Origin of the sequence: Rummeliibacillus pycnus, assembly GCF_044359855.1 — a bacterium.
Lineage (GTDB): Bacteria > Bacillota > Bacilli > Bacillales_A > Planococcaceae > Rummeliibacillus > Rummeliibacillus pycnus_A.
Genome location: NZ_CP132291.1, coordinates 2,537,547 through 2,595,217, shown reverse-complemented (window position 1 = coordinate 2,595,217; position 57,671 = coordinate 2,537,547). Strand labels below are relative to the sequence as shown.

General features: G+C 35.3%; 61 protein-coding genes (2 of these 61 cut by a window edge). 42 read left to right on the top strand and 19 right to left on the bottom strand.

What is annotated here, in order from left to right; all coding sequences use genetic code 11:
- From Q8X41_RS12800 to dnaA, 7 genes are all read right to left on the bottom strand, one after another.
- Window positions 1–13 carry the beginning of an HD-GYP domain-containing protein gene (locus Q8X41_RS12800; protein ID WP_397536703.1) on the bottom strand. Its footprint begins 1,088 nt before the window's first position, so the window shows 13 of its 1,101 coding nt (coding positions 1–13); it begins with the start codon at window positions 11–13; the stop codon falls past the left edge of the window.
- A gap of 285 nt (window positions 14–298) precedes the next feature.
- Window positions 299–2,821 carry a DNA gyrase subunit A gene (gyrA, locus tag Q8X41_RS12795; RefSeq protein ID WP_397536702.1) on the bottom strand — a complete coding sequence of 841 codons (2,523 nt, stop codon included), beginning with the start codon at window positions 2,819–2,821 and terminating at the stop codon, window positions 299–301.
- A gap of 25 nt (window positions 2,822–2,846) precedes the next feature.
- Window positions 2,847–4,772, bottom strand: a complete 1,926-nt coding sequence (gene gyrB, locus Q8X41_RS12790) for a DNA topoisomerase (ATP-hydrolyzing) subunit B (protein ID WP_397536701.1) — start codon at window positions 4,770–4,772, stop codon at window positions 2,847–2,849.
- A gap of 77 nt (window positions 4,773–4,849) precedes the next feature.
- Window positions 4,850–5,971: a DNA replication/repair protein RecF gene (gene recF, locus Q8X41_RS12785; RefSeq protein ID WP_397536700.1), complete on the bottom strand. Its 1,122-nt coding sequence runs from the start codon at window positions 5,969–5,971 to the stop codon at window positions 4,850–4,852.
- 1 nt (window position 5,972) lies between these two features.
- The gene (gene yaaA, locus Q8X41_RS12780) at window positions 5,973–6,200 is read right to left on the bottom strand and encodes a S4 domain-containing protein YaaA (protein ID WP_397536699.1); all 228 of its coding nucleotides are present in this window, start codon (window positions 6,198–6,200) and stop codon (window positions 5,973–5,975) included.
- A gap of 176 nt (window positions 6,201–6,376) precedes the next feature.
- Window positions 6,377–7,513 (bottom strand): DNA polymerase III subunit beta, encoded by a 1,137-nt coding sequence (dnaN, locus tag Q8X41_RS12775; RefSeq protein WP_397536698.1) that lies wholly within the window; start codon window positions 7,511–7,513, stop codon window positions 6,377–6,379.
- A 173-nt stretch (window positions 7,514–7,686) separates the two neighbouring features.
- Window positions 7,687–9,030 (bottom strand): chromosomal replication initiator protein DnaA, encoded by a 1,344-nt coding sequence (dnaA, locus tag Q8X41_RS12770; RefSeq protein WP_397536697.1) that lies wholly within the window; start codon window positions 9,028–9,030, stop codon window positions 7,687–7,689.
- A 568-nt stretch (window positions 9,031–9,598) separates the two neighbouring features.
- Here dnaA and rpmH point away from each other — a divergent pair.
- From rpmH to Q8X41_RS12720, 10 genes are all read left to right on the top strand, one after another.
- Complete coding sequence (rpmH, locus tag Q8X41_RS12765) at window positions 9,599–9,733, top strand: 50S ribosomal protein L34 (RefSeq protein WP_066791201.1); 135 nt, start codon at window positions 9,599–9,601, stop codon at window positions 9,731–9,733.
- A gap of 79 nt (window positions 9,734–9,812) precedes the next feature.
- Complete coding sequence (gene rnpA, locus Q8X41_RS12760) at window positions 9,813–10,199, top strand: ribonuclease P protein component (protein ID WP_397536696.1); 387 nt, start codon at window positions 9,813–9,815, stop codon at window positions 10,197–10,199.
- 108 nt (window positions 10,200–10,307) lie between these two features.
- Window positions 10,308–11,135 (top strand): RNA-binding cell elongation regulator Jag/EloR, encoded by an 828-nt coding sequence (gene jag, locus Q8X41_RS12755; RefSeq protein WP_397536695.1) that lies wholly within the window; start codon window positions 10,308–10,310, stop codon window positions 11,133–11,135.
- Between the two features lie 142 nt (window positions 11,136–11,277).
- The gene (mnmE, locus tag Q8X41_RS12750; protein ID WP_397536694.1) at window positions 11,278–12,663 is read left to right on the top strand and encodes a tRNA uridine-5-carboxymethylaminomethyl(34) synthesis GTPase MnmE; all 1,386 of its coding nucleotides are present in this window, start codon (window positions 11,278–11,280) and stop codon (window positions 12,661–12,663) included.
- A 40-nt stretch (window positions 12,664–12,703) separates the two neighbouring features.
- A complete protein-coding gene (gene mnmG / locus Q8X41_RS12745) occupies window positions 12,704–14,590 on the top strand; it encodes a tRNA uridine-5-carboxymethylaminomethyl(34) synthesis enzyme MnmG (RefSeq protein ID WP_397536693.1) in 1,887 nt (628 codons plus the stop codon).
- Window positions 14,591–14,816: 226 nt separating this feature from the next.
- Window positions 14,817–15,533, top strand: coding sequence for a 16S rRNA (guanine(527)-N(7))-methyltransferase RsmG (rsmG, locus tag Q8X41_RS12740; protein WP_397536692.1), 717 nt, complete (start codon window positions 14,817–14,819; stop codon window positions 15,531–15,533).
- A 200-nt stretch (window positions 15,534–15,733) separates the two neighbouring features.
- A complete protein-coding gene (gene noc / locus Q8X41_RS12735; protein ID WP_397536691.1) occupies window positions 15,734–16,594 on the top strand; it encodes a nucleoid occlusion protein in 861 nt (286 codons plus the stop codon).
- Between the two features lie 159 nt (window positions 16,595–16,753).
- Window positions 16,754–17,515 carry a ParA family protein gene (locus Q8X41_RS12730; protein WP_397536690.1) on the top strand — a complete coding sequence of 254 codons (762 nt, stop codon included), beginning with the start codon at window positions 16,754–16,756 and terminating at the stop codon, window positions 17,513–17,515.
- Window positions 17,508–18,347 carry a ParB/RepB/Spo0J family partition protein gene (locus Q8X41_RS12725; RefSeq protein ID WP_397536689.1) on the top strand — a complete coding sequence of 280 codons (840 nt, stop codon included), beginning with the start codon at window positions 17,508–17,510 and terminating at the stop codon, window positions 18,345–18,347. The genes Q8X41_RS12730 and Q8X41_RS12725 overlap by 8 nt, the downstream gene beginning before the upstream one ends.
- Window positions 18,348–18,358: 11 nt before the next feature.
- Window positions 18,359–19,063 (top strand): DUF554 domain-containing protein, encoded by a 705-nt coding sequence (locus Q8X41_RS12720; RefSeq protein ID WP_397536688.1) that lies wholly within the window; start codon window positions 18,359–18,361, stop codon window positions 19,061–19,063.
- Here Q8X41_RS12720 and yyaC read toward each other — a convergent pair.
- Entirely contained in the window at window positions 19,022–19,618 is a 597-nt protein-coding gene (gene yyaC, locus Q8X41_RS12715; RefSeq protein WP_397536687.1) for a spore protease YyaC, read from the bottom strand. The two genes, Q8X41_RS12720 and yyaC, sit on opposite strands and share 42 nt — an antisense overlap.
- Window positions 19,619–19,691: 73 nt before the next feature.
- Here yyaC and Q8X41_RS12710 point away from each other — a divergent pair, with 73 nt between their 5' ends.
- The 3 genes from Q8X41_RS12710 to ychF all read left to right on the top strand — a co-directional run bounded on the left by Q8X41_RS12710 (window position 19,692) and on the right by ychF (window position 22,173).
- Window positions 19,692–20,582 carry a mechanosensitive ion channel family protein gene (locus Q8X41_RS12710; protein WP_397536686.1) on the top strand — a complete coding sequence of 297 codons (891 nt, stop codon included), beginning with the start codon at window positions 19,692–19,694 and terminating at the stop codon, window positions 20,580–20,582.
- A 2-nt stretch (window positions 20,583–20,584) separates the two neighbouring features.
- Window positions 20,585–20,788 carry a DUF951 domain-containing protein gene (locus Q8X41_RS12705; protein ID WP_397536685.1) on the top strand — a complete coding sequence of 68 codons (204 nt, stop codon included), beginning with the start codon at window positions 20,585–20,587 and terminating at the stop codon, window positions 20,786–20,788.
- Between the two features lie 284 nt (window positions 20,789–21,072).
- Window positions 21,073–22,173 (top strand): redox-regulated ATPase YchF, encoded by a 1,101-nt coding sequence (ychF, locus tag Q8X41_RS12700; RefSeq protein WP_397536684.1) that lies wholly within the window; start codon window positions 21,073–21,075, stop codon window positions 22,171–22,173.
- Window positions 22,174–22,221: 48 nt separating this feature from the next.
- Here ychF and Q8X41_RS12695 read toward each other — a convergent pair whose 3' ends face one another.
- Window positions 22,222–22,779, bottom strand: coding sequence for a DUF3267 domain-containing protein (locus Q8X41_RS12695; RefSeq protein ID WP_397536683.1), 558 nt, complete (start codon window positions 22,777–22,779; stop codon window positions 22,222–22,224).
- A gap of 167 nt (window positions 22,780–22,946) precedes the next feature.
- Here Q8X41_RS12695 and rpsF point away from each other — a divergent pair, with 167 nt between their 5' ends.
- The 9 genes from rpsF to Q8X41_RS12650 all read left to right on the top strand — a co-directional run bounded on the left by rpsF (window position 22,947) and on the right by Q8X41_RS12650 (window position 31,370).
- On the top strand, window positions 22,947–23,237 hold the full coding sequence (rpsF, locus tag Q8X41_RS12690; RefSeq protein ID WP_397536682.1) for a 30S ribosomal protein S6: 291 nt from the start codon (window positions 22,947–22,949) through the stop codon (window positions 23,235–23,237).
- A 39-nt stretch (window positions 23,238–23,276) separates the two neighbouring features.
- A complete protein-coding gene (gene ssb, locus Q8X41_RS12685; RefSeq protein WP_397536681.1) occupies window positions 23,277–23,831 on the top strand; it encodes a single-stranded DNA-binding protein in 555 nt (184 codons plus the stop codon).
- A gap of 57 nt (window positions 23,832–23,888) precedes the next feature.
- Window positions 23,889–24,125 carry a 30S ribosomal protein S18 gene (rpsR, locus tag Q8X41_RS12680; protein WP_397536680.1) on the top strand — a complete coding sequence of 79 codons (237 nt, stop codon included), beginning with the start codon at window positions 23,889–23,891 and terminating at the stop codon, window positions 24,123–24,125.
- Between the two features lie 240 nt (window positions 24,126–24,365).
- Complete coding sequence (locus Q8X41_RS12675) at window positions 24,366–25,307, top strand: YybS family protein (RefSeq protein WP_397536679.1); 942 nt, start codon at window positions 24,366–24,368, stop codon at window positions 25,305–25,307.
- A gap of 13 nt (window positions 25,308–25,320) precedes the next feature.
- Window positions 25,321–27,297, top strand: a complete 1,977-nt coding sequence (locus tag Q8X41_RS12670; RefSeq protein WP_397536678.1) for a DHH family phosphoesterase — start codon at window positions 25,321–25,323, stop codon at window positions 27,295–27,297.
- On the top strand, window positions 27,294–27,743 hold the full coding sequence (gene rplI / locus Q8X41_RS12665; RefSeq protein ID WP_397536677.1) for a 50S ribosomal protein L9: 450 nt from the start codon (window positions 27,294–27,296) through the stop codon (window positions 27,741–27,743). The genes Q8X41_RS12670 and rplI overlap by 4 nt, the downstream gene beginning before the upstream one ends.
- Window positions 27,744–27,755: 12 nt before the next feature.
- On the top strand, window positions 27,756–29,114 hold the full coding sequence (gene dnaB, locus Q8X41_RS12660) for a replicative DNA helicase (protein WP_397536676.1): 1,359 nt from the start codon (window positions 27,756–27,758) through the stop codon (window positions 29,112–29,114).
- Between the two features lie 144 nt (window positions 29,115–29,258).
- Window positions 29,259–30,551 (top strand): adenylosuccinate synthase, encoded by a 1,293-nt coding sequence (locus tag Q8X41_RS12655; RefSeq protein ID WP_397536675.1) that lies wholly within the window; start codon window positions 29,259–29,261, stop codon window positions 30,549–30,551.
- 186 nt (window positions 30,552–30,737) lie between these two features.
- Entirely contained in the window at window positions 30,738–31,370 is a 633-nt protein-coding gene (locus Q8X41_RS12650) for a hypothetical protein (RefSeq protein ID WP_397536674.1), read from the top strand.
- A gap of 646 nt (window positions 31,371–32,016) precedes the next feature.
- On the opposite strand, the gene Q8X41_RS12645 is transcribed toward Q8X41_RS12650, so the two are convergent.
- A complete protein-coding gene (locus Q8X41_RS12645; protein ID WP_397540267.1) occupies window positions 32,017–32,862 on the bottom strand; it encodes a YitT family protein in 846 nt (281 codons plus the stop codon).
- A 487-nt stretch (window positions 32,863–33,349) separates the two neighbouring features.
- Here Q8X41_RS12645 and yycF point away from each other — a divergent pair, with 487 nt between their 5' ends.
- The 12 genes from yycF to Q8X41_RS12585 all read left to right on the top strand — a co-directional run bounded on the left by yycF (window position 33,350) and on the right by Q8X41_RS12585 (window position 44,967).
- Window positions 33,350–34,060 (top strand): response regulator YycF, encoded by a 711-nt coding sequence (gene yycF / locus Q8X41_RS12640; protein ID WP_397536673.1) that lies wholly within the window; start codon window positions 33,350–33,352, stop codon window positions 34,058–34,060.
- 6 nt (window positions 34,061–34,066) lie between these two features.
- Window positions 34,067–35,893: a cell wall metabolism sensor histidine kinase WalK gene (walK, locus tag Q8X41_RS12635; protein WP_397536672.1), complete on the top strand. Its 1,827-nt coding sequence runs from the start codon at window positions 34,067–34,069 to the stop codon at window positions 35,891–35,893.
- Window positions 35,884–37,221, top strand: coding sequence for a YycH family regulatory protein (locus Q8X41_RS12630; protein WP_397536671.1), 1,338 nt, complete (start codon window positions 35,884–35,886; stop codon window positions 37,219–37,221). The genes walK and Q8X41_RS12630 overlap by 10 nt, the downstream gene beginning before the upstream one ends.
- Window positions 37,208–38,038: a two-component system regulatory protein YycI gene (locus tag Q8X41_RS12625; protein ID WP_397536670.1), complete on the top strand. Its 831-nt coding sequence runs from the start codon at window positions 37,208–37,210 to the stop codon at window positions 38,036–38,038. Before Q8X41_RS12630 ends, Q8X41_RS12625 begins: the two co-directional genes overlap by 14 nt.
- A gap of 12 nt (window positions 38,039–38,050) precedes the next feature.
- Window positions 38,051–38,839, top strand: a complete 789-nt coding sequence (locus Q8X41_RS12620) for an MBL fold metallo-hydrolase (RefSeq protein ID WP_397536669.1) — start codon at window positions 38,051–38,053, stop codon at window positions 38,837–38,839.
- 178 nt (window positions 38,840–39,017) lie between these two features.
- Window positions 39,018–40,262 (top strand): S1C family serine protease, encoded by a 1,245-nt coding sequence (locus Q8X41_RS12615; protein WP_397536668.1) that lies wholly within the window; start codon window positions 39,018–39,020, stop codon window positions 40,260–40,262.
- A 165-nt stretch (window positions 40,263–40,427) separates the two neighbouring features.
- Window positions 40,428–40,592, top strand: a complete 165-nt coding sequence (locus tag Q8X41_RS12610) for a CxxH/CxxC protein (RefSeq protein WP_397536667.1) — start codon at window positions 40,428–40,430, stop codon at window positions 40,590–40,592.
- A gap of 90 nt (window positions 40,593–40,682) precedes the next feature.
- A complete protein-coding gene (rlmH, locus tag Q8X41_RS12605; RefSeq protein ID WP_397536666.1) occupies window positions 40,683–41,162 on the top strand; it encodes a 23S rRNA (pseudouridine(1915)-N(3))-methyltransferase RlmH in 480 nt (159 codons plus the stop codon).
- 324 nt (window positions 41,163–41,486) lie between these two features.
- On the top strand, window positions 41,487–42,047 hold the full coding sequence (locus Q8X41_RS12600; protein WP_397536665.1) for a nitrous oxide reductase accessory protein NosL: 561 nt from the start codon (window positions 41,487–41,489) through the stop codon (window positions 42,045–42,047).
- An 8-nt stretch (window positions 42,048–42,055) separates the two neighbouring features.
- A complete protein-coding gene (locus Q8X41_RS12595; protein WP_397536664.1) occupies window positions 42,056–42,430 on the top strand; it encodes a nitrous oxide reductase accessory protein NosL in 375 nt (124 codons plus the stop codon).
- 39 nt (window positions 42,431–42,469) lie between these two features.
- Window positions 42,470–44,143 carry a nitrous oxide reductase accessory protein NosL gene (locus Q8X41_RS12590; protein WP_397536663.1) on the top strand — a complete coding sequence of 558 codons (1,674 nt, stop codon included), beginning with the start codon at window positions 42,470–42,472 and terminating at the stop codon, window positions 44,141–44,143.
- 245 nt (window positions 44,144–44,388) lie between these two features.
- The gene (locus Q8X41_RS12585; protein ID WP_397536662.1) at window positions 44,389–44,967 is read left to right on the top strand and encodes a peroxiredoxin family protein; all 579 of its coding nucleotides are present in this window, start codon (window positions 44,389–44,391) and stop codon (window positions 44,965–44,967) included.
- 246 nt (window positions 44,968–45,213) lie between these two features.
- Here Q8X41_RS12585 and Q8X41_RS12580 read toward each other — a convergent pair whose 3' ends face one another.
- Together Q8X41_RS12580 and Q8X41_RS12575 are read right to left on the bottom strand one after the other, a co-directional pair.
- Window positions 45,214–45,843 carry a sterol desaturase family protein gene (locus tag Q8X41_RS12580; protein ID WP_397536661.1) on the bottom strand — a complete coding sequence of 210 codons (630 nt, stop codon included), beginning with the start codon at window positions 45,841–45,843 and terminating at the stop codon, window positions 45,214–45,216.
- A gap of 21 nt (window positions 45,844–45,864) precedes the next feature.
- Window positions 45,865–46,548, bottom strand: coding sequence for a GntR family transcriptional regulator (locus Q8X41_RS12575; protein WP_397536660.1), 684 nt, complete (start codon window positions 46,546–46,548; stop codon window positions 45,865–45,867).
- A gap of 647 nt (window positions 46,549–47,195) precedes the next feature.
- On the opposite strand from Q8X41_RS12575, the gene Q8X41_RS12570 reads away from it, so the two are divergent.
- Complete coding sequence (locus tag Q8X41_RS12570) at window positions 47,196–48,074, top strand: radical SAM/SPASM domain-containing protein (RefSeq protein WP_397540266.1); 879 nt, start codon at window positions 47,196–47,198, stop codon at window positions 48,072–48,074.
- A gap of 290 nt (window positions 48,075–48,364) precedes the next feature.
- Window positions 48,365–48,643, top strand: a complete 279-nt coding sequence (locus tag Q8X41_RS12565) for a hypothetical protein (RefSeq protein WP_397536659.1) — start codon at window positions 48,365–48,367, stop codon at window positions 48,641–48,643.
- 179 nt (window positions 48,644–48,822) lie between these two features.
- Here the strand turns inward: Q8X41_RS12565 and Q8X41_RS12560 are convergent, their stop codons facing one another.
- Window positions 48,823–49,314 (bottom strand): hypothetical protein, encoded by a 492-nt coding sequence (locus tag Q8X41_RS12560; RefSeq protein ID WP_397536658.1) that lies wholly within the window; start codon window positions 49,312–49,314, stop codon window positions 48,823–48,825.
- Window positions 49,315–49,689: 375 nt separating this feature from the next.
- Here Q8X41_RS12560 and Q8X41_RS12555 point away from each other — a divergent pair, with 375 nt between their 5' ends.
- The gene (locus Q8X41_RS12555) at window positions 49,690–49,845 is read left to right on the top strand and encodes a hypothetical protein (protein ID WP_397536657.1); all 156 of its coding nucleotides are present in this window, start codon (window positions 49,690–49,692) and stop codon (window positions 49,843–49,845) included.
- Between the two features lie 104 nt (window positions 49,846–49,949).
- Here Q8X41_RS12555 and Q8X41_RS12550 read toward each other — a convergent pair whose 3' ends face one another.
- Window positions 49,950–51,113 carry an MFS transporter gene (locus Q8X41_RS12550; protein WP_397536656.1) on the bottom strand — a complete coding sequence of 388 codons (1,164 nt, stop codon included), beginning with the start codon at window positions 51,111–51,113 and terminating at the stop codon, window positions 49,950–49,952.
- Between the two features lie 82 nt (window positions 51,114–51,195).
- Between Q8X41_RS12550 and yeiL the strand changes: the two genes are divergently transcribed.
- The 5 genes from yeiL (at window position 51,196) to Q8X41_RS12525 (ending at window position 54,836) form a co-directional block, all read left to right on the top strand.
- Complete coding sequence (yeiL, locus tag Q8X41_RS12545) at window positions 51,196–51,867, top strand: transcriptional regulator YeiL (RefSeq protein WP_397536655.1); 672 nt, start codon at window positions 51,196–51,198, stop codon at window positions 51,865–51,867.
- Window positions 51,868–52,357: 490 nt separating this feature from the next.
- Window positions 52,358–52,693, top strand: coding sequence for an aminotransferase yhxA (locus tag Q8X41_RS12540; protein WP_397536654.1), 336 nt, complete (start codon window positions 52,358–52,360; stop codon window positions 52,691–52,693).
- A 38-nt stretch (window positions 52,694–52,731) separates the two neighbouring features.
- A complete protein-coding gene (locus tag Q8X41_RS12535) occupies window positions 52,732–53,130 on the top strand; it encodes a DUF350 domain-containing protein (protein ID WP_397536653.1) in 399 nt (132 codons plus the stop codon).
- An 18-nt stretch (window positions 53,131–53,148) separates the two neighbouring features.
- Window positions 53,149–53,604 (top strand): RNA helicase, encoded by a 456-nt coding sequence (locus Q8X41_RS12530; RefSeq protein WP_397536652.1) that lies wholly within the window; start codon window positions 53,149–53,151, stop codon window positions 53,602–53,604.
- 8 nt (window positions 53,605–53,612) lie between these two features.
- Window positions 53,613–54,836, top strand: a complete 1,224-nt coding sequence (locus Q8X41_RS12525; RefSeq protein WP_397536651.1) for a glutathionylspermidine synthase family protein — start codon at window positions 53,613–53,615, stop codon at window positions 54,834–54,836.
- 299 nt (window positions 54,837–55,135) lie between these two features.
- Here Q8X41_RS12525 and Q8X41_RS12520 read toward each other — a convergent pair whose 3' ends face one another.
- The 5 genes from Q8X41_RS12520 to pgeF all read right to left on the bottom strand — a co-directional run.
- On the bottom strand, window positions 55,136–55,375 hold the full coding sequence (locus tag Q8X41_RS12520) for a hypothetical protein (protein ID WP_397536650.1): 240 nt from the start codon (window positions 55,373–55,375) through the stop codon (window positions 55,136–55,138).
- 57 nt (window positions 55,376–55,432) lie between these two features.
- Complete coding sequence (locus Q8X41_RS12515; protein ID WP_397536649.1) at window positions 55,433–56,242, bottom strand: DUF4097 family beta strand repeat-containing protein; 810 nt, start codon at window positions 56,240–56,242, stop codon at window positions 55,433–55,435.
- Window positions 56,239–56,790, bottom strand: a complete 552-nt coding sequence (locus Q8X41_RS12510; RefSeq protein ID WP_397536648.1) for an HAAS signaling domain-containing protein — start codon at window positions 56,788–56,790, stop codon at window positions 56,239–56,241. Before Q8X41_RS12510 ends, Q8X41_RS12515 begins: the two co-directional genes overlap by 4 nt.
- Window positions 56,783–57,106 (bottom strand): PadR family transcriptional regulator, encoded by a 324-nt coding sequence (locus Q8X41_RS12505; RefSeq protein ID WP_397536647.1) that lies wholly within the window; start codon window positions 57,104–57,106, stop codon window positions 56,783–56,785. The genes Q8X41_RS12510 and Q8X41_RS12505 overlap by 8 nt, the downstream gene beginning before the upstream one ends.
- A 290-nt stretch (window positions 57,107–57,396) precedes the next feature.
- On the bottom strand, window positions 57,397–57,671 hold the final stretch of the coding sequence (pgeF, locus tag Q8X41_RS12500) for a peptidoglycan editing factor PgeF (protein WP_397536646.1). The gene runs 490 nt beyond the window's last position; the window shows 275 of its 765 coding nt (coding positions 491–765); the start codon falls outside the window, past its right edge — the gene reads right to left on this strand; its stop codon occupies window positions 57,397–57,399.

The window sequence follows — 57,671 nt, the reverse complement described above, 5'->3', positions numbered from 1 at the left end:
ATTTAGTATCCAAACATATCCCCCCTTCGGAATTAATAATATTAGATTTATTGTAACTGAATTTTTTTTTAATTGTAATAGTGACTTTGCTATTTACTAAACATCATTCGATTCAATCCAATAAAAAAATTTATAAATGAATCAATTTCATAAATACTAAATACTTTTCTAGTTAAAAATTTATCCTTTTGCACCAAAGCTTAATTTGTCCCAATCATCACAGAGAATTTAATACAAAGAAAAAGGAACGCTAAATGCGTTCCTTTTTTCTAATATATAAAGTAATGATATCTATTAATTATTCTTCTGAAGTTTCGTTATCATTTGTAGCTTCTTCAGTTGATTCAACTTCTTCAGCCACTTCTAATTCATCTAATTCAATTTCTTCATCAGACTCTTTTTTAACTTTAGCTACAGTTGCGACTAATTCATCATCAGATAGACGAATTAAGCGAACACCTTGAGTGCTACGTCCAGTAACAGAAATATCATCAATATCCATACGAATTAACATACCGTTAATGGTCATTAGCATAATATCTTCTTGCCCATCAACTGTTTTTACCGCTACTAGAGGTCCGTTCTTATCAGTGATTTGGCAAGTTTTGATCCCTACACCACCACGATTTTGTAGACGATACTCTGCTTCAGGAGTTCGTTTACCGTACCCCTTTTCAGTTACTACAAGTATTTCTTGATCTGGTTCAACGATTTCCATACCAACAACATAGTCATCATCTCTTAATCGAATACCACGGACACCAGCTGCAGTACGTCCCATCGAACGGATATCCTCTTCATTAAAGCGTACCAGCATACCATCATGTGTACCAATAATAATTTCCTTTTGCCCATCCGTTAGGCGCACAGAGATTAACTCGTCATCTTCACGTAGTGAAATAGCAATTAAACCGTTTGTACGGATATTAGCAAAGTTTGATAATGGTGTACGTTTTGTAACCCCTGTTCGTGTTGTGAAGACGAAGTGTGCATCTTCATCATAAGATGATACACGGATTACAGCAGTTACTTTTTCTCCCTTATCTACATTTAATAAATTAACTATTGGCAAGCCTTTTGCCGTTCTGCCAAATTCGGGAATTTCATAACCTTTAGCTCTAAATACTTTACCTTTAGAAGTAAAGAAAAGAATAGTGTCATGAGTAGATGTATAAAGTAAATGTTCTACAAAGTCATCTTCATGTGTACCCATGCCCTGTACACCACGTCCACCACGACGTTGGCTACGATAAGTATTGGCAGGAAGACGTTTGATATATCCATTATGTGTTAGTGTAATCACGGAATTTTCAACAGGAATCAAATCTTCATCCTCAATCATTTCCATGCCACCAGAAGTTATTTCTGTACGACGTGCATCATTAAAGCGTTCTTTTACCTCTAATAATTCATCATGAATAATTTGGAGGATTTTCGCTTCATCTGCAAGAATTTCTTTTAATTCTTTAATCAGTGCTAGCAATTCTTGATATTCTGCTTCAATTTTATCTCGTTCTAAACCAGTTAAACGTTGTAGACGCATATCTAAAATGGCTTGAGCTTGACGTTCACTTAGATTGAATTTTTCCATCAAGCCATTTTTCGCTATTTCTGTAGTTTGAGATGCTCGAATCAAGCTAATAATTTCATCAATATGGTCAAGTGCAATACGTAAACCTTCTAAAATATGTGCTCGGCTTTCAGCTTTACGTAACTCAAATTCAGTACGTCTACGAATCACAACTTTTTGGTGTTCTAAGTAATGATAAAGTGCTTCTTTTAAGCTTAATACTTTCGGTTGACCACCGACTAGAGCTAGCATATTAATACCGAAACTTGTTTGCATTGCTGTTTGTTTATATAAGTTATTTAATACGACATTTGCATTCGCATCTTTTCGCACATCAATTGTAACGCGCATACCTGTACGGTCAGATTCATCGCGAATATTTGTAATGCCATCTATTTTCTTATCTCGCACTAGTTCTGCAATTTTTTCGATTAAACGTGCTTTGTTGACTTGGTAAGGAAGTTCATTAATTACGATTACTTCTTTACCACTTGACTTTTGTTCAATTTCCACACGCGCACGAATCACAATAGATCCGCGGCCAGTTTCATAAGCACGGCGAATACCACTTCTACCTAAAATTAAGCCACCAGTTGGAAAATCTGGTCCAGGAATAATTTCTAGCAGTTCTTCTGTTGTAATAGCCGGATTATTTGAAACAGCTAATACGCCATCTATGACCTCACCTAATTGATGAGGTGGAATATTTGTTGCCATACCTACAGCAATCCCTGATACACCATTAACAAGTAAGTTTGGATAACGGGCTGGTAATACGACTGGTTCTTTTTCGTTTCCATCATAGTTATCTTGATAATCAATTGTATCCTTGTTAATATCGCGTAGCATTTCCATCGCGATTTTAGACATACGTGATTCTGTATAACGCATGGCAGCAGCGCCATCTCCATCAACAGAACCGAAGTTACCATGACCATCAACTAACATATAACGATAGCTAAAATCTTGCGCCATACGTACCATTGCTTCATAGATTGAGGAGTCACCATGTGGATGGTACTTACCCATAACATCCCCAACGATACGAGCTGATTTCTTATATGGTTTATCTGAAGTACTACCTAGCTCTTGCATACCATATAAAATACGACGTTGTACTGGTTTAAGACCATCACGAACATCTGGTAGTGCACGAGAAACGATAACACTCATTGCATAATCTAAAAATGAAGTTTTGATTGTTTTAGTAATATTTACTCCTTTAACGCCGGAGTTGTTTGTTTCAGACAAAGTGCTGACCTCCCTTCGAAAATAACTAAATATCTAAGTTTTCTACATAAACAGCATTTTCGTGAATAAATTGACGTCTTGGTTCAACATCGTCACCCATTAATTGTTCAAATGTTTGATCTGCTTCTATAGCATCATCTAATTCTACTTGTAATAGAACTCGGTGATCCGGGTCCATTGTAGTGTCCCATAATTGTTCAGCATCCATTTCACCAAGACCTTTATACCGTTGGATTCCTGGTTTCGGTTGCTTTGGTAAGCGTTCTAGTATTTCTTGCAATTCTTTATCACTATAGCAATATTCAACATGTTTACCTTGCGCTACTTTAAATAATGGTGGTTGGGCGATGTAAATATATCCAGCTTCAATAAGTGGTCGCATAAAGCGGAAAAAGAATGTTAATAATAGAGTTCTAATATGCGCTCCATCGACATCGGCATCTGTCATAATGACAATTTTATGGTAACGTGCCTTTTCCAAAGCAAATTCTTCACCAATCCCTGTACCGATTGCAGTAATCATAGCTCGGATTTCAGCATTTGATAAAATGCGATCTAAACGCGCTTTTTCAACATTTAAAATTTTACCCTTCAACGGCAAAATTGCTTGGAAGTGGCGATCACGGCCAGATTTTGCTGAACCACCAGCAGAGTCACCTTCTACGATATAAATTTCGCATTCTTCTGGATGACGAGATGAACAGTCTGCTAGTTTACCTGGCAAGCTTGATACTTCTAATGCTGATTTGCGTCGTGTCATTTCTCTGGCTTTCTTTGCTGCTACACGAGCACGAGATGCAACTAAACCTTTATCAACGATTGTTCTTGCAACTGTCGGATTTTCTAATAAAAATCTTTCAAAGCGTTCAGAGAACAATGAGTTTGTAATAGCACTTACTTCAGAGTTTCCTAATTTTGTTTTTGTTTGACCTTCGAATTGTGGATCTGGATGTTTAATAGAAACAATGGCAACTAAGCCTTCACGAACGTCTTCACCTGATAAATTAGCATCTGAATCTTTTAATAAATGATTTTTCCGGGCATAATCATTGATTACACGTGTAAGAGCAGTTTTAAACCCTGATTCGTGTGTACCGCCTTCGTAGGTGTTGATATTATTTGCGAAAGAGAAAATATTTGATGAAAAGCCTGAGTTGTATTGCATAGCTATTTCAACAGATATCCCATCTTTTTCACCTTTTAAATCGATTGCTTCATGAAGTGGTTCTTTCTTCTCGTTGATATGTTCAACGTACGATTTAATACCACCTTCATAATGATAAGTATTTTTGCGAATTTCTTCGCCACGTTCATCTACGATGGAAATACTAATACCGCGATTCAAATAAGCAAGTTCACGAATACGATGTGCTAGGATATCAAATTCATAAACTGTTGTTTCTTTGAAGATTTCTCCGTCTGCTTTGAATCGTGTTGTTGTACCATTATGATCTGTATCACCAATGACTTTTAGAGGTTGTACGGTTGTACCACGTTCAAATTTAATTTCATGAATATGGCCATCTCTGTGTACTTGTACAATGGTTTCTACTGAAAGTGCATTTACAACTGAGGCACCTACACCATGTAGACCACCAGACACTTTATATCCGCCACCGCCGAATTTACCTCCAGCATGAAGTACAGTCATAATTACTTCGACAGCTGGTTTACCCACTTTTTCTTGTGTATCAACAGGAATACCACGACCATTATCTTCTACACGAATCCAGTTATCTTTTTCAATTGCTACTGTAATTTCGGAACAATAGCCAGCTAATGCTTCATCAATACTATTGTCTACAATTTCCCAAACGAGGTGATGCAACCCTTTGGAACTTGTTGAACCGATATACATACCGGGACGTTTACGAACGGCTTCTAAACCTTCTAATACTTGAATTTGATCTGCATCATACGCAACAGGCTTTTTATTGTCTTCGATCGCCATTATTGTTCCACCTACTCTTTCATGGCATTAGTATGCATTATTTGTAATTCTCTTAAACCTACAAAATCCGCGGAATACTAGTCTTTCTCAGCATCCACGGAACCTTGTTTCACATGAAACATTGCTGATTCACGAATTGTTTCATGATCTATACCCTCTACACTTGTAGTTGTCACAAAGGTCTGTACTTCACCTTTAATCGTGTTCAATAAATGTGACTGACGGTAATCATCTAATTCTGAAAGAACATCATCCAATAGTAAGATAGGCGCTTCCCCAACTTCTTGCTTAATAAGTTCTATTTCAGCTAATTTGAGTGATAAGGCCGTTGTCCGTTGTTGCCCTTGTGATCCATAAGTTTGAACATCATAACCATTTACAATAAATTGCAAATCATCACGATGCGGACCAATTAGTGTAACGCCTCTTTCTAATTCCCGAGGCAGAGCTTCTTTTAATTTTACAGCTAAATGAGCAGCCATTTGTTCTGGCGACCATTCCGCATCCATACCGCTAACTGGACGATAGCGAATTTTCATTTCTTCGAGATTTCTCGAAATTCCATAATGAATTGGACCTGCCCATTCCTGTAGCAACTCCATAAAATGAAATCTTTTATGAATAACCTTAACAGCCGCTTCAATATACTGCTCTGTATAAACATCAAACATCACATCTTGCAATGTTTGTTTCCCTTGATTTTGTTTAAGTAAATGATTGCGTTGCTTTAACAACTTTTGAAAAGTCAATAAATCATGTAAATATACTGGAGAAATTTGCCCGATTTCCATATCGAGAAAACGTCTTCTAATTTGAGGACTGCCTTTAACTACAGTTAAGTCTTCCGGGGCAAACATGACGACATTCATTTGTCCAATATAATCGCTTAAGCGACTCTGTTCTAAATGATTTGCTTTTGCCTTCTTCCCTTTTTTAGAAATCGTCAACTCTAACGGTAAGTGACCATATTTCTTCTGAACGTCACCTTCTATTTTACCATAGTCTTGCTCCCACCGTATCAATTCTTTCTCACTCGATGTACGGTGCGATTTAGCCATAGCTAAAACATAAATAGATTCCATAACATTCGTTTTACCTTGTGCATTTTCACCAATGAAAACATTAATCTTTGGAGAAAAAGATAAGTCGAGAGATTCATAATTCCGATAGTTGGTCAGCTTTAGTCGCTCAATGTACATGCTATTCCTCGCTTTTTGAATCTACTAGGGAAAATCTTCCGCACCCTGGAATATTTACTAAATCCCCTGCATGTAGTTTACGACCTCTTCTACGATCAATCTCACCATTTACATAGACATCATTTTCTTGCAAAAACCATTTGGCCATCCCACCTGAGCTAATTGCATCCGTCATTTTAAGAAATTGCCCCAGTGTTACAAATTCACTTTCTAATACAATATCATTCACTATTTTTTCATCCTCTGCTTCTATTCATGTCTAATTCTATTTTACCGAACTTTTGTTCATAAGTAAAAAGGATAGTCACTGAAATGACTACCCTTTTTAAATAAAACTCATAATTAGCACCTGGTACTAATTAATTTTGGGAAATAATTTAGTTTAATGTTATATCAACAAAACATTTAGTAAGTACGGACAGGTAAAATCAATTGAAGTATTGCATCATCATGAACAGAACGAATAATAAATGGACGCATTGCGCCAGTAAATTGAATAACTACTTCTTGGCCATCAATTGCTTTTAAAGCATCCATCATATACTTTGCACTGAATGAAATACGTAACTCTTCACCTTCTAGCGATTCTACCTGAATTTCTTCTTCAACTTTACCGATTTCAGGTGAGTTCGAAGAAATTTCAATATTGTTATCTGCCAATGTAGAGAAACGAACTACGTTGTTACGATCTTCACGAGCCAGTAATGATGCACGGTCAATTGCTTGTAAAAGTGATTTTCCATTAATCGTAACATTTGTGTTGTATTCTTCTGGAATCAAGCGCGTTGTATCAGGATAATTGCCCTCTAATAGGCGAGAGAAAAATAAGACATCAGAAGTTTTGAATAAAACTTGTTGGTTCGTCATAAATATATCAACAGGAGTTGTTGAGTCACTTAGAATTTTGCTTAATTCATTTAAGCTTTTACCTGGTATTACAACATTTGCTTCTTCAGTTGGTAAATGTTCTAAAGTTACTTTTCTACGTGCTAATCGGTGGCTATCTGTTGCTACACATACTAAACCGTCTTCTTTAATTTGCCACTTTACACCTGTCAACACGGGACGACTTTCACTTGTAGAAACAGCAAAGACTGTTTCACGGATAACAGATTTTAATAGATCTGCAGGTAAAGTAATTTGGCGATCTGGTGAGATTTCAGGAAGCATAGGGTATTCAGCTGCATCAAGACCAATTAAATGGAAATCTGATTTCCCAGAACGAATTCTTGTTTGGAATTGATCTGTTACTTCAATTTCTACATCATTTGTAGGCAATTTACGTATAATTTCATTGAACATTTTTGCCTGTAGTACGATTGAACCTGATTCTGTTACATGAATTAGTTGTTCTCCATCTTCTTCTACAGGAATAGATGTTTGGATTGTAATATCTGCATCACTACCTGTTAACGTCATACCGTTTGCTGATACATCAATTTTAATACCAGTCAAAATAGGAATTGTTGTTTTGGAACTTACTGCTTTCATGACATCATTTAATCCATCAAGTAAACGATCTCTCATGATATCAAATTTCATTGTTACTACCTCACTTATATATTATTTATTTTTATTTAAAAGATTAATAGATATAGTAATAGGGGCTGTGGATTTGTGGGTAAGTCTCTTGAACCAAATAAAATCAGTCTATCCACATGTAGATAGACTGTGTATAAGTTTGTTGTTAACTTTCTTGTTATCCACAGTGAAAATTATTTTCCTAACATACTTTTAATCTGCTTAATGTCTTGTTGAAGACCTTGATCATCTTTTAAAAGAGATGATATTTTTTCATGTGCATGAATGACAGTTGTGTGGTCTCGACCGCCAAATTCGTCACCTATTTTAGGTAGAGAACAGTCCGTCATTTCACGAGATAAATACATAGCCACTTGTCTAGGAAATGCAATCGATTTTGTACGCTTTTTAGCTGTAAAATCCTCTAACTTAATGTGGTAATGCTCACCTACAGCTTTTTGAATATCTAAAATGGTTAATGTGCGTGGCGTAGCATTAGGAATAATATTTTTTAATGCTTGTGCAGCTAAATCAGCTGTTATGTCTTCATTGACAAGTGAAGAGTATGCTACTACACGAATTAGAGCACCCTCTAATTCACGAATGTTAGAGTCGATTTGGTTAGCAATGTAGAGCATTACTTCATTTGGAATATCCAGGTTATCGGCTTTTGCCTTTTTACGCAAGATAGCAATACGTGTTTCCAAATCTGGTGGCGCAATATCTGTAATAAGTCCCCACTCAAAGCGTGAACGCAATCTGTCCTCTAATGTTGGAATTTCTTTGGGAGGACGATCGCTTGAGATTACAATTTGCTTTGATTCTTCGTGCAAAGTGTTAAAGGTATGGAAAAATTCTTCCTGAGTCGATTCTTTTCCAGCTAAAAATTGAATATCATCTATTAGTAGCACATCTACACTGCGATATTTATTACGAAATGCTTCTGCTTTGTTATCGCGGATTGAATTAATGAACTCATTCGTAAACTTTTCAGATGATAGATAAACTACCTTTGCATTTGGATTATGTTCTAATACATAGTGACCAATAGCATGCATTAAGTGAGTTTTACCAAGCCCAACTCCTCCGTAGATAAATAGAGGATTATATGCTTTGGCTGGTGCTTCTGCTACTGCTAAAGAAGCTGCATGTGCAAAACGGTTGCCTGCTCCAATGACGTATGTGTCAAAAGTGTTTTTTAAATTTAGCATTCCTGAAGAAGTTTCAGGTTGCTCATTTTGTTTTTCTGGGATGCCAGGTGATGGAATATCAAAATTCTCTAAGTTCGGATCCTGTTGAACAACGAAACGAATGTGCAAATCTTTACCTGTTATTTCAGCTAGAATAGCAGCAATTAAATGCACATAATGGTTTTCAAGCCATTCGCGTCCAAAGGAATTGGGCGCTGCTATTGTTACAGTATCGCCTTTATAGGCTAACAATTTCGTTGATTTCAGCCAAGTTTCAAAGCTTGGCTTGGAGATCTTCTGCTTTGCTTCTGAGAGAACTTTGTCCCATAACTGTTCAATATGTTCCAAGCTCTTTCTCCTTTTCTAAAAAAACTATTCTATAAAATTTTTACAAGTGGTTGTGGTTGAATGAAAAATTATATCAAATTCAGCTTGTGTTTCAACTGCTAATCACAGTAAACACATCCTGTGGATAAACCTTATCCAGTTATAGTGGATAATCTTATCCACAAGTTATTAACAACTGTGGATAAGATTTTGTATGAAAATATTTATTTACAGAGTAAAACACAATAATTGTATCAGGAAAAGTATTGAATGACAAGAGTTTTAAGGGGTTATCCACAAAATGAATAAATATACACTATAGAGTTATCCACAATGTATGAACTTGTGTAAAAGTTGTCAGTAAGTACTGTGGATAATTTTTTTGGTGTGAAAAAATGTTCACAGAGGATTTTATGTATTTAAAATAGAACTGTGGATAACCTTAACATAGAAAAAAGAGAAAAACATTAAACAATTTGAAAAAGCATTTTTTTGAAGATGGTTGACAAAATGGATTGAAAATAGCTATAATATGCAAGACTGTCTGTAGTATTTAGATAATAGACTTTCATCAGGAGGTGTCATATTAATGAAACGCACATACCAACCAAAAAAACGTAAGCATAGTAAAGTACATGGCTTCCGTGCACGTATGGCTACTAAAAACGGTCGTAAAGTGATCGCAGCTCGCCGTCGTAAAGGAAGAAAAGTATTATCAGCATAAGTCCACTGAATTTTCTCAGTGGTCTTTTTTTCTTTTATATATGAGGGAGAAGAGAAAAAAAGAATAAGCAGGTGCAAAAATGAAAAAACGCCGCAGAATTAAAAAGAATGAAGACTTCCAAAAAGTGTTTAAAAAAGGTAAGTCATTCGCAAACCGCCAATTCGTTGTTTACTATCTTGAAAAAGAGGGACAAGAGGAATTCAGAATTGGATTATCAGTAAATAAAAAAATTGCAAAGGCAGTCACAAGAAATCAAATTAAACGTTATGTCCGCCAAAGCTTTTTCGAGTTAAACGATGAGCTTCCGCAAAATATGGACTACGTCATTATCGCCCGGAAACCGGCGGCCACCATGAATTTTCATGAAACAAAGAAGAGCCTTGAACATGTTTTAAAAATTGCGAAGGTTTTAAGAAGAAGTAGTATAGACAACAAGAAATCCCATGATAGAATAATGAAAAAATAATAAAGAATTTTGCAGGGGGGTTCGTTGAGTATGATCTCAACGAATGGAATCTTGTTATGTGTGCTTTGAACAAAACAACAGAACCTGCGAAGACAGGAGGGGCCCAAAGTGAAACAGATTACGCAAATAGGCGCAACTGTAGAGGAAGCAGTCTTGCTAGCCTTGCATGAGCTTAACCTTACTCGAAAACAAGTAGATGTTGAAATTATTCAAGAAGCAAAAAAAGGTTTTTTAGGCTTTGGATCACGAAAAGCACAAGTTCGTGTGACAGAAAAGCAACTAGAGATGCCAAATACTAAACAAGAAGTCACTGAAAAATTTGAAGAGACGTTTCAAACTGCTATTAATCGACAAGAATTGAAGCAAAATGATACGGATACTAGAATAAGTTCTGTAGCTACATTAGAGGAATCACCTCGAATTGTTAAAACAGAAGAGTTAGAGGTTGTTGAAGGAGTAGAAGAAAGTGAAACCGTAGATTATACGGAAGCAATTCAACAGTCAAAAACATATTTGGGTAAAATTTCAAAACAACTCGGGATCCAAGATCTTGAAATTAATGTTGAACAAAAGGGAAAAACGATTAATTTCCGATTATCTAGTGAAAAGGCAGCACTCCTTATTGGCAAACGCGGTCAAACTTTAAATGCACTTCAACAATTAACGCAATTAGTTGCACATCAGTATGTCAAACGTTTTATCATGATAAAACTAGACGTTGAAAATTATCGCGAAAGACGTCAACAATCGTTAGAAATACTAGCAAGTCGTATGGCAGATAAGGCAGTTCATACTGGGCGTAAAGTTGAACTTGAACCAATGCCAGCAAATGAACGTAAAATTATTCATCATGTATTAGCAGATCGAGTGGATGTTGAAACCTATTCCGAAGGGGACGACTTAAAACGCCACTTAGTAATTGAACCAATTCGATAATTTTTACAAGGATTGTGAAAGAGTCCTTCTCAAAAGTTGAGAAGGGCTCATTTTTTTGCTTTATGGTATTATTGTATGTTAGAGAGTTAGACGGTTTTAATTATCCACATGTGGATAATTTCCAATATAGGAGGTAGTAATTATGGAGTTTGATACAATCGCAGCGATATCCACACCGATGGGCGAGGGAGCAATTGCTATTGTCCGATTAAGTGGTGACCAAGCAATTGAAATTGCAGATCGTATTTTTCATTCGCCAAGTGGGAAAAAGTTATCCACACAACCATCTCATACGATCCATTATGGTCATTTAAAAGAAGTTGAAACAGGTGAAGTAGTCGAAGAAGTCATGTTATCAATGATGAAGGGACCCAAAACCTTTACACGTGAGGATGTAGTAGAAATAAACTGTCACGGTGGGCTTGTTTCCGTTAATCGCGTGCTTCAGCTAGTGCTTCGTAACGGTGCGCGAATGGCTGAACCAGGGGAATTTACAAAACGAGCGTTTTTAAATGGACGTATTGACTTATCACAAGCTGAAGCTGTTATGGATTTGATTCGTGCTAAAACAGATAAAGCGATGAATTTAGCACTTGGGCAAATGGATGGCAAATTATCACGTTTGATTAATGAATTACGTCAAGCTTTAATTGAAGTACTGGCGCAAGTCGAGGTAAATATCGATTACCCAGAATATGATGATGTAGAGGAAATGACCATACCATTGATGTTAGAAAAATCTTCATGGGTAAAACAAGAAATTGAAAAGCTCTTACAAACATCTTCGCAAGGTAAGATTTTGCGTGAAGGTTTATCAACTGTTATTTTAGGCCGACCAAATGTAGGGAAATCTTCATTACTAAATAGCTTAGTTCAAGAAAATAAAGCAATTGTCACTGATGTAGCAGGTACAACGCGTGATATTATAGAGGAATACGTCAATGTACGTGGCGTACCGCTTCGATTAGTAGATACAGCAGGGATTCGTGAAACAGAGGACATTGTTGAACGAATCGGGGTAGAACGATCTCGCCAAGTCTTAAAAGAGGCAGATTTAATCCTACTTGTTGTAAACTATAATGATGAGCTAACCGAAGAAGACGAGCGATTATTTGAAACGATTCAAAACATGGATTACATCGTTGTTGTCAATAAAACAGACTTACCACAAAAAATCGATTTAAACCGTGTAAAAGTACTTGCGGGTAATCGTAAATTAGTAACCACTTCGCTATTGCAAGAAGAAGGTGTTACTGAGCTGGAAGAAGCAATCGCAGCATTATTCTTTGAAGGCTCTGTTGAAGCTGGTGATTTAACATATGTATCAAACGCTCGCCATATTGCATTATTGCATCAAGCACTTAATCGAATTGATGATGCAATTGAAGCTGCTAATGCAGATGTTCCTGTTGATATGATTCAAATTGATGTCACACGAACATGGGAAATTCTTGGTGAAATTGTTGGTGATACGGTACAAGATAGTTTAATCAATCAGCTATTCTCACAATTCTGCTTAGGGAAATAATATAAATTCAAATTCTAAATATAGAAAGGAAGTAACGAGCATGCCAACAAAATATGAAGCAGGCACGTTCGATGTTGTAGTTATTGGAGCTGGTCATGCAGGGGTAGAAGCTGCATATGCATCAGCGCGAATGGGTGCAAAAACATTAATATTAACAATAAACTTAGATATGATTGCCTTTATGCCATGTAATCCATCAGTTGGTGGACCAGCGAAGGGGATTGTCGTACGTGAAATTGATGCAATGGGCGGTGCGATGGGTAAAATCATCGACAAAACGCATATCCAAATGCGTATGTTAAACACTGGTAAAGGACCAGCTGTACGTGCATTACGTGCACAAGCAGATAAAGTCTTGTATCAAAGTGAAATGAAAAAATTATTAGAGGACCAAGAAAACCTTACAATTCATCAAGCAATGGTAGATGAGCTAATTGTTGAGGATGGACAAGTAAAAGGTGTTATTACACAAGTAGGCGCCATATACCATGCAAACACAGTTGTCATCACAACTGGAACATTCTTACGTGGTGAAATTATTATTGGGGACTTAAAATATTCAAGCGGTCCTAATAATCAACAGCCATCAATCAAACTTGCCGCTAACTTACGTGAACTTGGCTTTGATATGGTTCGTTTTAAAACAGGTACACCACCACGCGTTAATAGTAAAACAATCGATTACAGTAAAACTGAAATTCAACCAGGGGATCCAGAGCCTCGTGCATTCAGTTATGAAACAACCGAATTTATCACGGATCAAATTCCATGCTGGCTAACATATACAAGTCTAGAAACACACAAAATTATTAATGATAACTTAGATAAATCACCAATGTTCACGGGCGTTATTACTGGTACTGGCCCACGTTACTGCCCATCAATTGAAACAAAAATTGTGCGCTTTAACGACAAACCACGTCATCAACTATTCTTGGAACCAGAAGGTCGTAATACACAAGAAGTTTATGTTCAAGGTTTATCAACTAGTCTCCCTGAACATATTCAACGTCAAATGCTTGAATCGATTCCAGGTCTAGAAAAAGCAGAAATGATGCGCGCAGGATATGCTATTGAATATGATGCTATTGTTCCAACACAATTATGGCCAACACTTGAAACAAAACGTATCCAAAATCTTTATACAGCAGGCCAAATAAATGGTACTTCTGGTTATGAAGAAGCAGCGGGTCAAGGCTTAATGGCAGGAATAAATGCTGCTGCAAAAGCACTTGGTAAAAAAGAAATGATTCTAGGACGTGCCGATGCTTATATAGGTGTATTAATCGATGATTTAGTCACAAAAGGTACAAATGAACCGTATCGTTTACTTACATCTCGTGCCGAATATCGTTTATTATTACGTCATGATAACGCGGATATGCGTTTAACAGAACGTTCTTTCCAAACAGGATTAATTTCAAAAGAACGCTATGATCAATTCCTTGTGAAAAAAGCACAAGTAGAAGGTGAAATTACCCGTTTACATGATGTCATCCTAAAACCAAATGAAGAAACACAAGCTACCATTCAAGCTGTTGGCAGTAGCCCATTAAAAGATGGTATCCGTGGAACCGATTTATTAAAACGTCCTGAAGTAAACTATGAATTAGTAGCTTCATTAACATCATCACCAGTAGAATTGAACGCAGAAGTGCAAGAACAAGTTGAAATCCAAGTGAAATATGAAGGTTATATTGAAAAGGCTCTTCAACAAGTTGAAAAACTCAAAAAAATGGAAGACAAAAAAATACCAGAGAATATTGATTATGATGCAATCTCAGGTATTGCAACAGAAGCAAAAGAAAAGCTAAAAGAAGTTCGTCCTTTATCAGTGGCTCAAGCTTCACGCATTTCAGGCGTTAACCCAGCTGACATTTCAATCTTACTAGTGTATATTGAACATGGTAGAATTGCGAAAGTATAACTAAATGCTGAACGCGTCCGTCAAGGCCCGACATGCAAATATTCTTCTCATGAAGAGGGGCATTTTTCCTCACAGTGGGGAGAATATTTGACATCGAGGTTCTGGCACGTGAAGCTGTATATAATTAATAGCTGAGGGCGCCCGTTCAGATCTTGCGCCAAAAGTTGTATATAACTAAAAACAAATTAAAAAAACTTACCAGTAGCACTAATGGAAGGGGAATATCATGAACGAAGAACAGTTTGTGCAAGCTTTAAAAGAACAAGGAATTGAGTTATCAGAGGAACAAATTCAACAATTCCATACTTATTTCGAGACACTAGTAGAATGGAATGAAAAGATGAATTTAACAGCAATTACTGATCAGCCATCTGTTTATTTAAAGCATTTCTATGATTCGATTAGTGCTGCTTTTTATATTGACTTTAATCATGTACAGTCATTATGCGATGTTGGAGCGGGAGCAGGGTTTCCTAGTATCCCTATTAAAATCTGCTTCCCACATTTGAAAGTTACTATTGTAGATTCATTAAACAAACGAATTCAATTTTTGAATCATTTAAGTGATGTATTACATCTAGGGCATATGAATTTTGTTCATTCTCGCGCAGAAGATTTTGGACAAAATACAGCATATCGCGAGAAATTTGATATGGTAACAGCACGTGCTGTTGCAAGATTATCGGTCTTATCGGAGCTTTGTATTCCTCTTGTAAAATCAGGCGGACAGTTCGTAGCAATGAAAGCAGCAAGTGGCGAAGAAGAATTAAAAGATGCCCAAAAGGCCATCTCAATCCTTGGAACAAAGCTTGTAGAGAAATTTGAATTCTCATTACCAATAGAAAATAGTGAACGTACAATCTACATCTTTGAAAAAATAAAAAATACACCTAAAAAATATCCGCGTAAGCCAGGTGTACCAAACAAATCACCACTTCACTAGTATATGTTTCACATGAAACAGAAAAAAGGAATCTACCGTTTTTTATCGAAAGTAACTATAATGATAAATGGACATACTTACTTTTTGTATAATGTTAGTAAATATATATAGATAGATAGTCATCTCCACAAATTAGAAATATTACTTAATAACTTTAGATGAAGTGTGGAGAGAAATATCGTTAAAGGTGGTGCCAAGGGATGAAAAGTACTTTTTCACGTTTTTTTGGAAGTGGTGAGAAAGTAGAAAATGCCTCAAAAAATGAAGTGGATAATACGGAATCGGTTGTGAAGCTTGCCATAGAGAAAATTAGCCCAAACCGCTACCAACCACGAACAATTTTTGATGATTCAAAGATTGAAGAATTAGCGCGTACTATACATACACATGGCGTAATTCAACCAATTGTCGTACGTAAATTAGAGAGTGATCATTATGAAATCATTGCAGGTGAGCGTCGATATCGTGCGATGAAATCATTAAACTGGACGGAAGTACCTGCAATCATTCGTGAAATGAATGACAAGGAAACTGCTTCAGTGGCTCTGATTGAAAACTTACAACGTGAAGAACTTACATCAATTGAAGAAGCACAAGCTTATCAAAGACTTTTAGAATTGCATGAGTTGACACAAGAGGCCCTTGCACAACGTTTAGGTAAGGGTCAATCAACTATTGCTAATAAATTGCGCCTATTAAAATTGCCTGAAACAATTCAGACAGCAATTTTAAAGCGAGAAATTTCTGAACGCCATGCACGTGCATTAGTGCCAATAAAAGACGAAGCATTACAATTGCAGTTGCTGCAAGAGACAATTGACCATGATTATAACGTTAGACAATTGGAACAACGAATCAATGAAATATTAAATCCTGAGGAAAAGCCTAAAAAGGCAAAACCTCGTCGCAAAGCAATTAGTAAGGATATTCGAATTGCACTCAATACAATTCGCCAATCTTTATCGATGGTGAACAAAACAGGGATCCATGTAGAAACTGAAGAAGAAGAACATGATGAGTTCTATCAGATCACAGTAAAGATTCCAAAAAAGAAAGTATAGCACCATTTTTTTAAAAACTCTTACTCTAGAAAACTAGAATAAGAGTTTTTTATTTATATTTAGGCTAGTAAATGGAGCCGAAAAAACATTTTTTTGATAGAATGTATAAAAAGGTATGTTAGTTGTTTTGATTAAAATGTTTCTGAAAGCAGGTGCACCATGGGAAGAACAATTGCTATTGCAAACCAAAAGGGCGGCGTTGGTAAGACGACAACATCTGTTAATTTAAGCGCGTGCCTTGCTACATTAGGAAAGAAAGTATTACTAATTGATACGGATCCACAAGGAAACTCTACAAGTGGTGTGGGCATCAACAAAGGAGAAGTAGATAAATGCATTTACGATGTACTAATTGATGATGAACCAATTCAAACTGCCATTTGCAAAACACAAGTTGAAAACTTATATACTGTGCCAGCGACAATTGCACTTGCAGGAGCAGAAATCGAGCTAGTATCAACACTCTCTAGGGAAGTTCGTTTAAAACATGCCATCGATGATATAAAGAAAGATTATGATTATATAATTATCGACTGCCCTCCATCTTTAGGATTGTTGACGATTAATTCATTAACAGCTGCCGATGCAATCTTGATCCCTGTACAATGTGAATACTATGCATTAGAGGGCTTAAGCCAATTGTTATCTACTATACGTCTCGTTCAAAAGCATTTAAATAATCAGTTAATGATTGATGGCGTATTACTAACTATGTTAGATGCTCGTACAAATTTGGGGCTACAAGTAATTGATGAAGTTAAAAAATACTTCCAGGATAAAGTTTATAATACAATTGTGCCAAGAAACGTTCGTTTAAGTGAAGCACCAAGTCACGGTGAACCAATTATTATTTATGATCGTAAATCTCGCGGTGCTGAAGTTTATTTAGAATTGGCTAGAGAGGTGATTAAAAATGGCTAAAGGATTAGGTAAAGGGCTCGGTGCACTTTTTCAAGACCAAGGACTTTTAGAAGCAGATAAAGTAACGCAAATTGCTATTAGAGATATTCGAGTAAATCCATATCAACCACGTAAAGTCTTTGATGAAGAAGCCTTACAAGAACTTGCACAATCTATTAAAGAATATGGAATTTTACAACCAATTATTTTACGCAGAAAAGAATCTAAATATGAAATCGTTGTAGGTGAAAGACGTTTCCGTGCAGCTAAGTTAGCTAATTTAACAGAGGTGCCAGCTGTGATCCGTGATTTGAACGACTCACAAATGATGGAATTAGCCATTTTAGAGAATCTCCAACGTGAAGATTTAACACCTATTGAAGAAGCTGAAGCTTATCATAATTTGATGGAACATTTAAATCTGACACAAGAGGAATTGTCTAAACGAATTGGTAAAAGCCGCCCTCATATTGCAAATCATGTCCGCCTCTTAACATTACCAAAGGAAATACAAAAACTTGTTAATGAAGGCAAACTAACAATGGGTCATGGTCGAACATTATTGGGATTGAAAAATAAAAAACAAATTCCAATTGTAGCTGATAAAGTAATGAAACAACAGCTTAATGTCCGCCAATTAGAAGACTTAGTGCATTCTTTGAATGAGGACGTTCCACGTGAAACAAATAAAAAGGTGAATAGAGACATTTTCATTGAAGAAAAGGAATCTCAATTAAGAGATTATTTTGGAACGAATGTTTTAATTAAAAAGACAAAGAATAAAGGGAAGATTGAAATTGAATTTTTCTCTGAAGATGACTTAGAGCGTATATTAGAATTACTTGAGGATTGAGAGGGTGTTAGTTGGTCTTATTAGGAACGATCATTAATACACTGCTAATTGCATTGGGAGCTATAATTGGAAGGTTCTTACAAGGGATACCCAATAAAATGAAAGAAACAGTTATGCAAGTAATTGGACTTGCTGTTACAGTACTCGGTATCCAGATGGGGATTACAAGTAACAATTTTATTGTAGTCATTGTTAGCCTAGTGATAGGAACCATTATTGGGGAATGGATTGATTTAGATTTACAGTTAAATCGAATTGGGAAATGGTTAGAATATAAAATCGGAAATAAGGGCGAACATGGCGATATCGCCCAAGGTTTTATCACAAGTACTTTAATCTTTGTAATTGGTTCGATGGCTATTATTGGTGCACTTGATAGTGGTTTACGGAATGACCATTCTGTATTAATTACAAAAGGAATCATTGATGGATTCACTGCCATATTTTTAGCATCAACCTTAGGCATTGGTGTTCTATTAAGTGCGGTTTCAGTGTTTTTATATCAGGGATTGATTGCCTTGTTTGCAGGACAAATAAGTAGTATTGTGCCAGTTGCATTACTTGATACATTTGTTCAACAATTAACTGCAACAGGTGGTGCCATGATTATTGCCATTGGTTTAAATATGATGGGTCTTACGAAAATCCGCGTAGCGAATATACTACCAGCTATTTTAGTAGTTGCGATTGTAGTTACGGTCATGCATATCTTTTAAAGAATAGCGATGCCAAGCTAGGTATAGTGCACGGGCGATACGATTACTCATTTCATAAGTGACATTTAATCTTGTTGTTTGTAAAATAGTATGTTCCATAAAGCCACCAAAATTGACGATTCCCTTAATTGAGACATCTCCAATTGGTGGTAATTCTTTTTTTACAGCCTTTCCTGGTAAAAGAGGACCTGTTTGAAAAAGAATTTCTCCAATACGTTGTTGTTCACCAAGACATGCATCAATTGCTACGACAAATGGAGAAATGGTTTGTCCCTGTAGAGATTCTACGGTTTCTTTTAAATTTAAAGCATGCAATGGTTTATCTAAGGAACCAATAATCGTATAAGGAAATGAAATATAGTTTGATAGTAAACTACCTGTTAAAGGTCCTAAAGCGTCACCTGTTGAACGATCAGAGCCTATACAACAAAATACAAGATTTTCGTGTTGAAATGGTATATGCTCTAATAAGAAAGAACTTAAACGCCAAATGGCACCTGAATCTTGATAATGTAATGCATATGAGAATGCCGAATTAGAAATAGGAAGTGTCATAGAAAGTCTCACTTTCTTCTTTTTCTGCAGTATACGTATGATTGAAAATTTTTATGCAAGAGGAGCAATAAAAGTGACATTAGAGAACATGTATAATAAGTTGATGAATTATTTAACTGATGAAGAGCTGTGGACTGATGTAGGGATAGCAACAATGAAGATTATTGCTATCTGGCTATTATCAATGGTTGTTGTTCGTGTAGCGAAGATGGCGATTAAGAAGTTCTTTCATATTCGAATGACTGGACCAATTGCTTTGCAACCAGCTTCAGAACGCCGTCATCTAACGATTCTACGACTATTACAAAGTGTTATTTCCTACGTAGTCTACTTTTCAGCAATCATTGCTATTTTATCTGTAATGGGTATTAGGGTTACTGGCTTATTAGCAGGTGCTGGTATCGTCGGCTTAGCTGTCGGGTTTGGTGCACAAAGCTTGGTAAAGGATATTATCACTGGTTTCTTCATTATTTTCGAAGATCAATTTGGTGTAGGTGATTACATTAAGATTACTTCTACTGAAGGTACAGTTCTAGAAATTGGTCTACGTACAACGAAGATAAAAGGGGCATCTGGAGAAATTAATATCATCCCAAATGGCTTGATTACAGAAGTGGTCAACTATTCTATCAATAACTCAATAGCAATTATTGATGTTAGCATAGCGTATAGTTCAGATATAGCAAAAGCTGAAAAGCTAATCGAACAATATTTAAAATCTCTACCAGCTATGAACGAAGATATTGTTTCAGAACCAACGTTACTTGGTGTACAAAATGTTGTTGGAGCAGAAGTAACATTAAGAATTTCCGTTGAAACATTACCAATGAAGCATTTTGCCATTTCACGAATGATTCGTCGCGATGTCAAAGAAATTTTTGATCGCAATGGTATTGAAATTCCTTATCCAAAAATGATGGTTTATGAACGTGATAATAATAAAGCATTTGAAGAAGGAGAGTAGAGATGGAAGCAAAAAAATACGGACTTGGTGATATTGTCGAGATGAAAAAGCAACATCCATGCGGCACTAACGAGTGGAAGATTATCCGTTTGGGTGCAGATATTCGTATTAAATGTGAGGGATGTCAACATAGTGTAATGATTCCACGCAGAGAGTTTGATAAGAAAATGAAGAAGGTATTGGTCTTTGCAAATCCAACAGAATAATAGCAAAATTAGACTTTTTCCAAGCAAATCTCTATAATTAACAAGTTGAATAGCAAATAATTAGCTTCCTTCAGCAGAAGCTGTCACCTCTATAGGTGGTGAGATGAATGCAGATATTTTCTGCTTTTAGCGAGTTTCTAAACAATCGTTGAAAGAAGTTAAAGCTTTTGGCGGATGTAACAGATTTTAAAAGGAGTGAATTGTGTAAGCACAATTCAAAATCCGGAGCAATTACGCCGAATCATAATTGATTAGCATTTATATTTTGAAAGGTTGTGGAAAGAATGGCTTTAACAGCCGGTATCGTAGGTCTACCAAACGTTGGTAAATCAACATTATTTAACGCAATTACAAAAGCAGGTGCACTTGCAGCGAACTATCCATTCGCAACAATTGATCCTAATGTAGGGATTGTAGAAGTTCCTGACGCACGTTTAGATAAATTAACAGAATTAGTTGAACCGAAGAAAACAGTCCCTACTTCATTTGAGTTCACTGATATCGCCGGTATTGTAAAAGGTGCTAGTAAAGGTGAAGGCCTGGGTAACAAATTCTTAGCACATATTCGTGAAGTTGATGCCATTACTCAAGTAGTTCGCTGCTTTGAAGATGAAAATATTACGCACGTTGATGGCAAAGTTGATCCAATTAGTGATATTGAAGTAATTAACTTAGAACTAATTCTTGCAGACTTAGAATCAGTTGATAAACGTTACTCAAAAGTTGGGAAATTAGCTCGTCAAAAAGATAAAGAAGCAATGATCGAAGCACCAATTCTTGAAAAGATTAAGGAAGCATTTGCAGCTGAAAAGCCAGCTCGCGCTGTTGAATTGTCTGATGATGAAATGAAAGTTATTAAAGGATTAAATTTATTAACTATCAAACCAATGCTATATGTAGCAAACGTTTCTGAAGAAGAAGTTGCAGATGCAGAAAACAATAAATATGTACAAGCTGTTCGTGAATTTGCTGCTGCTGAAGGTGCAGAAGTAATTGTTGTTTGTGCAAAAATCGAAGAAGAAATAGCTGAATTAGATGATGAAGAAAAAGCGATGTTCTTAGAAGAACTTGGCATTGAAGAATCAGGTTTAGATCAATTAATCCGTGCTTCATACAGTTTACTTGGATTAGCTACTTACTTCACTGCAGGCGTGCAAGAAGTAAGAGCATGGACATTCCGTAAAGGTATGAAAGCTCCACAATGTGCGGGAGTTATCCACTCTGACTTCGAACGAGGTTTTATCCGTGCAGAAACTGTTTCTTATGATGACTTAATGGAACACGGTTCTATGGCAGCAGCGAAAGAAGCAGGACGAGTACGCCTTGAAGGTAAAGAATACGTCGTACAAGATGGCGACGTAATGTTATTCCGCTTTAATGTATAATGCTGAATAATTCAAAGGCAGCCCAATAAGATGTTGGGCTGCTTTTTTTTAGTTTTTATAAACATATAATTTAGGGAGATTAGGGTCATCTCTAACCAAATAATGTTTTGGATATTTTCGAAGTTTGATATACATTATAAAATCACCAATTGCTCCGGCAATTAACCATGCACCTAAGATAAGCCATAGTTTAGAATTCATCACAAAGCCAATTACAGCAGGAATTACACCTGTTAACCAAAAAGGAAGTAGCAATGCTTTTCTCATAGCTTTATTTGATAATAATTCTGTAGTTGTTGCATAAGCCACGCCGATTTTTAAATTGACGCCATATTTTAGACTGCTAAATGGTACTTTTCCAAAAAGAATAAAACCTAATAGATGACAACACTCATGTAATACTATTAGTACAATATACAGGATAATAAATAATAGGAAATACAGAAGTACATGCCATATCGTTATATGAAATGTAAAGTCATGATGGATAAAGATATTTATAAAAAAGAATGCAATCATTAAAAAGACGGTCAAAAGTAAATTTTGCCAAGCTACCTTTTGCATATCTATTTCAATAATAGCAATTGGTTCCGAGTTATTTTTCAAACGATCACCCCAATTTCAGTATAGAGAAAGAAATAAGTATTGCCTAGTGAGGTTAGTTGCTTATTATTCTATTTTATGATACAATTCGTTGATGTTAGTATTAAAAATTACTAACTCCTTGCCAAATGTATAATTTTGGCCAAAGTCCATAAGGAGGTGCTTATACAATGAAAGCATACGAATTAATGTATATTATTCGTCCAAACATCGAAGATGAAGCTAAAAAAGCTTTAGTTGAACGTTTCAACGAAATTTTAACTTCTAACGGTGCTGAAATCATCGAATCAAAAGAATGGGGCAAACGCCGCCTAGCTTACGAAATCGAAGACTTCCGCGAAGGTTTCTATGAAATCATGAAAGTTAACGCTGATTCAAAAGCAATCGATGAATACACTCGTCTTGCAAATATCAACGAAGATATCATTCGTCATATTGCAGTTCGCGAAGAAGAAAAATAATTTTAACTAAAAAACGCAGATAAAGGAGGTTGAATTCTGATGATTAACCGTGTCGTACTAGTTGGAAGACTAACAAAAGATCCGGAACTTCGCTACACACCAGGTGGCGCAGCCGTTGCTCGTTTTACACTAGCTGTAAATAGAACGTTTTCTAACCAACAAGGTGAGAGACAAGCGGACTTCATCAATTGCGTTGTTTGGCGTAAACAGGCTGAAAATACTGCAAACTTCTTGAAAAAAGGAAGCTTAGCAGGTGTTGAAGGTCGCATTCAAACAGGTAGTTATGAAGGACAAGATGGTAAACGTGTTTACACAACTGAAGTTGTTGCAGATAGCGTTCAGTTCTTAGAACCACGCGGAGCTGCTGGAGATCGTCCTCAACAAGGACAGTCATATGGCGGACAACCATCATTTAATGGTGGAGGTCAATCATACGACCAAGCTCCACAACAAGGCAACTATCAACAGCCATCTTATCAACAGAATCAATCACCTAGTCAGCAGAATTATACACGTGTAGATGAAGATCCATTTGCACCAGTTAGTAATGGTGGAGGGAAAGTCGACGTTACAGAAGACGACCTACCATTCTAAGTAAATGACTCATTACACGTCATATATTTATAATTAAATGAGGAGGGAAACTACACAATGGCACCACGTAGAGGAGGCCGCAAACGCCGTAAAGTTTGCTATTTCACTTCTAATAACATCAAACACATCGATTATAAAGATGTTGATTTATTAAAAAAATTCATCTCTGAACGCGGAAAAATTCTTCCACGCCGTGTGACTGGTACAAGCGCTAAATACCAACGTAAACTTACATCAGCTATCAAAGTAGCTCGTGTAATGGCTTTACTACCATTCACTGCAGATGATAAATAGTCATCAATCGAAGGGATCAGCATTATGCTGGTCTCTTTTTTTAGATATGAAAGGGAAATTTGAAAGGATTGGCATATGATTTTGCCAGTCTTTTTTATTAACATTAGAATTTTTTTTTGCGTATCAATTAACTTACAATCATTTGGTCTAATAACAGTATGCTTTTTGTTCGATAACATGAAACATGGTACAATAATAAGATGAAATAATAGATTTTCTTTATGAAAAGGAAGGTTTTAAATGCCGGAAAATCAGACACGGAGAATTACGCACGGTGCCATGATGGTCGCATTGTTTACGATATTATTAGCTATCTCTACATACGTACCTGTGGTAAGTATTGTGACAATCTGTTTTATCTCTTTACCAATAGCTTGGTATAGCGCAAAATACAGTCGTAGTTCATCGGTATTCGTTGTAATCGTTAGTATCATTATTTCAATTTTAATTGGTGGCTTTTTATCTCTGCCCATAGCAATTCTGTTTGCGATTATCGGATTTGTTATTGGAGATGTAATACGTACAAAGAAAAGCAAAATATTCTTATTTATGTCGACAGCATTTACCGTTTTGATTTCCATAACTGTGGGGTATATCATTTCGGTTAAGTTTTTCAATATGGATGTTTTGAAGCAAGCGATAACAAGCACTCGAGAAAGTTATCAAAAATCAAATGAAATAGTAAAATCAATTACTGGCCAAGCACCATTTTCAACTGAACAGTTAAATACTATGTTTAATACAATGCAAATGGTGATGCCGACTGTAGTGACGCTATTAGTTTTTATTATGACGTTTATTGTTATTTCAGTGAATTTGCCGTTATTACGCCGTTTTGGATTAGAAGTTCCAAAGTTCGCTCCGTTTAGAGATTTGCGGTTACCACGTGCGACTTTGTGGTATTATCTTGCCATATTAACAATGACTTTATTTATAAAGCCAGAGGCAGGAACATTTATTTATATAGTGATATTAAATTTATCTTTTATCTTAAGTGTATTATTTATGCTACAAGGTATTTCACTTATTCATTTTTACGTGTATCAGCAGGGATGGCCAAAGTGGGTTTTAATTGTTGGTACATTCTTAGCTTTGCCACTAATCAAGTTTGTCACATTACTTGGTATTGCGGATCTAGGATTTAACATCCGTGGGCTTATTAGTGGCATGACAAGAAAATAAGGAGTTGAGATTTATGGGTACTCTTTTTAGAAAACGACCAGTACGTTATCCTCTTTTAATCCTGTCATTGCTAGGAATAGCGGGCGTTGTTATATGCGTGATGTGGAATTTACCGACTGGTATCGTTTATGGTATTGTCCTTGTACTAGTATTGATTCTTGCTTGGAAAGCTGAATCTGACACATATAAAGAGACTGAGAAACATATCGAGATGCTTTCTTACCGTTTAAAAAAGGTTGGAGAAGAAGCATTACTAGAAATGCCAATCGGTATCGTGTTAATTGACGAGCAGTTTTTAATTGAATGGACGAATCCTTATATGCTGCGTATATTAGGAACAGATTCACTAATCGGTGAGGAAATTTTCTCTTTATCAGAAGATTTATATAACCTTATTAAGCATGAGGAGTCCAATGAGCTTAATATTACGCTAAAAGACCGTAAATATCGGGCGTTTTATAAGCCAGAGGATAAATTACTGTACTTCTTTGATATTACAGAACAAGTAGAAATCGAAGCACTTTACTATGATGACCGTACAGTTATTGCGATTCTTTTCGTTGATAATTATGATGAAATCACACAAGGAATGGACGACCAAACTCGTAGTCAAACCAATTCACTTGTTACTTCACTTGTTAATAATTGGGGAACAACAAATCGTATTTACTTGAAACGTATCGATTCTGACCGTTTTATCGCTGTTATGAATGAATCAATCTTACAAGAACTAGAGAAGAAAAGATTCTCAATTCTTGATGATATTCGTGAGATTACAGCACAGCAAAATCTATCATTAACATTAAGTATTGGTGTTGGAGCTGGATCACAATCTTTACTTGAATTAGGAGAGCTTGCACAATCGAGTTTAGATCTTGTCCTAGGACGTGGTGGTGATCAAGTAGCGATTAAACAACCTAATGGAAAAGTGAAATTCTACGGTGGTAAAACAAACCCTGTTGAGAAACGCACAAGGGTACGTGCACGAGTTATTTCACATGCATTACGTGATTTAATACAGGATAGTGATCAAATCTTTGTAATGGGCCATAAAATGCCCGATATGGATGCTATAGGTGCTGCAATTGGTGTTCGCAAAATGGCAGATATGAATGGTATTGATGGTTATGTAGTTGTAGATTTCGATAACATTGATAATAGTATTAGCCGTTTAATGCAAGTGGTGAAAGAAAAATCTGATTTATTTAATCGCTTCATCACGCCAGAAGAGGCATTAGATAAGATTACAGATAAATCATTACTGGTTATAGTCGATACACATAAACCAAGTATGACAATAGAGGAAAAGTTACTTAATAGGTCGGATAAAGTCGTAGTCATCGATCACCATCGTCGTGGAGAGGAATTCGTAAAAAATCCAATGCTTGTATATATGGAGCCATATGCCTCTTCAACAGCTGAATTAGTAACTGAACTATTAGAATATCAGCCAAAAAATGATAAAATAACAATGTTAGAAGCAACAGCCTTATTAGCTGGTATTATAGTTGATACGAAAAGCTTCACATTACGTACAGGTGCAAGAACATTTGAAGCAGCATCTTATTTACGTACAAATGGAGCGGATACCGTACTTGTACAACGCCTTTTAAAAGAGGATATTAGTACGTATATAGAACGTTCTAAAATTGTGCAAACAGCGGAATTTGTCCATAAAGGGATTGCTATTGCACGTGGAGATAGTGATAAAATATACAACTCTGTTTTAATTGCTCAAACTGCAGATATTTTATTGACGATGAAAGATATTTCAGCATCCTTCGTTGTTGCTCATCGTAATGATGGCACAATTGGTATTAGTGCAAGATCATTGGGTGAGATTAACGTACAACTTGTAATGGAGGAATTAGGCGGAGGTGGCCATTTAACAAATGCCGCTTGCCAATTAGAAATTCAAACAATTGACGAAGCAATTGAAAAGTTAAAAGTAGCAATAGATGATGTATTAGAAGGGAGCACGGAATCATGAAAGTAATATTTTTAAAAGATATTAAAGGCCAAGGTAAAAAAGGTGAAACAAAAGAGGTCTCAGATGGCTACGCGCGTAACGTATTATTAAAACAAAAAAGTGCAGTAGAAGCAACAGCTACAGAAATTGCAAAATTAAAGGCACAAAACAAACGTGCTGCTGAAGATGCTGCACAAGAATTAGAAGATGCAAAAGCATTAAAAGAAACATTAGAAGGTTTAACTATAGAGTTAAAAGCAAAACCAGGTAAAGATGGTCGCTTATTCGGTTCAATCACTTCAAAACAAATCGTGGAACAATTACAAAAAGACCATGGTATTAAAATTGATAAACGAAAAATGGAATTAAAAGATGCTATTCGTACATTAGGAGTAACGAAAGTGTCTGTAAAACTTCATCATGAAGTAACTGCTACATTGAAAGTACATGTTGCAGAACAAGCGTAAGGAGAGACGTTTATGAACGATCCACAATTGGACCGCGTTCCGCCTCACAACCAAGAAGCTGAACAATCTGTCATAGGTGCTATATTTCTCGAACCTCAAGCATTGATTACGGCTTCAGAAATTTTAATTCCTGAAGACTTTTACCGCTCTGCACATCAGATAATTTTCCAGACGATGTTACGTTTAAGTGATCAAGGAAAAGCAATTGATGTAATCACTGTTACTGAAGAGTTGTCATCACACAATGAATTAGATGATATTGGTGGCATTTCCTACATTACTGAAATAGCCAATGCTGTTCCGACAGCAGCTAATGTTGGCTACTATGCTCAAATTGTATCGGAAAAAGCTGTGTTACGCCGTTTAATCAGAGTAGCTACAAAAATAGCAGAAGACGGTTATACGCGTGAAGATGAAGTAGATGCATTACTTTCTGAAGCCGAGCGTAAAGTAATGGAAGTGGCGAATCGCAAAAATGCCGGTGACTTTAAGCATGTAAAGGATGTTCTTGTTGAGACATACGCCAATGTTGAACAATTACAAAATCGCAAAGGTGATATTACTGGTATTCCAACGGGGTTCCGTGATTTGGATCGTTTAACGGCAGGTTTCCAACGTGGTGACTTAATTATCGTTGCAGCTAGACCATCCGTTGGGAAAACGGCATTTGCATTGAATGTAGCACAGGCTGTTGGAACACAAACTACAGAGAATGTAGCAATCTTCTCGCTTGAAATGGGTGCTGAGCAGCTTGTTATGCGTATGCTTTGTGCAGAAGGAAATATTGATGCACAAGTTTTGCGTACAGGTGCTTTAAATTCAGAAGATTGGCGTAAACTAACAATGGCAACAGGGACTCTATCTCGTGCAGGAATTTATATTGATGATTCTGCTGGTGTGCGTGTTAGTGAAATTCGTGCAAAATGTCGACGCTTAAAACAAGAACAAGGTCTTGGTATGATCCTAATCGATTACCTACAACTCATTCAAGGTAGCGGTGGCGCAGGTCAAAATAGACAACAAGAAGTATCCGAAATTTCACGGTCACTTAAGGCATTAGCTCGGGAATTAGAAGTTCCTGTAATTGCACTGTCTCAATTATCACGTGGCGTTGAACAACGTCAAGATAAACGTCCAATGATGAGTGACCTTCGTGAATCTGGAAGTATTGAGCAAGATGCCGATATCGTAGCATTCTTATACCGTGAAGATTACTATGATAAACAAACGGAAGATGCAAATACAATCGAAATTATTGTTGCCAAGCAACGTAATGGCCCAACAGATACTGTAAAATTGGCGTTTAAAAAAGAATTCAACAAATTTGTTAGCGTTGACTGGAGTGCTGAGGCACCAGCAGGAGGCTATTAAACAATAAAACACGAACATTGATGTCTGACATGTATGATATGTTCGTGTTTTTTATTGCTTTTTATTGACTATACTTGTTTTCGTTGTTACAATAAGTCTGTTTGAATCAGGACACTATGAAAGTGTCTGACGGAGGTGCTGATCATGACATCAGTTGTAGTAGTAGGAACACAATGGGGAGACGAAGGTAAAGGTAAAATTACTGACTTCCTATCTAAAAAGGCAGAAGCAATCGCTCGTTATTCTGGTGGCGATAACGCAGGACATACAATTCAATTTGAAGGCGAAACTTATAAACTACATTTAATCCCTTCAGGTATTTTTTATAAAGAAAAAACTTCAGTAATGGGTAACGGTATGGTTATTAACCCTGAATCTTTAGTAAAAGAGCTTAAAGGTTTACAAGATCGAGGAATTGATACTTCTAACTTACGTATCTCAAACCGTGCTCAAGTGATTCTTCCTTACCATGTTTATCAAGATAAGGTAGATGAAGAGTCTCGTGGGGATGCAAAAATCGGTACTACATGTAAAGGTATCGGACCTTGCTACACAGATAAAGTTCAACGTATCGGTATCCGTATCGCGGATCTCTTAGACAAAGAAGTATTTGAAGAAAAACTTCGTAATAACTTAGAAGTCAAAAACCGTTTATTCACTAAATTCTATGAAGTAGAACCTTTAAAATTCGAAGATATCTTCGAACCATTCTATGCATACGGTCAAGAAATCGCTCAATACGTAACAGATACTTCTAAAGTATTAAACGACGTAATAGACGAAGGCGGTAAAGTATTATTTGAAGGCGCTCAAGGTATTTTACTTGATGTTGACCATGGTACTTACCCATATGTAACTTCATCTAACCCAGTTGCAGGCGGTGTAGCTACAGGTGCTGGCGTAGGCCCATCTTCAGTATCACGTGTAATTGGTGTATCAAAAGCTTATACTTCTCGTGTTGGTGATGGCCCATTCCCAACTGAATTATTTGATGAAGTAGGCCATCAAATTCGTGAAGTTGGTCGTGAATATGGTACAACTACTGGCCGTCCACGTCGTGTTGGTTGGTTTGACTCAGTTGTTGTACGTCATTCTCGCCGTGTATCAGGTATCACAGATTTAGCTCTTAACTCAATTGACGTATTAACAGGTCTAGATACAGTTAAAATCTGTACTGCATATGAATACAATGGTGAAATCATCACTGAATACCCTGCAAACCTTCACATTATTGAAGGCTGCAAACCAATTTATGAAGAACTTCCTGGTTGGACTGAAGATGTTACAGGATGCAAAACGCTAGAAGAGCTACCTGAAAATGCACGTAACTATGTAAAACGTGTTAGTGAATTAACAGGTATTCGTATTGCAACATTCTCAGTAGGCCCAGACCGTGAACAAACAAATGTACTAATTGATGTTTGGGAACAAGCTTAATCAGAATATATTTTGAAGGGCAGTTAGCGAAAGCTAGCTGTTCTTTTTTGTGTATTAATGTATAATAAAGGATAAAATGGATGATTTGAGGAAAATGTTAAACAGACAGTATTCTATAGTGCTCTTACTGTAATTATTGCGAGCTTTTTCCTTAATAATTGGTATGCAAATAACAAGAAGATTGGCATGCCAATTATAATACCATCTTATATTTCAACTTTAGCCGATGATAATTTGCAGTTTACATTGTACTATGTAACGGATCATGATGATAAACGTACGGTTCAGGGGATTACATTTGGAGATACTGATATATGGGGAGAAGGGGATACCAGTGGCTTTTTTGAAGAAGATCCATCGAAATTACATACGATTGATACTTTCAAATATCAAACATTAAATAGAGTGAGCTTTGATATATCTGCAGAGGAAGTAGCGGATATTAATAAAAAGGGAATAATAGCAGAGGATATTAAAGTTATATTATCAGATAATACAAGGATACCGGCTAATATAAAACATTTTGAAATTATGAAGACAAAAAAGAAAGAAAAGCTATCATTGATATCATGTGGGGGTTCTTCTGAGGGGGTAGGACATACAAAGTTTAAGATAAGACAAAATGTGAAGCTTACACAAATGAAAATACCAGAAGAGCTAAAGACGTATTATGAGGTGCAAGTGGTGAAGTCCAATCATAAGGTAGATCTACCAATGATGCTGAGTAAAGAGGAAACATTATGTATTAATACAAAGGTTAAAAGAAATATACCCTTTAGTTATGATGCCACTATTCTTCTAATATCAAATGAAGACTGATTGGATTTATCTCTTTACTAAATAATCCAACTATCTCGGAGAAGGATATAGAAAATTTAGTAAAGGAGTATGATCGATGAATAAAGGATTTCACTATCTATTTATGGGCTTTTTGTTTATTCTCGTGGACTTTCGCTTCTTTATTGATGTCTTGCCAGATTCCCTTGGCTATTTTTTTATAAGCAAGGGAATTACAGAAATCACACAATCACATAAGCATTATAGCAAATTATACTTTGCAACATGTTTCTTAATTATAGTAGCAATACCATCTGATCATCTGATTTAAATGTTGGAATTACGAGTGGTTTTTCAGATTACTCAGTTTTTACTTGGCGTGCAATTTGGGTTGTATATTTGTATTATTTATTATCGATCCTTTACTCACATTTAGTAAATGAAAATTATCTATGCTTAGCAAAATCATTAAAAGGCCTATCAAAAAAAGACCAATTATTTTACTTGTTTCATTATTTATTTCATCATTTCTTATGAATATTCCACATAATTGGGCGGAAAATTTGAGTATCCTCTTTGTTATTGTGGAAGCCAGTGTTAGCATATGGATGATTGTTGTATTTAATAGATTAAGTAAAATGAAAGAAAAGAAAAAGGCAATTTTCGAGTAGCGGAATCGCCTTTTTCTTTAGTGAATATCCCTCTTTTTAAATCGACCGCCTCTTACTTCAGCTATATTGCCAATTGCCAAGAATGCATTAGCATCTAATTCTCCAACTATCGTCGTTAATTTTGATTCTTCCAAACGTGTAATGACTGTGAAGATAACTTTTTTGGGATCACCAGTGTAGGCACCTTCACCTGTTAAGTATGTTACACCACGCCCTAAACGATCGATAATAGCTCTTCCGATTTCATCGTATTCATCGCTAATAATATAAACAGACTTCGACTCATCTAAACCTTGAATGACGATATCGATCATTTTATAAGCTATGAAATAAGCTAAACCTGAATACATAGCTTGTTCCCAAGTAAAGACGAAGCCTGCAATAGTGAAAATAATAAGGTTAAAAAACATAATGATTTCTCCAACTGAAAACGGTAACCTCTTATTAAATAGAATAGCTAAGATTTCTGTGCCATCAAGTGAGCCACCATATCGAATGACAAGACCTACACCTATACCGAGAACAATTCCTCCGAATACTGTAGATAATAATAGGTCATTAGTAAATGGTTCTAAATGATGTAATAAAATAGTAAAAGCTGATAAGGTTGTAATTCCAAGAGCAGTTGATAAGGCAAATGTTTTACCGATTTGCTTATAACCGAGGAAAATAAATGGAATGTTTAAGAGGAAAATAAATATCCCAAGAGGTAAATCTGTTAGATGAGAAATGATGATGGAGATACCAACGATTCCGCCATCTAAAACTTTGTTAGGAACTAAAAATAGCTCAAGGCCAATTGCCATAATACAGGCACCGAGCATGACCATTACGATTCTTTGAAATAATTTTTTTTTGGACATCCTTTTGCGCGCTTTATTTACTTCTTTTGCCGATGAGAGTATTGTTTCCATACTCGCCCTGTTTGAATCACTCATAAAATCCCCCAATCTTCAAAAGACTTGTAATTACATTTATATTTTATCTGAAAATTCTAAAATAAAGAAGTAGAAACATGTAGTTTCCTCAAAACTAAAAACTTGTTTCAAAAAATAGAAAAAAGTCTAAAATAATTTGGATGAATATGAATTTAATAATATGTTTATTAGTTAAATATGAACCTTTTTTACCTCTACAATGGGAAATTCTACGCGTTTACTTTATGTTAAACTTAGATATGCATTCTTTTTCCTGTCGATTAATAGCGAATTATTGCCCAGGAAATGCGAACCTTTAGAAATAGCGAAAGATGCGAATAACATGAAAGCATGGTAGAGTTAGTATATAGAAATTTACCATCTAACAGTAATGAACAACCTAAACTGATCGTAAGAAAGGGGAAATAAAACTGTGGATAAAACAATTTTAGTTGTAGATGACGAAAAACCAATTGCAGATATATTACAATTTAATTTAATAAAAGAGGGCTATAAAGTATTCTGTGCCTATGATGGCGATGAAGCCTTAGAAAAGGTAGAGGAAGTTAAACCAGATTTAATGCTTTTAGATATTATGTTGCCAAAACGTGATGGTGTGGAGGTTTGCCGTGAAGTACGCAAAAAATACGACTTACCAATCATTATGTTAACAGCAAAGGATTCAGAAATTGATAAAGTTCTTGGCCTTGAACTTGGCGCAGACGACTATGTGACGAAACCATTTAGTACACGTGAATTAATCGCCCGTGTAAAAGCAAATATGCGTAGACATCAAACAGTTGCTACAGCTGAAGAAGTAGTAGAAGAAAATAATGACATTGTCATTGGTTCTTTAGTTATTCAACCAGATGCATATCTAGTATTAAAACGTGATGAAGGAATTGAATTAACACACCGCGAGTTTGAATTACTTCATTATTTAGCAAAACATATTGGTCAAGTAATGACACGAGAACATTTACTTCAAACAGTATGGGGGTACGATTATTTCGGAGATGTACGAACAGTTGACGTGACGATTCGACGTTTAAGAGAAAAAATTGAAGATAATCCAAGTCATCCAACATGGATAGTAACTCGTCGAGGTGTTGGATATTATTTAAGAAATCCTGAACAGGAGTAAAGAATAATGCAAAAGGTTCGTTTTTTTAAATCGGTCCAGGTCAAACTTGTACTGATTTATGTGCTGCTCATATTAATTGCGATGCAAATTATTGGGATATATTTTGCAAGAGGATTAGAAACAACATTAAAAGGAAACTTTGAGACATCCATTAGAGATCGTTTAAATGTAGTGAAATTTAGTGTAAAAGAGGAAATGCTAAAAGAACGTACAGATAAAGACCCAACGCTTGAACAAAGCTTGAAGAGCGTATTAAATACATTATCTTCAGATGATATTAAAGAAATAAGAGTAATCGACCCACGTAACCGCATTTTAGCATCTTCCGATATGAGTAATCAGTCAATTGTCGGCCAACGTTCAGTGGATCGAATTGTAAGCCAATCAATAAGTGCACAAGCTCCATATGAGAAAATTGCACTTGACGGTAAGACCAGAAAAAGAATATGGGTAGTCGCTACCCCTATTATGGATAACAAAGGAAAAGTAATAGGGGTTGTTTATGTAAAATCTAATATTGAAAATATATTTGAACAGATGAACGAGATTAACCAGATATTAGCCGTTGGTACAGCGTTAGCATTAGCTATCACTATTATTCTTGGAATCTTCATCTCAAGAACAATTACAAAGCCAATTTCAGATATGCGTAGGCAAGCACAGGCTATGGCTAAAGGTAACTTCTCTCGGAAAGTTAAGGTTTACGGTAATGACGAAATTGGACAATTAGCAATTGCTTTCAACCATCTAACCAATAGGTTGCAGGAAGCAACGTCTACTACGGAAGGCGAACGGAGAAAGCTAGCATCTGTCTTAACAAATATGACAGATGGTGTAATTGCAACAGACCGTAAAGGGAAAATTATTTTGATTAATACGCCAGCTCAAAAACTTTTAAATGGTGAACAGAATGAGTTAATGGGAAGACCATTAGTATCAGTTTTAGGTTTAGAAGATGAGCATACTTTTGAGGATTTAATTCATATGAAAGACTCTATTAATCTAGATTTCAGTTCTCCAGAGCGTCCTTATATTTGGCGTGCTAACTTTTCGGTTATTCAAAAGGAAACCGGATTTGTCAATGGATTAATTACGGTATTGCATGATATTACGGAACAAGAAAAGATTGAAATGGAACGACGTGAATTCGTGTCAAATGTGTCACATGAATTACGTACACCACTTACGACGATGCGGAGTTATTTAGAAGCATTAGCCGATGGTGCATGGCAAAACAAAGAGCTTGCACCCCAATTTTTAAATGTTACGCAGACTGAAACAGAGCGATTGATCCGTCTTGTAAGCGACTTATTACAACTTTCACGTATGGATAGCAGAGAGTATGAAATTAATGCCGATATAGTAGACTTTAACAAATTCTTTAATCGTATTATTGACCGTTTTGAAATGTCAAAATCCAAAAATGTAGAATTCAAGCGTTTACTACCTACAGGCCCTTGCTATGTTGAAATTGACACAGATAAGATTACGCAAGTTATTGATAACATTATCTCTAACGCTTTAAAATATTCACCAGATGGCGGTAATATTCGTTTTGGTATGACCGCAAATGATGGGATACTAACTGTGATGATTTCGGATGATGGTATGGGTATACCAAAGGAAAATGTAGAACGCATTTTTGATCGTTTCTATCGTGTAGATAGAGCGAGAGCACGTTCAATGGGCGGTACAGGTCTAGGGTTAGCTATTTCTCGGGAAATGATTTTAGCACATAACGGTAAAATATGGGCAGAAAGTGAAGAGGGAGTCGGTACAACAATCTTCTTTACTTTACCATATGAAGATGATGAGGCAGGTGAGTGGGATTGAAATATATCGAACAGATAAAATCAGTCATGCTCTTTGTCTTGGTGTTATTAAGTATTACATTAACATTTTCCATTTGGACCTATAAACCAAATTATGAGCTTGAGAAAACACCGCCTGTGGATATTTCCATAGAAAAAAAACGACAGCTTGTAAATGTCATTACCCCATATCGGATGGTATTCCATGAAGGTGATATATGGCGTGGCACTGATCGCTATGGAGAAATGAAAAGTATTTTGCAACAGATGCAAAATTGGCAAGTAACCAATCTCGAACTAGTTAGAAAAAATGCCGATAGTACAACAATAAATGGATTAGTAGAGGGGGACAATCGCTTTACACTATTTTTCCCTGACGAAATACCGTATCAATTATTTCAAAGTCTATTACCCTCTAACGATGCCAAAGTAGCTAATATATCGTTTAATCAAATGATTGTTAGTTGGAATCAGCTTTCAAATACTGAAGAACTAACCGTATTTTTTGCAAATACAAAGAAAAAACAATTATATAAAGCCAAAATACATGTTAATAGTGTAGCGATTTTTACAAAACAAGTTATAGAACAATCTCATAACTTAGAAAGATATACTGCATTTACGCATGATATAGGAAGTACATTTTATTTACCTGCAGAAGAATCTAAAATGATGCAATATACGTATTTAATTTCTACTTCATCTATTGATCGATTTAAAAATGCATTATTTTCCAATCCGAAAATTGTAAAAAACAGCGTAGATGATGCAAATGCCGAAGAAAACTATACCGATGGTGTATCTATGATGACGGTGAATAACAATCAAAAGGTATTGGATTTTGTTAATACAACAGCTTCAGAGGATCCTGATTCTTTAGAAGAATCAAAGTTGATATTAAATACATTTGACTTTATCAATGAACATGGCGGATGGACTGGCGATTTTCGTTATGATACGTTAGATTACCATAATAATAAGGTTATTTATCAGCTTTATAAGGAAGATTATCCTGTATATGCAGATTCATTTGTGACATCTACTCAAATAGAAACAGTATGGGGTGACAATCGGATTGCACGTTATATACGCCCTTATTACAAATTAGTGACGGTTCCTGAAAACGCTGCATTTACAATCAGGAGTGGTCAAGAAGTTGTAGATCAATTAAAGAAAACTAAAAATGTAGATTTTAAAGAGATTAAAGAAATTCGACCAGGTTATTACTTAAAGAAAAATGATGGTCTGAATGTTTTCATTCTTATACCAACATGGTTCTATTTGATAAACGGTGAATGGACACCCTTATCACCTGCTACAGTAGGAGGTGGACAAGTTGGATTGGAATAAAACGAAAACCATTTTCATCATTGTTTTCTCGATATTAAATGTTTTCCTTTATTGGAGTTATGTAAACAAATACAACGAAGATAAGAAAATCGAATTTATTGGTGAGACCGATAATATTTCAGCTCGTCTAAAAGAGGAAAATATTACATTTAAAGATCAAACTGAAGAAAGTGAAAATGTATCTTATATTTCAGGTAAGATCAAGCAGTTTTCACAGGATGAATTATCTCATTTAGAAAATCAACATATTCAAATTAATAACGGAACAGACTTAGAATCGAAGATTATCAGTCCAACTCCCTTGACGGAAATTACAGATGAGAGTTTAACAGACTTTGTAGAGCACAATGTATATAAAGGTAGTTCCTACAAACTATGGAAAATAAATAAAGAACAAAAAGAAGCGATTTTCTTCCAAATTTCTGAAAACCGTATGATTTACTATAATCAAAATGCAGAGATTAAAATTCATTGGAATGATGGTTTAGAAATTACTCGCTATGAACAAAAAATGTTCGATTCACTAAAAAGCTTTGGAGAAAAATATACACTAAATTCAACGCAAGCAGTTAAGGCAATTTTGGCTAAGGGTTATCTACCTGCCAATTCAACTGTCACAAAAACACAGCTTGGTTATTCTACGCTTGTACTATTAACAGAGACACAAGTATTATCACCTACATGGTATGTCCACGTTGTTCTTCCTAAAGATAAAAAAGGAGAAAAGAGGGAAGTGGATTACTTCGTCAATGCAGTAGATGGTACAATTGTTGATATCGAAGAAAATGCAAAAGAAACAGAATTAAAAAAGCAGTAAGGAGTCTTTACGATGCAGTTCAGTGTATTAGCCAGTGGTAGTACGGGCAACTCCATATATATAGAAAGCGGAGAACATTCTTTTATCGTTGATGCAGGGCTAACAGGTAAAAAAATGGAGCAACTATTTGAAAAAGTTAACCGTGATATTAAAAAATTAAGTGGTATTTTAGTTACACATGAGCATTCCGATCATATTAAAGGTGTTGGTGTGCTTGCTAGAAAATATAACATCCCTGTTTTTGCAAATGAAAAGACATGGCAAGCTATGGATGGATTAGTGGGCAATATTCCTGTAGAACAACGATTTCAATTTGATATGGAAACAATTAAAACCTTTGGCTCTTTAGATATCGAATCATTTGCGGTTTCTCATGATGCTGCAGACCCGATGTTCTATAGTTTCCATGAAAATGGCCAAAAGCTTGTTGTTATTACAGATACGGGCTACGTAAGTGACCGTATGAAAGGGATCATTAAAGGTGCAGATTCATTTGTCTTTGAAAGCAATCATGATGTTGGTATGCTACAAATGGGGCGCTATCCTTGGTCTATTAAACGCCGAATATTAAGTGATCTTGGCCATGTAAGTAACGAAGATGCAGCTGTTGCAATGAGTGAAGTGGTCGAGCAAAAACCAACTCGTATATATCTTTCCCATTTGAGCAAAGATAATAATATGAAGGATTTAGCAAGAATGAGCGTTTCACAAACTTTACAGTCATGTGGTATTATGCCCGGTGAATTTGTTAACTTGTACGATACAGATGCAAATGAGCCAACGGAACTAGTCACAGTATAAAATAAATTCTCCCCCAATTTCGGGGGTTTTTTTATGCGTAAATTGGGGAAATTAAGATATGTTCACTAACTCTTTTTTGTAATTTTGAACTGATTTTTAATTTATTTTCATCTAATTTTAATCTTTACAGGTTAAAGTATTAGTAACAAATCAGAACATCTCAGAAAGGAAGTAAATAATGGGGTATTACGATAATGATGAAACAAAAAGTCGCAGAAAAGGTGGCAGCAAATCGGGTTATTTCTTTAGTGGAGTTGTTGGCGTAATTGTCGGTGCGTTACTTGTTTGGCTTTTGCTACCGTCTATGGTAGGTTATTTGCCAAGTAGTTCAAATGTGAATACGTCAATAAACAAAACCACAACGCCGCAACTATCAACATCAATTAATACTGATGTAACAGATGCAGTGGAAAAAACAAAGGATGCAGTTGTAGGAATTACAAACATCCAAGACATTCAAAATGATTTATGGAGTACGTTCCCATTCCAAGATGGTGGAAGTAGTAATTCTTCTAATGAAAAAACTGGTAAACAAGAAGTTGGCAGTGGCTCAGGTGTCATCTATAAAAAAGTGGGCGACAAGGCATACATTGTGACAAACAATCACGTTGTAGAAGGAGCTAAACAACTTGAAGTAACATTCTCAGATGGATCTAAAGAACAAGCAAAACTTGTTGGTACAGATATCTGGACAGACTTAGCGGTCATTTCAATTTCAAGTAAAAAAGTAAAAACTGTTGCAACATTTGGTGACTCAGATAAATTAAAACAAGGTGAGTCAGTTATTGCAATTGGTAACCCATTAGGTATGGATTTCTACGGATCTGTAACAACAGGTGTTATTTCAGGAACAGACCGTACAGTACCAGTTGATTTAAATGGTGATGGAACTGAAGATTGGCAATCTGAAGTTTTACAAACAGATGCAGCCATTAACCCAGGTAACAGTGGTGGTGCTCTAATAAACTTAGCTGGACAAGTAATCGGTATTAACTCAATGAAAATTTCCGAATCAACGGTAGAAGGATTAGGTTTTGCTATTCCAATCAATACAGCAATTCCAGTTATTGATGAAATACAACGAACTGGTAAAGTCGAAAGACCTTCAATGGGAGTTGCACTAATTGACTTAACTGATGTTCCGGTTTATCACCAAAGAAATACACTTAAATTACCGGGAGAAGTAACATCCGGCGTTGTCGTTAGTGAGGTTATAAAAAATTCCGCTGCTGCTAAAGCTGGTTTAGAAAAATATGATGTCATCGTCGAAATGGATGGAGAAAAAATTGATAGTTCAATTGATCTGCGTAAAATCCTTTACAATAAAAAGCATGTGGGCGATCAAGTGAAAATCAAAGCATATCGTGGTGGGGAAATAATTCAAAAAACAATCACATTAGCAGATAGTGCAAAAAATCAATAATGTGGATAAATAAAATCAAAAGATAAACTATACACAAAGCGAGCAAGGAAAGAAAACACCGGTCTTTCCTGCTCGCTTTTCATTTGTTACAATGGGTTGTGGATAACAATTGAAGAAATGTGCATAAGTCTGTGGAAATCAAAGAGATCGAAAGGAAGAAATATTTTGAAAATATATAGCTGTGAAACACATATAGGACACGCTTTAGATATGTTTGTTGCAACTGAAAAAGAAGTTCCTATTATGGAAAAAATAAGTGAAGAGGAAAAGTTATCCACAAAATGTAGCTATTGCGACGAGCAAGCGACATATATTGTGGCGAACAAATGAACGTATACAATATATTGGATTAGCCTGTGGATATGTGCATAACTCCTGTGGATAAAATGTTTGTAAATTTAAAATGAAGGTGGATAACCTGTGGGTATTACAATTATAAGCGTTGGGAAATTAAAAGAAAAGTACTTAAAGATGGGTATTGAAGAATATGCAAAGCGTCTTAGCGGTTATACAAAAATAGACTTAATCGAAGTAGCTGATGAAAAGGCACCCGAACAACTTAGCGAAGCAGAGATGGAAATCGTCAAAAAAAAAGAAGGCGAACGTATCCTTGCTAAAATCGCATCAGATCATTACGTCATCGCTCTAGCCATCAACGGTAAAATGCGTGGCTCGGAAGAACTATCAAAAGACATCGAAAATCTGATGACATATGGCCACAGCAAAATTACCTTCGTTATTGGTGGTTCACTAGGATTGCATGATGATGTACTAAATCGTGCGGATGATAAACTATCATTTGGTAAGATGACTCTACCTCACCAATTGATGAAGCTTGTATTGGTAGAGCAGATTTATCGTAGCTTTCGGATTATGAAGGGTGAACCTTACCACAAATAGCCCTAAAACAAGGTTATTTGATTTAAAATCGCCAATTCAGTTTAGTTTGCATATGGAGAATGATGAAATTATAAATTGTAAAGTAAATTTAATAGACTGATAACACAAAGCGAAAACTTCTAACGTGATTTGTTTCGACAACAATTACGTTAGAAGTTTTCGCTTTTTTCTAGTTAAAAATAGTAAATATCCAATATTTCATATGTTATCAACTATTTTGGTTAAATTTAACTGTTATTTCACAGTTCCTTTCATCTTATTTCACATCTGTTTTGTATTATTAATAATTGACAGACATTTAATTGAAAGGGGATTTTTGTAAAAATGAAAAAACTATTTGTATTAGGAATTATATTGTTAAGTATTATCTCTGTAGGTTTTATTGCCAATAAGCACAAAATGGATGCTGAGGCAGCCATATCTAGTTTAAAAAAAGATGTACCTAAAAATTCAAAATGCGCATTGTGTAATATGTTTGTATATCAAAAGAAAGATAAAATGGGTGTTTTCTCATCACAGGCAATTAAAAAGAACGGTAAGGTTGTTTATTACGATGATATTGGTTGTCTTTTATACGATGAAGTAAAAAATAAAACAAAAAATAAAAAGTATGTTCGTGATTATAAAACTCTAAAATGGATCAAGGCGGAGAATGCGACATACGTCAAGACAAACTTGCATTCTCCTATGGAATGGGGCTATGTCTACTTTGCTAGCAAATCTGAAGCAAAGAAATATATTGCTAAACACAAAAAATGTAAAATTGTAAAGCTTAGTACAATTAAAAAAAGAGCAATCGACAGATATAAAGGTCAGTTTAGTAGTAACGTGAAAAAAAAAAGAGTACAACAAATACAAGTGAACCTACAATTGTATCAAGTTTAGAGAAAGATGTGCCGGAGAATACGGATTGTGCATTCTGCAATATGGTTGTTTATCAACAAAACGTTCCTTTAGGTGTTTTTTCAGCACAAGCTATCAAAAAAACTGGAAAAGTTGTCTATTACGATGATATTAGTTGCTTGCTTTACGATGAAGTGAAGAATCGCGAAACGAATAAAAAGTACGTTCGTGATTACAAAACATTGAATTGGGTTCAAGCTGAAAAAGCAACTTATGTTAAAACATCGCTAACTTCACCAATGGACGATGGTTATATATATTTTGCTAAAGAAGTTGAAGCAAAGAATTATATTGCCAAACATTTAGGTACAAAAATTGTCCCATTCCAAGCTGTTCAAAAAGAAAGTGTTCAGAAATATCAATAAGTATATTTAAAAACACAAGTAAAAAGGAGAATATAGAGAATGAGAAAATATTTAGGATTCGGATTGCTGTTATGTGTAATTTTAATAGCAACTTTAAATGGTAATCATCATTCGAATGTATTTGCAGCAACTAAAGATGTGCAAGCTATTAAAAATGGAAAAGTAGTTTATTATAAGGATGTAAATTCATTGTTATATGATGAATTAAATGAAGGGGTTCCATTCACAAAAAAGGTTAAGGACTATAGTACAAAAAAATGGGTTGCGTTAGATTCAGTAACGATTGTTAAAATAAATCCTTCAAAAAGTATTTATTTCTCAAAAGCAGCAGCTGCAGACAAATATATTAAAACGTACAAAAAGAAAAACAATGTAACATTAAAAAAGGTTAAATTAAAAACAATTCAAGCGAATGCCCAAGAAAAATATAAAAAAGAAGCTCCAAGTATTGTATTAAAAGCAAGTACAACAAAGCCAACGAATAAAGATGTCACAGTAAATGTAACTGTTACAGATAACAAGAAAGTGACTCTTAAAAAATGGGCAATCGGTGCAAAGCCAGCAAATACTTTTTTAACTGAAGGCACAAAATTGACAACTAAATCATTCACAGTAAGTAAAAATGGAACATATACAGTGTATGCTTTAGATAATGATGGAAATAAAAGAACAAAATCAATAAAAATCTCTAATATCGATAAAACAAATCCAACTATTTCATTAACTCCAAGTACAACGGATACTACAAATGAAGATGTAATCGTAACGGCTTCGATTAATGATAATGTGAAGGTAGTATCAAAAAAATGGGCAAGTGGTGATCAAACAGCTACATATTTTACAAAGAATGGTACAGAATTTACAAGCAACACATTCAAAATTGAAACTAATGGAACATACACAGTATACGCCAAAGACAGTGCAGGAAATACGCACCTTCAAACAATCACCATCTCAAATATCGATAAAACAGCACCAACAATCACACTTTCAATACCTGAAAGTGATACAACAGCCGTAAGTAAAAAAATACAATTTTCAACTACTGATGATAATGGGATTCAAGATCAAAAATGGGCATATGGAAATAAGGATGTAGAATACTTCGTTGATAAAGGTTCAAGAATAGCACCATTACAAAGTGCGAGTCAAAAAGATAAAATTGTCGCACTCAAAAATGGTGTTTATACAGTGTATGCTGAGGACAAATTGGGGAATAAAGCAGTAAAAACAATTACTGTCGATGGGATTTCTGAATTTTTCGAAGTAACACAAACGGGTGTACATTGTGAAGTATGTCGTATGGATCTTTATAACACTGATCCAAATAAAGTGTATACTGCCAAAGCGATTGACCAAGAAGGATATACGCATTATTTTTGTAGAATTGGATGTATGTATCATCAAGAACATGCAAATGGTATAGCATTTGCTCATAAATATGTTCGTGATTATGGTGTAACAGCCCCACGCTTAAATAATTGGATTGCAGTTGAAAAAGCAGTAACTGTAAAATATAGAGCTGATGAAACAGCTAAAGGAATCATGGGGTGGAAACTTTTCCATTTCACAGATTTATCAAGTGCAGCAAACTATCTAGGTGTGAGCAAAGAAAATATAGTAACTGAAAAATTAGAAAATATCAGTGAATATGCGAAAATAAATAATAAGGGAATGGATTATCAATACGAGGCTGATAAAGTAGCACAGTAATTTTAAATAATAATAATTTTAATATTTACCATTTTGGACTAATAGAAAAGCGAGAACTCATGTAACGTAATTGTTGTTGAGACAAATCACGTTAAGAGTTTTCGCTTTGTGTCATTAATTGAAACAATCCGTTTTATCCCGCATTAACGTGCAGTAAGAAAACCCCACTGATGGATGTTTCACTTTATAATTACTGCCCTTTTAGGATTTATTCCTTATTCATTTACAAAATTGGAGGTATTACATTGGTTAAGAATTGGGTGTCCATTATTATTATTATGGGTTTAATAACGATAGTTGCAATGAATGCTCTGGGTAACGAGAAAAAAACAGTGAAAACATCTGAAATAGCTAAAAAAACCGAAACAGCATCTACTAATCAAAAAGAGGATACGACATCTCAAGTAGAGTATGTAGCACCAGATTTTGAGTTAAAAACGTTAGAAGGTGAAACAGTACGTTTATCGGATTATGTAGGTAAAAAGGTGATTATAAATTTTTGGGCAACATGGTGTCCACCTTGTAATGAAGAAGTACCACATATGCAAAAGGTTTATGAAGAGTATAAAAATCAAGGTGTTGAAATTTTAGCGGTTAACGTAACAAATAAGGATAAGGGAAAAGAAGCGGTTGCTCAATTTGTGAAAAAACATGGACTAACTTTTGAAGTTTTGTTAGATGAAGAAGGTCTTGTAGGTAGTACATATCAAGTACTTACGTTGCCAACGACTTATATGATTGATACAAAAGGAAACATGGTTGACATCATTGAAGGTCCAATGAATGAGGCATTGATGAAAACATTAATTAACAAGGCTGAATAATAAAAATTAAACATTTCCGAAGAAAAGCAAAAACTCATGCATCGTAATTGTTGTTGAGACAAATTTCGTCAGGATATTTATTCTCAGAAGAGGGACCGAATTGTATTATCACCTGTTTCTTCATAATTTCGAAATTAGTTGCTCTATATCCCTAATATAGGGGGAAATGTTTGCCACTCTCTAAGAAATGTTGAAGTTACAAAGTTCATTCGACATTTCTCAGGGAGTGACAATGGATTATTTTTTTTATTTTATTTTCTGGTCACCACGTTTTTCTAGATTTTTAGCAGTTTTACTTTGGTCAACATCCTTTTGGTTTTTAAAGGTACCCATGAGGAAATCATAGGCTGGGTTCGTAACACCATACCAGTAATTTTCATTTTTGAAATGGTGCCATAAATGAACCTTTTTCATCCAACGCCCCCATGGAGATATTGGCCGAAGTGGGCGATGGGCGATATAATGCTTCCACTCATAAAATAATAAAAAGAGCATGATCCCTGCAATAAATGCGTTTGTAAGTACAAAGCTAGATGAAAGAAAATAAAAAATGACTGCTACAATTGCAATATTTGGAACACTATACCATAAGGGTAAAAATAATAAATGTAATTCATTCGGATTTGTATGGTGGTCATAATGTAAGCGTTTAAGCATTTTTAACAAAAATTTATTCTTTGGTGGTTTCAGATGAAAAAGAAACCTGTGTGTAACATACTCAGCTAAGGAATACATAATCATTCCCAGAATAAAAGCACCCAAAATTCCGATAGAGGTTAAATGTATAATCATAAATCCAAAGCTAATGAGGAATAGACAGCTCATGATTAATATATCAGTGTAGGAAAAATATTCTTTAAAATATTTCAATCTCATTTATCACGCCTCCAGCTTTCTTTATTTTTTTCTATCCTTCCAGAGAGCCAAGCTTTTCTCCATTGTTGTCTTAGACAACCTTTCGGCTTCCATTGCATCTCCCTTTAATGCAGCTTTTAATAAGTCGTGGTAATAGTTGAAGGACAACCTACGATGATCTTTTACAGAAAAATATCTTTTCGCCATATCTACATAAAAGGAATCGAAGCTATTTAAAATGAGTAGAAAGATCGGATTAGCAGCATGGCCAGCACACCTTTTTTGCAAATCCCAATCAAATGCTGCATAGCTTTCTGCACTATCTTCAAGCTGCTCTAGATTGGCAAGGAGAGCAACCACTTTAGGTTGATTAAACGTAATAGCATCACGAATATAAGTCGGAGTCAAAGAAATTCTTAATTCTAATAAGTACATGATAAATTCATCTGTAATGGTATGATGATTCTCAACAATATTAACAAGTGTCGTTAGATTCCCATTGCGCCAATAATCATTAACAATCGCAGGCATTCCCTTTCTCCCTGTTATCCATCCACCCCTTCCTAAACGTTGAAGTGCTTCCCGAATAGTTGGACGACCAACACAAAATTCTTTTGCAAGCTCTCTTTCTGGCGGTAAAGTATTTCCTACAGAATAAACACCAGCCAATATGGATCTAATTAATTCATTCTCAATTTTATCTGAGGAGCGTTCCTTTTCTTTCAAATCCTCGTCCCCTTTGTTTTATGGTAATACAAGTTAAAGACGGTGGTAATACCAAAAATTATAATTAAGTTTGAATTTTCTGTCAATGGTAAAGAGCGAATTTTTTATAAATATAAACAAGCCCAACATATGATACAGGAACTAGAACATGATGGAGTAAAGGTCAAGGAGGAAAAAATATATTTATTCACCTTAAAATAGAGACAAAATGGGGCATAATTAGGGCTTAATTTGTTAATAATTAAAGAATTAATTGAAAAATGAGGACAAAAAATAGTGAAGTTGTTTTACCCTATCCAACGTAATGATGAACCTTACCATAAGTAAATGAGGTTTTTAAGTAAGCTTGTCTCTTAAGACTGCATAAATGGAATACACTAAAGGCGGAACATTTTTGGTTAAAATTTCGACAATATGTTAGTTGCCTAATTGTTCGCTAACATGCGAACAGTACAAGTGAAGGAATTCCTGTTTAGATAGTAGTAGGATAAATAATAGGCAAAATACAAATGCATTCCGTTAAACAGAAAAATGGTAACAGTAGTTTCTATGAATAAGCATATTTCCATTTAGGACAAATATGCTTTAATAGTGATAGAATAATAGTTCATCCTGTTCTAAGTAGTCAAAGAAGTGGGGAATTAATGGTGAAAAAATTTAAGAAGTTTTACTTAGAGATTACAAGTGTATGTAATCTTGCATGTAGCTTTTGTCCGCCAACGGAACGACAGAAGCAATTCATATCTGTGGAGGATTTTTCTAAGAGATTAGACCAAATTAAACCGCACACAGACTACATTTATTTACATGTAAAAGGTGAGCCACTGCTCCATCCTAAAATTGGCCAATTGTTAGACATAAGTCATGAAAAAGGGTTTAAAGTTAATATCACAACCAATGGAACATTAATTAATAAAAAGAGGGAAAAATTATTAAATAAGCCTGCGCTAAGACAAATGAATTTCTCACTCCATAGCTTTGATGGCCATAGTGGTTCTAAAGATAAGGAAGGGTATGTGAGAAGTATCCTTTCTTTTATTAAAGAAGCAACGAGTCAATCAGAAATGATTGTTTCCCTGAGATTATGGAACCTTACACAAGACAATGTGACGAATATTGAAAGAAAACGAAACAGAGAATTACTAGAAATTATTGAGAAAGAATTTGATTTAGACTACAAAATTGAAGAGAAGGTTGTACCAGGAAGCGGCGTGAAAATTGCGGATCGCATCTTCATCAATCAAGATTACGAGTTTCAGTGGCCTGCGTTACATGAAGAAGAAGATGATGGAAAGGGCTTCTGCTATGGCATGCGAAATCAAGCAGGTATTTTAGCAAACGGAACTGTTATTCCTTGTTGTCTAGATGGCGAGGGAGTTATCAACCTTGGAAATATTAATGATAATTCATTTTCTGATATTATCGAGATGGATAGAGCAAAAAACCTTGTAGATGGTTTTTCACGTAGAGAAGCAGTGGAGGAACTATGTAGAAAATGTGGATATCGCAAAAGGTTTGGAAAATAGATAGGCAAATGGCTAGGATTTTGTAAGGTAACTTAGAGTTTTGTACCACATACTTGAATAAGTTTAGAAACCTTGATTGGACATAAAAGTCAATCAGGGTTTTGTTATGAACTGGGGATTTTTTTTAATATCAACTACTCTTTCATAAATTACTCGTATTATGTACAAGAATTCATTTATTAGATTACATAGGTATTCATTCGTCACTCTATGCGCGCATATTTTTCTGAACATTATACAATACTATATCTAGATTATTTATCTAATTGGCAGGAAGGGAAGAGGCATAATTGGCGAAGCATTCAGATGTAAGTTGGAAACAGGATCATCCTAGCACCTTATTTGGCAACTCTGTCCAAAAGGCAGAGCGACTTTTGAAGCAAGCAAAGTCACACCCGGAGGAAATAGCACTTGAACATGCTTTCAATCAAATAGAACATGCAGAAAAATCACTCTTGAACGCAGTAGAATATGGTGAGCATATGGATACAATTCAGCAAAATAAAGAACACTTAGAGCTGATCAAGCAGCAATTACACGAAGTGCAAGAGAAAGTAGAAGAGCAGTAATATAAGACAATAACCCCCGTCGATTTCACAAAACGCACGGGGGCTATTTTATTTTTTAGTTGGACACTTGTAATGCTTTTCTTCCAAATGTAGTTTGTAGTCGCAAGGAGGACTGAGCATCAGATCAGGCATTAATATCTTTAAAATGGATTGTATAAAGTAAATATCTATAAATAGTATTAACACCAAACGATTATTTTATAAGGTGTGGTTTGAGCAGGGATGCTTCTTGTAGTAGGACCATATATCACGATTAGGTTTCGATTTGCAGGGTTTTTTGAAAAAGGCTGCCCATTTGTGAGTAAGATAGTGGTATAGGGAGAGATGTTTAATTTTAATTGGCCATCACTACTCAACAATTGGTTATTAAAAAAGTCTACTTTTACATTTTGAGAGTTGTTTTCCTTTACAACGACAAGTGCCCGATATTGTGGTGGGTATATCAAAGGTACGGGTGCATCTCCGTCATAATATCCAGTAATCCGATCTCCGAGGATTACAATTTCCTGGTTTACAAAGTAAGTAGTAGGTGAGATCACGAAATTGACAATGCCACCAATCCCATCTTCTACCGTCATTAGTGTATAACAGCCTTCTCCTTCCCCATTTTGCCCAATCATAAAATCATTTATCTGGGTCACAATTCCGCGAAAAGATTTAAAATTTACCATAGCCATTCCTTTCTTTGTCAAATCTCAATCGATTAATCTCGTTTAGGTTATTGTTTATTTGAATGAAAAAAATAAATAAATACATTTTGTACAGTATCATCTTAATTTATGTGACATTTCCAATATGGGTGACAAAGAACGAATTGAACCTACATTAGTAGGCGCTGTTAGGTTAGACTGTAGAGAAACTATTGAAATAGCAACAGTGTTGTTAAACGAAGCATTTTAGTAAAAACCTATTTAAATCTTTTAAGGAGAACCTTATCATTAGTAAGTGATATTAGTTTTGCAAGAAATAATATAAATATTGCATCCGGTAATATATACTTAATAATTTGCTAACTATAACGTTAATTTTCAAAGGAGGAGAACCTAATGAAATACATTTCTAAGAAAAATAAGAAATCCCTTTTAATATTAATCATTTTTATTATTTTTATGGCTGGTTTACTCGATATCAAATATCAAGGACTATTCTTCCAATCATTACCTGGATCGATGCAATCTTATTTAGCCAATATTTTTAAATAAGTCGATTCAACCGAAAAGATGCCGGATTATGTTGTTATCTTTTGAATAGAAGTGTTACTACAATTTAGAAGTAGTAGAAAGTGGATCGTCCTTTCTTTACAGTTTTAAAGCATCTCCTTTTTATTTTCCAATTTCCTATAAACAAGGGCAAGCAACATTGATGGAATGGTACAAACAATCATTCCGATAAAGGCGTATCTTGGCTCGATTTGATATAAATAACCACCGAAAATGGTGAGTAATGCGGTGCTCCAACTAAGTGCCAGTGCGGAATAAATGCCTTGTGCTTTTGGAATCTGTGCCTGTGAAACATTTTTGATTAGGTATTTCATAAATGCATAATGCCCCATTGCAAATGAGCATGCGTGCAGGGTTTGTGCGATAGAGAAACCAATAACATTTGGAAAGGCAAATATGAGTATCCAACGTAAGGTTGAACCAAGTGCCGCAAGTGCTAGTAATGAGCCTATTGAAAATCTATGGAATTTTCGATCTGCGATTGAGAAGAACAAGATTTCTGCGATGACCGCAATGTTAAGTATTCCGCCAATTAAATAGTTGGGTGCATGAATTTCCTGTAAAAAAAGATAGCCATAATTGTAATAGGAAGCGTGTGCCGCTTGCAGTAAAATCACAACAATGAGTACCAAACCAAAGTTTTTGATGCGAAATAATGCAAACAGGCTTCCTTTGTCTGTTTGTTCTGCTAGCGGTTTTTGAGATAAAATAGCAGGTGCACGCATAAACCCTAGAGACACGAACAGCAATATTCCAAGTAGCAGTGCCCAAAAGATCACATCATCTCCCAGCAACCCTGTGAAAAAGGTTAAAATTATGCCGGCCACGACAAATCCAATCGACCCCCACTGGCGGCTTCTCCCATAATGGTTTAATTGTTTACTCTGCACGAGTATTCCTGCAGCAGTATCTAGAGTAGGCATCAAAGTTGGGTAAAAAATGTGCAAAAGTAGAGTTGCTATTAGTAAGCTGGTAAAGGAAGTTGCTGGAATATAACATAAAATTGCTATTAACGTTCCAATTCCCGCTACATTTAATAAGGTTTTACTACTAAACTTCATTGAAAAATAAGGAAATGCAACTAATGTAGAAAGGCCTCTCGCAATCAAGCCTAAGCTCATAATTAAACTAACCTGTTGAACTGTTATCCCTTTTGCATGAATCATCCATCCTGTCCAATAAGGTAGAAAAATGCCCCATGTCATAAAAAAACTAAAAAACTGTTTGCTCATCCAGTATTGTGTGTTCATTCTGTCTTCCCTCCATTGTTTGCATGATATCATGGAGATAGTTACAATAATATGAGATATCTCATATTACCTGAGGTGGAAAATGGAAATTTATAAAGGTGAGAAAAAACGAGAATATTTGAAGAAAAACTCTATTGCACATTTATTTTCTTTTTCGATAGAAGAGTTTGTAGAAGTGCGTGAATATCAACGAGATGAATGGATTATTCAAGAAGGCACGAGACCGAATTTCTTATTTTATGTTATAGAAGGAAAAGCAAAAATATATGTAACACATCAAAATGGGAAAGTTTCTTTAATTAATATGATCAAAGCGAATGATTATATTGGGGAAATGGAATTATTAAATGAGGAGTACTATACAAAAGGAATTCAAGCCTCTACTAAGACGATTTGTTTTGCTCTTCCTTTCCATTGCTATCGCGAAAAACTTCTAGAAGATGTGATATTTCTACGTGAACTAACTAAGTTTTTAAGTGTAAAAGCAACACATATGGCGGAGAAGTATTCACAAAGTCTTGCTTTCCCACTTGAAAACCGACTTGCGGATTTTATATTGCAAACTTCTGATGAGGAAATATATAAGGAAAAACATGTAACAGTTTGTGATTATTTAGGCGTTTCTTATCGGCACTTGTTGTATGTGCTCGCACAATTTTGTGATGAAGGGTATTTGCAAAAGGAAGGTCGTCATTATCGTATTAAACAGTACAGTGCCCTAAATGAGCTTGCTGAGATGTTGAAAAATACTTAACCATTTAAGGTGTTTTTTTATGCTTTAACAGGCAATTGTGATATAAAAGTTGAAAATAACTGTTGAGAGACCAGCTTTCTCAAAAGACTAACAAAAAGCTATCAGCTATATGACAGCTTTATTAATTAGATAGCTAGTTTTTCTAGGATACAATCTACTATTACATGAATATCTTCATTTTCCGTGTTTTTCAAGTATTCAGGCTTAAGGCATTTGAGGGGAAACCATTAAAATTCTAGACTACATATCTTAAATATAATGGAAAAAAGAGAGGGTATTCCAAAGTACTGCATTAGGGATATCCTTTTTTGTGGACAAAATGGATCCTCCTCCCATGTTATTCCGGTGAACAGTATAGTTTGAACAACTGCAGATATGGCCGAAAAGACATGATTTATAGAGTTCACAAAACAGCCTCTTTTTATATTTTTGAATCTTTTTTTGAAATCCGTTCGTAAAGTATATTGTAAAAAGGAAGAGGGTGAAAATAGTGGGGAAAACTCAAAAAATTATGATAGGCATTACAACGACTGCACTTTCACTTGGTCTTGTTGGATGCGGTTCAAATAGCGCTAATCTCCCTCCTAAACCTACTGATAAAAATTGTGATGATTGGGAATGGGACGACAATAAAGGTGTCTGGGTATGTGATGACAGCAGTTCAAGTCACAATGGTCATTATTACTATGGCGGCCATTATTATAACAATAAAAATTCACTATTAAAAAGCAGTGGTTATAAAAGTTATAAAAAAAGCTCTTCATTTAAAGAAGGAATTAAGGCGAGTTCTGGATTTGGTAGTGGGTTTAAAAGCTTCGGGGGATAAAATAATTATTATGTTTAAAGCAAAAAAGGAGGATGAATGTGAATTTATATATCAATTTTCTATCTTATTTAGGAGTAGCCTTACTTCTGCTTCTTGTGGGAGTTGCACTATTTGCAATTAGCACGCCGAAGTTAAAAGAATTTCAGTTGATTGCTGAGAGAAATGTAACAGCGGCAATGTCACTCGGTGGGAAGATCTTTGGTCTAGCTATTGTTTTAGGAGCCGCTGCTGAATATTCGGTATCACTGGTGGATATGGCCATTTGGGGAGTCATTGGGATTGTATCCCAAATTATTGTGTTTGTACTAGCAGAAGCCATCACGATTCGTTTTAGTATTCATCAAGCAATCGAAGAGGATAATCGAGCAGTAGGTACGATGTTATTATCGTTATCGTTAGCAGTTGGTTGGATTTTAGCAAAATGTCTATCTTACTAATTGAGGCGGGGAAGTATATTGAAACAATTAACGTATTATATTGATAAAGGCAATGATTACTATGAGCGGTTCTATGAATATAACATTCCAAATGTTGGAATAGATGAATTTTACGCAAGACAGCTATGTACATATTTCATAATAAGAGGAACCCAATACAAGCTCACTTCAAATGAGATGGATGGGGAAAATGACATTTTGGTGATTAAAGAAATAGGAAGGAATCTGCCAGGGGAAGATGAAAAAAGCTTTCGTGGTGAAGGTATACATATTGAATTTCGTAGCCCTCATGAACGGGAAAATTACCGACTGTTTTCTCGAATTTCAAGTATTTCTCACTTTGATGCTCTGCGTTTTCTATTAAAGGATGTTGTTGATGTTCCAGGAATCGGGCAAAAGCTTGTTACCTCTACAGAGATTGATGAAGATCGGGGTGTATATGTGATTTACGTCAAGGATTTAGAACAGGACTGAGTGTACATATGTATCATACAAAACGAAAGCAGTTATACGGAAAAATGGAAGGATTTTGGGCAGATCTTTATGGTGAGGAATATGCACTTTATGATATAAAGCTTTTAAACCAAGAGGATGTTGCTCATATCCGTCTTATTAGTGAACGTATTGGCTCTATATTTTTTAAAATAGGTTCCTTACTTCGAAAAGTGCCCGATGAAATTCTTCTTGAAATGGGGTTCCCAAAGGATACACTTTCATTTATAAGACTAAAAACACTTCCAGCCGAGAGTGTTATCTCACGACTTGACCTTATCCCATATGGAGATAGTTATAAATGTATTGAAATCAATGCCGATACGCCAACATTTATTAAAGAGTTATTTGATATAAATAGATTGGTATGCCAAGAATTTGGCGTAGAAAATCCAAATGAAGACATGGAACGACTTTTACGAAAAGCGGTCCGTGACAGCATATACCAAAGCACAGATAAGGAGTCCCCTCATATTGTTTTTACTGCTCACGTGGACAACGTTGAGGATCGTGAGACCGTAAAGTATCTTCAAAATGCTGTGCTGCCATCTAAATTTACTCCTCTCCATAAGCTTCAAATCCAAAAAGGTGTAGGGCTTTTTGATGAGGAGGGTATCAAAATTGATATCCTTTATCGGCAAACATTTCCGATTGAAAGTTTGATAATGGATGAAGATGAGGAAGGAAGTCCAATTGGTTTATGGTTGATAGAACTTGTGGAGGAGAAAAAACTGTCGATCATTAATCCCCCTTCATCCTTTTTACTACAAAATAAAGTAGTTCAGGCGGTAATTTGGGGATTGCATAAAGAACATCATCCTTTCTTTACAGAAGAAGAGCATATGTGGATTGAGGAATATTTTCTTCCGACTTATCTTGAACCGGATTATTTTTTACAAAAGCGTCTTTCCTTTGTGAAAAAACCTACATTTGGAAGAGAAGGAGACACGGTAGAAATATTTAATAAAGATGGCCAGTTAATCCACGCGGATGTTCAAAATTCTTATTCGAAATACATCCCTGTTTATCAACAATTCGTCGAGCATCCCACAATAACGTTTAATAGTGAAAAAGGGAAACAGGAAGGAAAACTTCTACTAGGAAGCTTTCTGCTTAATGGAAAATCTGCAGCATTTGGTTATAGAGTTGGAGGTATGATTACCAATAATCTCTCTTATTACTTGCCTATAGGACTCTTAAAAGGAGAGGGATAGATATGTAGATTTTACATACAATCCTTTCAAAATAGAAAATTGTTTTTTTCAAATCGTATATATGGATGTTTTAAAAAGACAGCGTCACTAAGTGAAGTGACACTGTCTTTTTTGAGATAGAGCTTATTTCATTAATCTGGATTGATACCTTTGGCGTTGTTACATCAGATAATATGGATAAGATTAAAATAGCAATTAATACATTTCTCGATGATCTGTGATTAAATAGGAGGTTCCTAAATCTACAAAATTGCATAATTATTAAATAGATATGTATTTAGTGAAATACCCAAGTTATGCTATTTAGATAAAATCTGGTTTTGCTGTAGTATAGATTGATCTTCATCATTGATAGGACCGTAGCCTTTTTCAATCAAGGCTTTTATGTACAAATTATTGTATATAAAAGAAAAAACTAGACCTAGTATCCAAGCTCCAAATCCTGCAGTAATTACGCCGGCAACTGCTGCAGTAGAAAAAAGCACATCATGTAAAAAAAGGATGTGCTTTATGTTCTTAGCTGCTCCAATAGTATCCAATATTTTCATCTGTTCAGAGGGTAAAATTCAATCTGCAAACAAGGCCGGTCTAGCCATTTACTTCGTTATTGTAATCCGTCCATTATTCGTAGTTAACTTGATTAAATTTTCCCCCTTGCCAATAACAGCAGCGTTCCTGTATTTATCAAGGATATTGACAGTACCGTTGTCTACATGAACATCAAATGTTACATTTGTCGGTTCTGTTTCTGTTTGAACGGTAATAATTCCATTGTCGGAATCTAATTGAATGGGGCGATCTAAACTTTTGGTTTTTAAAGTGATTTTCCCATTGTTTGTTTCCCCAGTAAGTTTTCCTTCTACATTTTTTAGAACAATCATGCCATTATCTGAGTTCACACTCGTCTCAGTTGATTTTATATTTTCTAAAGTAATCCAGCCGTTGTCTGTCTTTGTATAAACATCATTTGCTTGTAAATCTGCTACTTTTATTTTTCCATTATCACACTCTACTTTTATCGATTTGTATGACTTTTCAGGAACATATATTTTTAAAGATAGTGGTACTGCCAGAACGTTCAGAGTAAAGAATTTAAACTGACGATCCTTTAATGTAACCGAAAGTGTTTCACCGTTAACTGTAGTCGATAGTTCTTGTTTAGAGGAAGATGATTTCTTACCTTTTAGTTCTATCTTAGTGGTATTGCCTTTTGTAGGGATTATTTCTACACTTGCATTATCAATATGAACATCTAATACCTTAATATCTGGATTAGTAATTTCCTTTGTTTTTGCAACTGAAACCACTTCATTGCTGGAGCGGAATGTTAGAATGCCGCCAACCACACCAATTAATAGAAGAACGAGTGCAATAATTGAGATTAGTTTTAAAAACATCTTACTCATGCTTTTAAACCACCTTTCACAAGAGATACATTAAATTTCAAATACTTTACAAATCCCTTAGTAAGCCATTTTGTGACAAAAACCATGCCCAAAATAATAAATAGTCCAAGTCCGCAAAGGCCAATGGATGCAAATAAGTCAAAAAATTCAAAAGCCCCATTAACAGTATTCACTAAGACAAGTAAAGGTGAGACGATAAAGGATACCCCTGCTACCCAACCAGCAAAAACCATGCCTAATAATCCTATAAATGGTCCAAGGACTATGACTAAATTAAAAAATCCCAATCCAATAACAGCCCAAACAGCACGAAAAATATTCCCTGTTGTAGCGGTTGTTTCAACTTTTTCAAGGTGATACGTTGCAAGTAACTCCTTGGCAATATTATGAGGGGTACCTAGAGATGCAGCAATTTGTTCTTCTGTTTTTCCTTCTTCTAATCCAATTGCAAAATGTTCTTCATAATCCTCTAAAATATCTTGGCGTTCAACTGATGATAGGCCCTCTAAAGCTAAATTTAAATTTTTTAGAAATTGTTCTTTAGTCAAAATTCTCACCTTCTTTTATTAATTGATTGACACCTTTTGTGAATTTTTCCCAATCATTGATAAGCTCATGAAGATATTCTCTTCCTTTGTCCGTTAATCTGTAGTACTTCCTAGAAGGTCCCTCTGATGATTCCTGTAAGTAGGTTGTAAAGTATTCTTCCTTCGTTAACCGTCTTAAAAGAGGATAAACGGATCCCTCCGAAATCTCGATTTGGTCGGAAATTTTTTGTACTAGTTCATATCCATAACGATCTTGCTTATCTAAAAGCACGAGTACACAGAGCTCTAATACGCCTTTTTTAAATTGCACGTTCACAATTCTATCACCTCCTTTTATTAATTCACTACTGTTTATTGTATAGTACAATACCTTGAATAATACCTGTTGGCTATAATATAACATCCAGTATTATACATTGCAAGGTACTAACACCTAATTTTCCTTATTTTATTATTATCTTGGATCAATTTTTTTATTTTGAGATTCATTTTAAATTGTAGAACTAAGCAAAATCATTAGTAATTGAGTCTCCACAATTAAAAAACAGAAAATAAAAAAGCATATCAATGTATGAATGATATGCTTTCAATTTTATTTTCATGTAGTTAGTTGCCCATTTTCATAATAAAACTTAAATGTCTTCCGGCTTGTTTGTCTTGGCGATAAGAAAATCCTTCTGGGTTTAAAAATGTACAAGTAGGATCTATCGCAATATGATCAGAAGGAATTCCTGCTAGTTCGCATTGTTTTTTTACAGTTTGTTGATTGTCGATATGATACTTATTTGTTTGATCATTGTAATACATAAAGTCATCTGCGTAACCAAGGTTTTTGAACTTTTCATACACATCTTCATCCACTTCAAATTTCTTCTGGCTTA

Bases quoted from the DNA above. Each gene is read 5' to 3' on its own strand.
- yeiL (WP_397536655.1), top strand. From the start codon at position 51,196: ATGGAAATTTATAAAGGTGAGAAAAAACGAGAATATTTGAAGAAAAAC.
- Q8X41_RS12560 (WP_397536658.1), bottom strand. From the start codon at position 49,314: ATGGTAAATTTTAAATCTTTTCGCGGAATTGTGACCCAGATAAATGAT.
- Q8X41_RS12725 (WP_397536689.1), top strand. From the start codon at position 17,508: ATGGCTAAAGGATTAGGTAAAGGGCTCGGTGCACTTTTTCAAGACCAA.
- Q8X41_RS12525 (WP_397536651.1), top strand. From the start codon at position 53,613: ATGTATCATACAAAACGAAAGCAGTTATACGGAAAAATGGAAGGATTT.
- Q8X41_RS12515 (WP_397536649.1), bottom strand. From the start codon at position 56,242: ATGAGTAAGATGTTTTTAAAACTAATCTCAATTATTGCACTCGTTCTT.
- Q8X41_RS12645 (WP_397540267.1), bottom strand. From the start codon at position 32,862: ATGTCCAAAAAAAAATTATTTCAAAGAATCGTAATGGTCATGCTCGGT.
- Q8X41_RS12580 (WP_397536661.1), bottom strand. From the start codon at position 45,843: ATGAGATTGAAATATTTTAAAGAATATTTTTCCTACACTGATATATTA.
- yyaC (WP_397536687.1), bottom strand. From the start codon at position 19,618: ATGACACTTCCTATTTCTAATTCGGCATTCTCATATGCATTACATTAT.
- Q8X41_RS12590 (WP_397536663.1), top strand. From the start codon at position 42,470: ATGAGAAAATATTTAGGATTCGGATTGCTGTTATGTGTAATTTTAATA.
- Q8X41_RS12550 (WP_397536656.1), bottom strand. From the start codon at position 51,113: ATGAACACACAATACTGGATGAGCAAACAGTTTTTTAGTTTTTTTATG.
- Q8X41_RS12555 (WP_397536657.1), top strand. From the start codon at position 49,690: ATGAAATACATTTCTAAGAAAAATAAGAAATCCCTTTTAATATTAATC.
- noc (WP_397536691.1), top strand. From the start codon at position 15,734: ATGAAAAGTACTTTTTCACGTTTTTTTGGAAGTGGTGAGAAAGTAGAA.
- recF (WP_397536700.1), bottom strand. From the start codon at position 5,971: ATGTACATTGAGCGACTAAAGCTGACCAACTATCGGAATTATGAATCT.
- walK (WP_397536672.1), top strand. From the start codon at position 34,067: ATGCAAAAGGTTCGTTTTTTTAAATCGGTCCAGGTCAAACTTGTACTG.
- Q8X41_RS12655 (WP_397536675.1), top strand. From the start codon at position 29,259: ATGACATCAGTTGTAGTAGTAGGAACACAATGGGGAGACGAAGGTAAA.
- rpsF (WP_397536682.1), top strand. From the start codon at position 22,947: ATGAAAGCATACGAATTAATGTATATTATTCGTCCAAACATCGAAGAT.
- Q8X41_RS12705 (WP_397536685.1), top strand. From the start codon at position 20,585: ATGGAAGCAAAAAAATACGGACTTGGTGATATTGTCGAGATGAAAAAG.
- rpmH (WP_066791201.1), top strand. From the start codon at position 9,599: ATGAAACGCACATACCAACCAAAAAAACGTAAGCATAGTAAAGTACAT.
- mnmG (WP_397536693.1), top strand. From the start codon at position 12,704: ATGCCAACAAAATATGAAGCAGGCACGTTCGATGTTGTAGTTATTGGA.
- Q8X41_RS12675 (WP_397536679.1), top strand. From the start codon at position 24,366: ATGCCGGAAAATCAGACACGGAGAATTACGCACGGTGCCATGATGGTC.
- mnmE (WP_397536694.1), top strand. From the start codon at position 11,278: ATGGAGTTTGATACAATCGCAGCGATATCCACACCGATGGGCGAGGGA.
- Q8X41_RS12650 (WP_397536674.1), top strand. From the start codon at position 30,738: ATGCCAATTATAATACCATCTTATATTTCAACTTTAGCCGATGATAAT.
- gyrB (WP_397536701.1), bottom strand. From the start codon at position 4,772: ATGGCGATCGAAGACAATAAAAAGCCTGTTGCGTATGATGCAGATCAA.
- Q8X41_RS12615 (WP_397536668.1), top strand. From the start codon at position 39,018: ATGGGGTATTACGATAATGATGAAACAAAAAGTCGCAGAAAAGGTGGC.
- rsmG (WP_397536692.1), top strand. From the start codon at position 14,817: ATGAACGAAGAACAGTTTGTGCAAGCTTTAAAAGAACAAGGAATTGAG.
- rnpA (WP_397536696.1), top strand. From the start codon at position 9,813: ATGAAAAAACGCCGCAGAATTAAAAAGAATGAAGACTTCCAAAAAGTG.
- Q8X41_RS12670 (WP_397536678.1), top strand. From the start codon at position 25,321: ATGGGTACTCTTTTTAGAAAACGACCAGTACGTTATCCTCTTTTAATC.
- rpsR (WP_397536680.1), top strand. From the start codon at position 23,889: ATGGCACCACGTAGAGGAGGCCGCAAACGCCGTAAAGTTTGCTATTTC.
- Q8X41_RS12620 (WP_397536669.1), top strand. From the start codon at position 38,051: ATGCAGTTCAGTGTATTAGCCAGTGGTAGTACGGGCAACTCCATATAT.
- dnaB (WP_397536676.1), top strand. From the start codon at position 27,756: ATGAACGATCCACAATTGGACCGCGTTCCGCCTCACAACCAAGAAGCT.
- ychF (WP_397536684.1), top strand. From the start codon at position 21,073: ATGGCTTTAACAGCCGGTATCGTAGGTCTACCAAACGTTGGTAAATCA.
- Q8X41_RS12730 (WP_397536690.1), top strand. From the start codon at position 16,754: ATGGGAAGAACAATTGCTATTGCAAACCAAAAGGGCGGCGTTGGTAAG.
- dnaN (WP_397536698.1), bottom strand. From the start codon at position 7,513: ATGAAATTTGATATCATGAGAGATCGTTTACTTGATGGATTAAATGAT.
- Q8X41_RS12600 (WP_397536665.1), top strand. From the start codon at position 41,487: ATGAAAAAACTATTTGTATTAGGAATTATATTGTTAAGTATTATCTCT.
- ssb (WP_397536681.1), top strand. From the start codon at position 23,277: ATGATTAACCGTGTCGTACTAGTTGGAAGACTAACAAAAGATCCGGAA.
- rplI (WP_397536677.1), top strand. From the start codon at position 27,294: ATGAAAGTAATATTTTTAAAAGATATTAAAGGCCAAGGTAAAAAAGGT.